This window comes from Arcicella sp. LKC2W (assembly GCF_034931005.1).
GTDB lineage: Bacteria > Bacteroidota > Bacteroidia > Cytophagales > Spirosomataceae > Arcicella.
Window position 1 is genome coordinate 57,672 of sequence record NZ_JAYGIN010000019.1, and the last position, 57,671, is coordinate 115,342.

Annotated in this window: 51 protein-coding genes (2 of these 51 cut by a window edge); 27 read left to right on the forward strand and 24 right to left on the reverse strand. The window is 34.8% G+C overall.

Going from position 1 to position 57,671, the window contains the following annotated elements:
• From VB796_RS15965 to recA, 4 genes are all read right to left on the reverse strand, one after another.
• Positions 1-978, reverse strand: partial view of a DUF3667 domain-containing protein gene (locus tag VB796_RS15965; RefSeq protein ID WP_323347567.1) — the 5' portion only. Its footprint begins 627 nt before the window's first position; 978 of the gene's 1,605 nt are visible here — the first part of the coding sequence; it begins with the start codon at positions 976-978; its stop codon lies beyond the left edge, outside the window.
• 192 nt (positions 979-1,170) lie between these two features.
• Entirely contained in the window at positions 1,171-1,329 is a 159-nt protein-coding gene (locus VB796_RS15970) for a hypothetical protein (RefSeq protein ID WP_323347568.1), read from the reverse strand.
• Entirely contained in the window at positions 1,326-1,862 is a 537-nt protein-coding gene (locus tag VB796_RS15975; protein ID WP_323347569.1) for a hypothetical protein, read from the reverse strand. Before VB796_RS15975 ends, VB796_RS15970 begins: the two co-directional genes overlap by 4 nt.
• 92 nt (positions 1,863-1,954) lie before the next feature.
• Positions 1,955-3,031, reverse strand: coding sequence for a recombinase RecA (gene recA / locus VB796_RS15980; protein ID WP_323347570.1), 1,077 nt, complete (start codon positions 3,029-3,031; stop codon positions 1,955-1,957).
• 33 nt (positions 3,032-3,064) lie between these two features.
• Here recA and VB796_RS15985 point away from each other — a divergent pair, with 33 nt between their 5' ends.
• The gene (locus tag VB796_RS15985) at positions 3,065-4,225 is read left to right on the forward strand and encodes a hypothetical protein (protein ID WP_323347571.1); all 1,161 of its coding nucleotides are present in this window, start codon (positions 3,065-3,067) and stop codon (positions 4,223-4,225) included.
• 268 nt (positions 4,226-4,493) lie between these two features.
• Here the strand turns inward: VB796_RS15985 and VB796_RS15990 are convergent, their stop codons facing one another.
• The gene (locus VB796_RS15990) at positions 4,494-6,116 is read right to left on the reverse strand and encodes an NADP-dependent glyceraldehyde-3-phosphate dehydrogenase (protein ID WP_323347572.1); all 1,623 of its coding nucleotides are present in this window, start codon (positions 6,114-6,116) and stop codon (positions 4,494-4,496) included.
• Between the two features lie 300 nt (positions 6,117-6,416).
• On the opposite strand from VB796_RS15990, the gene apaG reads away from it, so the two are divergent.
• Complete coding sequence (apaG, locus tag VB796_RS15995) at positions 6,417-6,803, forward strand: Co2+/Mg2+ efflux protein ApaG (protein ID WP_323347573.1); 387 nt, start codon at positions 6,417-6,419, stop codon at positions 6,801-6,803.
• A gap of 171 nt (positions 6,804-6,974) precedes the next feature.
• On the forward strand, positions 6,975-7,745 hold the full coding sequence (locus tag VB796_RS16000; protein ID WP_323347574.1) for a class I SAM-dependent methyltransferase: 771 nt from the start codon (positions 6,975-6,977) through the stop codon (positions 7,743-7,745).
• A gap of 119 nt (positions 7,746-7,864) precedes the next feature.
• Here the strand turns inward: VB796_RS16000 and VB796_RS16005 are convergent, their stop codons facing one another.
• The 4 genes from VB796_RS16005 to VB796_RS16020 all read right to left on the reverse strand — a co-directional run bounded on the left by VB796_RS16005 (position 7,865) and on the right by VB796_RS16020 (position 15,500).
• Positions 7,865-8,308: a DUF4920 domain-containing protein gene (locus tag VB796_RS16005; protein WP_323347575.1), complete on the reverse strand. Its 444-nt coding sequence runs from the start codon at positions 8,306-8,308 to the stop codon at positions 7,865-7,867.
• A 41-nt stretch (positions 8,309-8,349) separates the two neighbouring features.
• Positions 8,350-11,829 carry a gliding motility-associated C-terminal domain-containing protein gene (locus VB796_RS16010; RefSeq protein ID WP_323347576.1) on the reverse strand — a complete coding sequence of 1,160 codons (3,480 nt, stop codon included), beginning with the start codon at positions 11,827-11,829 and terminating at the stop codon, positions 8,350-8,352.
• A gap of 134 nt (positions 11,830-11,963) precedes the next feature.
• The gene (scpA, locus tag VB796_RS16015) at positions 11,964-14,087 is read right to left on the reverse strand and encodes a methylmalonyl-CoA mutase (protein WP_323347577.1); all 2,124 of its coding nucleotides are present in this window, start codon (positions 14,085-14,087) and stop codon (positions 11,964-11,966) included.
• An 18-nt stretch (positions 14,088-14,105) separates the two neighbouring features.
• Entirely contained in the window at positions 14,106-15,500 is a 1,395-nt protein-coding gene (locus tag VB796_RS16020) for a methylmalonyl-CoA mutase family protein (RefSeq protein WP_323347578.1), read from the reverse strand.
• A 322-nt stretch (positions 15,501-15,822) separates the two neighbouring features.
• Between VB796_RS16020 and dnaA the strand changes: the two genes are divergently transcribed.
• The gene (gene dnaA, locus VB796_RS16025) at positions 15,823-17,265 is read left to right on the forward strand and encodes a chromosomal replication initiator protein DnaA (protein WP_323347579.1); all 1,443 of its coding nucleotides are present in this window, start codon (positions 15,823-15,825) and stop codon (positions 17,263-17,265) included.
• 208 nt (positions 17,266-17,473) lie between these two features.
• Positions 17,474-17,782: a hypothetical protein gene (locus VB796_RS16030; protein ID WP_323347580.1), complete on the forward strand. Its 309-nt coding sequence runs from the start codon at positions 17,474-17,476 to the stop codon at positions 17,780-17,782.
• 98 nt (positions 17,783-17,880) lie between these two features.
• On the opposite strand, the gene VB796_RS16035 is transcribed toward VB796_RS16030, so the two are convergent.
• Complete coding sequence (locus VB796_RS16035; RefSeq protein ID WP_323347581.1) at positions 17,881-19,257, reverse strand: OmpA family protein; 1,377 nt, start codon at positions 19,255-19,257, stop codon at positions 17,881-17,883.
• Positions 19,258-19,436: 179 nt separating this feature from the next.
• Here VB796_RS16035 and hisB point away from each other — a divergent pair, with 179 nt between their 5' ends.
• Positions 19,437-20,558 carry a bifunctional histidinol-phosphatase/imidazoleglycerol-phosphate dehydratase HisB gene (gene hisB, locus VB796_RS16040; protein ID WP_323347582.1) on the forward strand — a complete coding sequence of 374 codons (1,122 nt, stop codon included), beginning with the start codon at positions 19,437-19,439 and terminating at the stop codon, positions 20,556-20,558.
• A 312-nt stretch (positions 20,559-20,870) separates the two neighbouring features.
• On the opposite strand, the gene hslU is transcribed toward hisB, so the two are convergent.
• A complete protein-coding gene (gene hslU / locus VB796_RS16045) occupies positions 20,871-22,268 on the reverse strand; it encodes an ATP-dependent protease ATPase subunit HslU (protein WP_323347583.1) in 1,398 nt (465 codons plus the stop codon).
• Between the two features lie 84 nt (positions 22,269-22,352).
• Positions 22,353-23,393, reverse strand: a complete 1,041-nt coding sequence (porQ, locus tag VB796_RS16050; protein WP_323347584.1) for a type IX secretion system protein PorQ — start codon at positions 23,391-23,393, stop codon at positions 22,353-22,355.
• Between the two features lie 321 nt (positions 23,394-23,714).
• Here porQ and VB796_RS16055 point away from each other — a divergent pair, with 321 nt between their 5' ends.
• Positions 23,715-25,241, forward strand: coding sequence for a hypothetical protein (locus VB796_RS16055; RefSeq protein WP_323347585.1), 1,527 nt, complete (start codon positions 23,715-23,717; stop codon positions 25,239-25,241).
• Positions 25,242-25,326: 85 nt separating this feature from the next.
• A complete protein-coding gene (gene ggt / locus VB796_RS16060; RefSeq protein WP_323347586.1) occupies positions 25,327-27,135 on the forward strand; it encodes a gamma-glutamyltransferase in 1,809 nt (602 codons plus the stop codon).
• Between the two features lie 139 nt (positions 27,136-27,274).
• Here ggt and VB796_RS16065 read toward each other — a convergent pair whose 3' ends face one another.
• The gene (locus tag VB796_RS16065) at positions 27,275-27,781 is read right to left on the reverse strand and encodes a GNAT family N-acetyltransferase (RefSeq protein ID WP_323347587.1); all 507 of its coding nucleotides are present in this window, start codon (positions 27,779-27,781) and stop codon (positions 27,275-27,277) included.
• A 35-nt stretch (positions 27,782-27,816) separates the two neighbouring features.
• Positions 27,817-29,019, reverse strand: a complete 1,203-nt coding sequence (locus VB796_RS16070; RefSeq protein WP_323347588.1) for a hypothetical protein — start codon at positions 29,017-29,019, stop codon at positions 27,817-27,819.
• 355 nt (positions 29,020-29,374) lie between these two features.
• Between VB796_RS16070 and VB796_RS16075 the strand changes: the two genes are divergently transcribed.
• Positions 29,375-29,968 (forward strand): hypothetical protein, encoded by a 594-nt coding sequence (locus VB796_RS16075; RefSeq protein ID WP_323347589.1) that lies wholly within the window; start codon positions 29,375-29,377, stop codon positions 29,966-29,968.
• Positions 29,969-30,081: 113 nt separating this feature from the next.
• Here VB796_RS16075 and VB796_RS16080 read toward each other — a convergent pair whose 3' ends face one another.
• Positions 30,082-31,431 (reverse strand): POT family MFS transporter, encoded by a 1,350-nt coding sequence (locus VB796_RS16080; protein ID WP_323347590.1) that lies wholly within the window; start codon positions 31,429-31,431, stop codon positions 30,082-30,084.
• A 370-nt stretch (positions 31,432-31,801) separates the two neighbouring features.
• On the opposite strand from VB796_RS16080, the gene VB796_RS16085 reads away from it, so the two are divergent.
• The 5 genes from VB796_RS16085 to lepB all read left to right on the forward strand — a co-directional run bounded on the left by VB796_RS16085 (position 31,802) and on the right by lepB (position 36,654).
• On the forward strand, positions 31,802-32,581 hold the full coding sequence (locus VB796_RS16085; RefSeq protein WP_109741116.1) for a ParA family protein: 780 nt from the start codon (positions 31,802-31,804) through the stop codon (positions 32,579-32,581).
• A 122-nt stretch (positions 32,582-32,703) separates the two neighbouring features.
• Positions 32,704-33,645 carry a ParB/RepB/Spo0J family partition protein gene (locus VB796_RS16090; RefSeq protein ID WP_323347591.1) on the forward strand — a complete coding sequence of 314 codons (942 nt, stop codon included), beginning with the start codon at positions 32,704-32,706 and terminating at the stop codon, positions 33,643-33,645.
• A 153-nt stretch (positions 33,646-33,798) separates the two neighbouring features.
• Positions 33,799-34,422: a DUF5683 domain-containing protein gene (locus VB796_RS16095; RefSeq protein ID WP_323347592.1), complete on the forward strand. Its 624-nt coding sequence runs from the start codon at positions 33,799-33,801 to the stop codon at positions 34,420-34,422.
• A gap of 175 nt (positions 34,423-34,597) precedes the next feature.
• Positions 34,598-35,317, forward strand: a complete 720-nt coding sequence (gene dapB / locus VB796_RS16100) for a 4-hydroxy-tetrahydrodipicolinate reductase (protein ID WP_323347593.1) — start codon at positions 34,598-34,600, stop codon at positions 35,315-35,317.
• Between the two features lie 164 nt (positions 35,318-35,481).
• Positions 35,482-36,654, forward strand: a complete 1,173-nt coding sequence (gene lepB, locus VB796_RS16105; protein ID WP_323347594.1) for a signal peptidase I — start codon at positions 35,482-35,484, stop codon at positions 36,652-36,654.
• A gap of 103 nt (positions 36,655-36,757) precedes the next feature.
• Here the strand turns inward: lepB and VB796_RS16110 are convergent, their stop codons facing one another.
• Both VB796_RS16110 and VB796_RS16115 read right to left on the reverse strand, forming a co-directional pair.
• A complete protein-coding gene (locus VB796_RS16110) occupies positions 36,758-37,933 on the reverse strand; it encodes a class I SAM-dependent rRNA methyltransferase (protein WP_323347595.1) in 1,176 nt (391 codons plus the stop codon).
• A gap of 175 nt (positions 37,934-38,108) precedes the next feature.
• Positions 38,109-39,143, reverse strand: a complete 1,035-nt coding sequence (locus tag VB796_RS16115; RefSeq protein ID WP_323347596.1) for a zinc dependent phospholipase C family protein — start codon at positions 39,141-39,143, stop codon at positions 38,109-38,111.
• A 258-nt stretch (positions 39,144-39,401) separates the two neighbouring features.
• On the opposite strand from VB796_RS16115, the gene rpsT reads away from it, so the two are divergent.
• The 3 genes from rpsT to VB796_RS16130 all read left to right on the forward strand — a co-directional run bounded on the left by rpsT (position 39,402) and on the right by VB796_RS16130 (position 41,243).
• The gene (gene rpsT, locus VB796_RS16120; protein WP_109741035.1) at positions 39,402-39,656 is read left to right on the forward strand and encodes a 30S ribosomal protein S20; all 255 of its coding nucleotides are present in this window, start codon (positions 39,402-39,404) and stop codon (positions 39,654-39,656) included.
• Positions 39,657-39,764: 108 nt separating this feature from the next.
• Complete coding sequence (gene radC, locus VB796_RS16125; protein WP_323347597.1) at positions 39,765-40,466, forward strand: RadC family protein; 702 nt, start codon at positions 39,765-39,767, stop codon at positions 40,464-40,466.
• A gap of 111 nt (positions 40,467-40,577) precedes the next feature.
• Positions 40,578-41,243 carry a pseudouridine synthase gene (locus tag VB796_RS16130; RefSeq protein ID WP_323347598.1) on the forward strand — a complete coding sequence of 222 codons (666 nt, stop codon included), beginning with the start codon at positions 40,578-40,580 and terminating at the stop codon, positions 41,241-41,243.
• 55 nt (positions 41,244-41,298) lie between these two features.
• Here the strand turns inward: VB796_RS16130 and queA are convergent, their stop codons facing one another.
• Positions 41,299-42,351, reverse strand: a complete 1,053-nt coding sequence (gene queA, locus VB796_RS16135; RefSeq protein ID WP_323347659.1) for a tRNA preQ1(34) S-adenosylmethionine ribosyltransferase-isomerase QueA — start codon at positions 42,349-42,351, stop codon at positions 41,299-41,301.
• Between the two features lie 375 nt (positions 42,352-42,726).
• On the opposite strand from queA, the gene VB796_RS16140 reads away from it, so the two are divergent.
• Together VB796_RS16140 and VB796_RS16145 are read left to right on the forward strand one after the other, a co-directional pair.
• Positions 42,727-43,803, forward strand: a complete 1,077-nt coding sequence (locus VB796_RS16140) for an aminopeptidase (RefSeq protein ID WP_323347599.1) — start codon at positions 42,727-42,729, stop codon at positions 43,801-43,803.
• A gap of 11 nt (positions 43,804-43,814) precedes the next feature.
• Positions 43,815-44,609: a DUF3108 domain-containing protein gene (locus tag VB796_RS16145; protein ID WP_323347600.1), complete on the forward strand. Its 795-nt coding sequence runs from the start codon at positions 43,815-43,817 to the stop codon at positions 44,607-44,609.
• An 85-nt stretch (positions 44,610-44,694) separates the two neighbouring features.
• Here VB796_RS16145 and VB796_RS16150 read toward each other — a convergent pair whose 3' ends face one another.
• Positions 44,695-46,005 (reverse strand): deoxyribodipyrimidine photo-lyase, encoded by a 1,311-nt coding sequence (locus VB796_RS16150; protein ID WP_323347601.1) that lies wholly within the window; start codon positions 46,003-46,005, stop codon positions 44,695-44,697.
• Between the two features lie 221 nt (positions 46,006-46,226).
• Here VB796_RS16150 and VB796_RS16155 point away from each other — a divergent pair, with 221 nt between their 5' ends.
• On the forward strand, positions 46,227-47,186 hold the full coding sequence (locus VB796_RS16155; RefSeq protein WP_323347602.1) for a YjgN family protein: 960 nt from the start codon (positions 46,227-46,229) through the stop codon (positions 47,184-47,186).
• On the forward strand, positions 47,186-48,304 hold the full coding sequence (locus VB796_RS16160; RefSeq protein WP_323347603.1) for a M48 family metallopeptidase: 1,119 nt from the start codon (positions 47,186-47,188) through the stop codon (positions 48,302-48,304). The genes VB796_RS16155 and VB796_RS16160 overlap by 1 nt, the downstream gene beginning before the upstream one ends.
• Before the next feature lie 143 nt (positions 48,305-48,447).
• Here VB796_RS16160 and VB796_RS16165 read toward each other — a convergent pair whose 3' ends face one another.
• The 5 genes from VB796_RS16165 to VB796_RS16185 form a co-directional block, all read right to left on the reverse strand.
• Positions 48,448-49,065 carry an ABC transporter ATP-binding protein gene (locus VB796_RS16165; protein WP_323347604.1) on the reverse strand — a complete coding sequence of 206 codons (618 nt, stop codon included), beginning with the start codon at positions 49,063-49,065 and terminating at the stop codon, positions 48,448-48,450.
• An 88-nt stretch (positions 49,066-49,153) separates the two neighbouring features.
• The gene (gene lpxA / locus VB796_RS16170; protein WP_323347605.1) at positions 49,154-49,930 is read right to left on the reverse strand and encodes an acyl-ACP--UDP-N-acetylglucosamine O-acyltransferase; all 777 of its coding nucleotides are present in this window, start codon (positions 49,928-49,930) and stop codon (positions 49,154-49,156) included.
• A gap of 111 nt (positions 49,931-50,041) precedes the next feature.
• Entirely contained in the window at positions 50,042-51,436 is a 1,395-nt protein-coding gene (locus tag VB796_RS16175; protein ID WP_323347606.1) for a bifunctional UDP-3-O-[3-hydroxymyristoyl] N-acetylglucosamine deacetylase/3-hydroxyacyl-ACP dehydratase, read from the reverse strand.
• 96 nt (positions 51,437-51,532) lie between these two features.
• On the reverse strand, positions 51,533-52,564 hold the full coding sequence (gene lpxD, locus VB796_RS16180; protein ID WP_323347607.1) for a UDP-3-O-(3-hydroxymyristoyl)glucosamine N-acyltransferase: 1,032 nt from the start codon (positions 52,562-52,564) through the stop codon (positions 51,533-51,535).
• A gap of 85 nt (positions 52,565-52,649) precedes the next feature.
• Positions 52,650-53,888 (reverse strand): HD domain-containing protein, encoded by a 1,239-nt coding sequence (locus VB796_RS16185; RefSeq protein WP_323347608.1) that lies wholly within the window; start codon positions 53,886-53,888, stop codon positions 52,650-52,652.
• 212 nt (positions 53,889-54,100) lie between these two features.
• Here VB796_RS16185 and VB796_RS16190 point away from each other — a divergent pair, with 212 nt between their 5' ends.
• From VB796_RS16190 to VB796_RS16215, 6 genes are all read left to right on the forward strand, one after another.
• Positions 54,101-54,385, forward strand: coding sequence for an SCP2 sterol-binding domain-containing protein (locus VB796_RS16190; protein WP_323347609.1), 285 nt, complete (start codon positions 54,101-54,103; stop codon positions 54,383-54,385).
• A 30-nt stretch (positions 54,386-54,415) separates the two neighbouring features.
• Entirely contained in the window at positions 54,416-54,661 is a 246-nt protein-coding gene (locus tag VB796_RS16195) for a hypothetical protein (RefSeq protein WP_323347610.1), read from the forward strand.
• Positions 54,633-54,899 carry a Txe/YoeB family addiction module toxin gene (locus VB796_RS16200; RefSeq protein WP_323347611.1) on the forward strand — a complete coding sequence of 89 codons (267 nt, stop codon included), beginning with the start codon at positions 54,633-54,635 and terminating at the stop codon, positions 54,897-54,899. Before VB796_RS16195 ends, VB796_RS16200 begins: the two co-directional genes overlap by 29 nt.
• A gap of 12 nt (positions 54,900-54,911) precedes the next feature.
• Positions 54,912-56,270, forward strand: a complete 1,359-nt coding sequence (mnmE, locus tag VB796_RS16205) for a tRNA uridine-5-carboxymethylaminomethyl(34) synthesis GTPase MnmE (protein ID WP_323347612.1) — start codon at positions 54,912-54,914, stop codon at positions 56,268-56,270.
• A 118-nt stretch (positions 56,271-56,388) separates the two neighbouring features.
• Entirely contained in the window at positions 56,389-56,649 is a 261-nt protein-coding gene (locus VB796_RS16210; RefSeq protein ID WP_323347613.1) for a type II toxin-antitoxin system HigB family toxin, read from the forward strand.
• 566 nt (positions 56,650-57,215) lie between these two features.
• Positions 57,216-57,671, forward strand: the beginning of a protein-coding gene (locus VB796_RS16215) for a WG repeat-containing protein (protein ID WP_323347614.1). 1,500 nt of this gene lie beyond the right edge of the window; only the first 456 of its 1,956 coding nucleotides appear in the window; the start codon lies at positions 57,216-57,218; its stop codon lies off the right edge, out of view.

Sequence of the window (57,671 nt, forward strand, 5' to 3'; positions counted from 1 at the left end):
ACTATCCAATTGTTCATCGGACATTTTCAAAACTTTCTTTAAATATGCCGTGTTTTGCAGACTGCCATCGCTCCCTTTTAGAGTAAGTATAGTGTCGGTATCATAATTAATTTTTAAAGAGGCATTATTTTTTAAAGCGTGAAGATTTAAAGAGTATTCTAATTGCTTCGTTTTTCCAATTGTTTCAGTAAAATAATCTCTCAAGTCTTTACTTACTTCGGCTATTTTTTCGGTATTGATGGTATCAGCAATTATCTGTTTTTGAATATTGATTAACCTTTCTCGTTGCTTTTCTTCGGGTAAATTAACAATCAATTTTCTGAGCGTATCGTCAGAATCAAGATTCATTTCACTTAAAATTTCATCTAAAGAAACAGAAGTGAAATCAACCCATTTATGGATTTTTATTTTTGCTTTTTCCGTTTTTTTATCAATTTTCCCGTAGAGTTTTAAGGCTAATTGTGCTTGTTTAACCTCATTTTGAGCATCTGCTAAGCCATTTGTATCTTCGGAAGACTTGATTTCGTCTAATTTCTCCGTCGCTTCTTCCAATTCATCTTCAATATTCTTTTTGGCTTTGTTTTTAACATTTTCACTTTTGTCTTTTACCGTAACATTTTCGCTGATAAAATCAGTGCTTTCCTTTAATGCTAAATCAACCATGTAGCCCAAACCCAAAAAGAAGATAAAGGAAATTAGAAAATAAAGACGAATTGGAGGAACGTATCGTCCACGACGACCTTCGAGGAAATCTTTGGTGATTTTTCCAGGATAAAAAAAAATCGAAACCATTGTATTATAAAACTTAGTGTCGAAGTGTGTGAAGCCTTCAAAAACCTCAAACGCTAAATGCCCAAGTGGAACTTTTAAATCATGATTTTCTTGACCACAATGCGGACAAAAATTATCATCTTCTTTAAGAATGGTGTGGCAGTTGTGGCAAATTTCTACTTTACGACGCTTTTTGTGGATAGACATATTTTAGAGTTAATAGAGAATAATTAAGAGTTGGGACGGAGTTTTGTAGTTAGGCGTTTGTACTGTCGTAAAACTGCCTACTTATAAGTTTGATGATTATGAATCTAAAAATACAAAAAAAAGGAGAAAACCTTTCGATTTTCTCCTTTTTTAGGATAATAAATTCGATTTAATATTCCAAATGACTTCGTTTTAAACAGAAGCTATTTGGCTAAACCCAACTTGGATATGTTTTCTTTTTTTTGATTTAATTTTTTTTATTATACTTCTAAATTCTATTAAATCAGCATCAGACCATTGTGATGAATGAATTTCTAAATCAATATTTATGTCTTCTTTAATAGTTTTCATATTTCAAATGTTTTAAAATAACGCTTTACTAATTTTTTTGCTGCTTCTGGTTCAATAAACATCTTTAATCCTTTAAAATGAGTAGCTCCAAGTGTTATTTTGTAATGGTCGATAATTGCCGATTTTGCGTCAAAAGCTACGAAACCTTCATATCCTTTTTCAAAAGAAATCTTGCAAGCGTAGGCTACTAAATTAGCAGGAACTCCTACGTAAACCTTATTTTGACCTTTGTTAAATTTAGCACTTTCAAGCAAATACATAAAAATGTGGTCATTCTTATCCTCAATACTTAAAAGTCCATGAATGATTTTGGGGTTTTGCGGAGTAATTAGTTTAAAAACCTGTTTTTCTGTTGTTTGTAATTCTTTCTTCCAATTAAATATCCATTCAGATTTCTTAATTTCTCGGTTATTATTTTCGAGGGTAACATTGACTATTTCAGTATCAAAAATTTCACCAGTTTGTGCATTTTCTATTGAGTTTGTTAGTTTATCTATTTCAAAATCAAGTATATAGGTGTCATCTTGTTTCATGTAGTAAAGATACAAATATTTAGTATTTTATCAAAAATGAAAAAGGAGAAAACCTTTCGATTTTCTCCTTTTAAAATAAAATAACTCAAAAATTATTCTGGCGTTCCGTCATCCTCGATATTGGGCTCAGTTGTGTCTAAAAGAGCATTTTCATCGTTTTTGATTTTGTCTTTAATTCTTTGTTCCAAAATATCTAATAATTCTTGGTTGTCTTTTAACATATCTTTTACCGCATCACGTCCTTGTCCAAGACGATTTGTTTCAAAACTAAACCATGAACCTGATTTTTTCACGATTTCCATATCAACCGCCAAATCCAAAACCTCACCTGCTTTAGAAATACCTTCGCCATACATAATGTCAAATTCAACGACTCTAAATGGAGGAGCGACTTTGTTTTTTACTACCTTCACACGAGTACGGTTTCCGATAACATTATCAGCATCTTTAATTTGACCAATACGACGAATATCCAAACGAACTGAAGCATAAAACTTCAAGGCATTACCACCCGTTGTTGTTTCTGGAGAACCGAACATTACACCGATTTTGTCACGTAATTGGTTAATAAAAATACAACAACATCCCGTTCTATTAATAACTCCCGTTAATTTACGTAAAGCCTGAGACATCAAACGAGCCTGTAAACCCATTTTAGAATCACCCATATCTCCTTCCAATTCCGCTTTCGGCACAAGAGCAGCTACTGAGTCAATCACACAAATATCAATAGCTCCCGAAGAAATCAATTGTTCCGCAATTTCTAAAGCCTGTTCACCATTATCTGGCTGTGCAATCAACAATTGACTTGTATCAATCCCTAATTTTTCTGCATAACCTTTGTCAAAAGCGTGTTCAGCATCGATAAATGCGGCTAAACCTCCTGCTTTTTGGGCTTCAGCAATACAGTGCATTGTAAGTGTAGTTTTACCAGAAGATTCTGGCCCATAAATTTCAACAACACGACCACGAGGAACTCCTCCAACTCCCAAAGCTAAGTCAAGACCCAATGAACCCGTTGAGATAACAGGAACGTCCATTACTTTGGTATCTGACAAACGCATTACCGTTCCTTTTCCGTAAGCTTTGTCTAATTTTTCAAGCGTAGTTTGTAATGCTTTTAATTTTTCATTAGCAGGGTTTACTGCTTCTGCTTGTTGCTTTGCCATGTTTATTTTTACAGTTTTCTAAATTTTCTAAGGGTGAATTTACTTAAATTTCAACAAATACAAGTATTTTGCCGTGAAATGTTAAATCGAAATATACAAATACCTTTTGTGTTGTTCTTCTTGATGTCTTTCGGAGTAAAGGCTCAATTGAATAACACTAAGTTGGAAACTTTCCAACATCTTGACTCAACAAAGTCTGGACAATTTTCTCTTCAATTTGAAAGTTTTAGTTTCTTAAAGAACAACGAATACTTCCTAAAAGTTGCAGATGGATACACGCTTTTTGGAAATCAATTTTCGCCTAAACTTATGTATCAACCTGCTCCTCATGTTCGTATTGAAGCGGGTGTTTACGCTTGGAAAGATTTTGGAAATTCAGCTTTTACGGCGGTTCAACCCATTTTTACGGTAAAAATTCAAAAGGATTCTTCTCAATTTTTATTCGGGAATTTAGAAGGACAATTAAATCACCAATTGATTGAGCCGATGTTAAATTTTGAACGAGTAATTCTCAACCGACAAGAGAACGGTTTACAATATACTCGACGTAAGCAAAAAGTCTTTTTTGATGCTTGGATTGACTGGCAAAAAATGATTTATAAAGGCTCTGATTTTCAAGAAGAAATCTTTGCGGGTTTTTCTTGGAATAAGAAATTGATAAATCGACCAAATTTTAGTTTTTCAATTCCTTGGCAAATTACTTTTCAGCATCGAGGAGGACAAAATACGAAGGATACGGCTCAGGTAATTACCAATATCAATACCGCCATTGGAATTGATGCGGAATGGCGTTTTAAAGGTTTTCTGCAAAAACTCAAGACGCAAAACTATTGGGTAGGCTATCGTCAAACCGCTAATTATCATCCTTTTTTCCCAGATGGTTCTGGTATTTACTTAAACCTCACCGCCGAAACCAAACTGATAAATTTAATGGTCAGTTATTGGAATTCTTCGGGTTATTTATCGGATGCAGGAGGCGATTTGTATCAATCTGTTGGACGAACCTACAACTATGGAAATGTGATAGAAAAGAACCGTAATTTGTTGATTTTTAGGATAATGAAAGATTGGAAAATGATGGATAATCTTTGGCTAACATTCAGATTTGAGCCCTATTTTGATTTGAATAATCATGCCTTTGAACATTCAGAAGGATTGTTTTTGACCTACCGACAGGCATTTCACCTTCGGTAGAGACGTTGCCTGCAACGTCTTCGCTCATGCAAAAGTATAACCATTGTGAAGTTACTGTTTATCATTATCTATCTCTCCACAAACAACTCCAGTTGGTCAGACAGGTAAACAAAAAGAGTTATTTATCTCTCCAAAAACAACTCCAATTTGTCAGACAGATAAACAAAAAAAAGAGACGTTGCAGGTAAACAAAAAAAAGAGACGTTGCAGGTAAACAAAAAAAGAGACGTTGCAGGCAACGTCTCTACTGATGTAAATTTGAAAAACCTTAAAATATAAACTTCGTTGAAAGGAAGTTAGATTCATGGTTTTCAACAATTTGATTGATAATCGCTTTGTTTTCGGCCGTGTCTTTCGTGGCTACTACCGTTCTGATTGAGAATGAACGTAATGCTGCCGTAACCGAAAGCGTTCCTTCTGCCGAATCTTTACGACCTGTGAACGGGAATGAATCTGGTCCACGTTGACATTGTGAATTAATATTTACTCTTGACACTTGATTCACGGCAACGTCCATCAATTTAGTGATTTGAGAAATATCTTTACCAAAAATAGACACTTGTTGTCCATGCGACGATTCAAGTAAATAATCAATTGGTTGCTGAATATTTGAGAACGGAACCACTGGAACTACTGGTCCAAATTGCTCTTCGTGCCAAATTTTCATTTCTTTCGTCACTGGATAAAGCAATGCTGGATAAACAAACGATTTTACCGTTTCGCCACCGTTTTCATTGATAACACTTGCTCCGTGAACTTTTGCATCGTCAATCAATTCTTTCAAATATGCAGGTTTGTTTGGTTCTGGAAGTGGAGTGATATTTACACCTTTATCCCACATTAAACCTAACTTCAATTTACCAATTTCTTCCGCCATTCTTGCATTGAATTGGTCAACTAAAGATTTATGCACCCACATGATTTTCAAAGCCGTACATCTCTGTCCGTTGAAAGATAATGAACCTAACATACATTCTTTAACGGCTAATTCTAAATCTGCACTTTGTGTAACGATTGCGGCATTTTTAGCGTCAAGACCCAAAATAGCACGTAAACGGTTTACTTTCGGGTGAAGTTTTTTCAATTGGTCAGCTACTTTTGAAGAACCAATCAAAGTTAAAACGTCAATTTTACCCGATTCCATCATTTGAGGAATTACCGAATTTCCACGACCATAAACCGTGTTGATTACACCCGCAGGGAATGAAGTACGGAAGGCTTCCAATAATGGATAGTGTAATAAAGTACCGTGTTTTGGTGGTTTGAAACACACCACGTTACCCATAATCAAAGCAGGAATCAAAGTAGTGAAAGTTTCATTCAATGGATAATTGAAAGGTCCCATACACAACACAACCCCAAGCGGCGAACGACGAACTTGTCCGATAATTCCTTCCTCAATCATAAATCTTGATGAAGTACGGTCAATGTCTTTCAACGCTCCGATGGTATCGTAAATATATTGAACAGTACGGTCAAATTCTTTTTGAGAATCACCCAAAGATTTACCAATTTCCCACATCAAAAGTTTTACAACTTCGTCACGTTTGGTAATCATTTTTTGTGTGAATTTCTCTACTGCTTCAATTCTTTTTGAAACAGACATTGAAGGCCATTCTCCACGACCAAAATCGTATGCTTTCACCGCTGATTCCAAAACTTCCATCGCATCAGAAGGTTCAGTAATCGGGTATGAACCAATACGTTTTTGTTCTAAACCATTTTCAGTTTTTACGTAAATTGGTGACCACACATCTTGGGTTTTACCAGCCCAAGGTCTCATTTCTCCATTTACTAAATATTCACGTTGTTCAATGGGTTCTGTTAAATTATATTCCGTAGGAATTTGCTCTTCGGTAGGGAATAATTTTTCTATCTCGTTTACAGTCATTTTATTAATTATTATTGTGAATGATTGAGGTTTTATTTCACGACAAAGTTCAATGGAAAGAGATTTTAGTTGGATATTTTAAAGAATTTTATTTTTATAGTTCAAATAATTATTTATATATTTATATTTTAGATTTATTTGTTAGCTAATTTTAAAATGAAAGACTTTCTTTATAAAAGCAAATTTGAAGTATTCCTTACCGAATAAAAACCAAAATTTTTCGCAAGAAATTGATTTTGTATCAGTTATCACGTAAATTTCGATAAATAAATTATTAAGGTTTAAATACCCAATTTAATTATGGTTTCATCCATCACTAATGGCGTAAAAATAAGCGTTCAGACTGAGTTTCAACCTGAATATTCAAATCCGTTTCAGGCTCATTTTGTCTTTTCTTATCATGTAAGAATTCAAAATGAGAGTGATTTTACTGTGAAACTTTTGCGTAGGCATTGGTATATTTATGATGCAAATGGACAAATTCGTGAGGTTGAAGGTGAGGGTGTTGTAGGGCAACAACCAACTTTAGAACCTGGTCAAAGCTACGAATATACTTCTGGGTGTAATCTCAATACGTCTATTGGTAAAATGGCAGGAACGTACCAAATGGAAAGAATTTTCGATGGAAAACACTTTAATGTAATTATTCCAGACTTTAATTTGATAGCTCCATTTAGGATGAATTAGATTAGTGGGTATTGGTTACTGAAAATTAATTAGTTATTGGTTGATTCAATTAGGTAATTTTTGAAAAACATCTGACAACTCCAGCAGTATCTTAAATTGCTAATTAGCTCTTTACCAGTTCCCTAATTCCCAATAACTAATCACCACAAACTTAAACGCATAAAACACTTAATGATAAAATATTTCGTCAAGTTTCTGCTTTCTTCAAAAAACGAACACTCACTTCATTCTCCATTTGTATTTGAACTCTATACAAAAGTTATTTCAGCCAAAACGAAGAATCCGATTTTTATAGAAATTGAAAATCTGAGAAAAAAACTTCTTAGAAATAAAACGGTTATTGAAATTACTGATTTTGGTGCAGGTTCAAGAATCTATAAAACCAATCAGCGAGAAATTAGACAAATTGCTAAAAATGCAGAGAAGAAACCTAAATTTGGAAAATTGATTTTTAGACTTATTCAGTGGTTTAAGCCGTCTGTTATTTTTGATTTAGGGACTTCATTAGGAATGACAACTATTTATGAATCAAAGGCTTGTGAGAATGCACAGATTATAACATTTGAAGGTTGTCCTGCCACCGCAGCGATTGCTCAAAAGAATTTTGAAGCATCAAATTGTCAAAATATATCCTTAATTATTGGGAATATAGATGAAACATTGCCTAAAGTAATTAATCAAATTGAACAATTAGATTTTGCTTTTTTTGATGCTAATCATCGCTATCATCCAACGGTAAATTATTTTGAAATATGTTTGCAGAAAGCAACGGAAGAAAGTGTTTTTGTATTTGATGACATCCATTGGTCAGACGAAATGAATGAGGCTTGGCAGTATATCAAAAATCATTCACAAGTGATGGTTTCGATAGATTTGTTTTTTGTTGGATTGGTCTTTTTTAGAAAAAATCAACCAAAGCAGGATTTTGTACTTCGATTTTGATTTTTTGTACGACAGGTTTCCAACCTGTTGACATTTACTTATCAATAAGATTTGTAGGACGGGTTTCTAACCTGTCATTAAGGTTCATTAGACAGGTTAGAAACCCGTCCTACAAAAAATTACTTCACAATAACCCCAGTAGCCACAAAACCAATGGCTTTTTCTGGTTCGGTGATTTTTGCAATTTCTTCTTTGCTTTTTCCTCCATCTTCAGCGTAGTGTTTCAACATCGCTATTGAAGTCGTTTTTACTTTGGCAATTCCTTCAAACACCACTGTTTTCCCTGCAATGTCCTTCGGTACAAAGAAACCATAATCTTTGAAAGTTACACGCATGGTTTTGCCGTCGGTAGTTTTTACTTTCATCCAGCAACCTGCGGCTTTGCAAACAGATTCTACAACGCCTGTTACTTTTGCATGCATTTCTTCTTTAGTTGCCAATTTTGATTCTAATTCTGTGGCAGGAATTGCTCCGCTTTCAGTGATTTGTTCACCGTGAATACTTTGTGATTTTGCAATGAATGTTGCTGTAACGAGCATTGCACTTAATAGTAATTTTCTCATAATCAGTCTGTTGTAATTTTGACAAATTTAAAAAATAAAAATTATAAAACCTCAATCCAACCTTTGCATTCTGCTCCTTTTTCAGTTTTGAGATAATAGTAATATGTACCAACTGGAATGTCTTTCCCCCAGTCATTTTTATAGGTAGTCGTTTTGAGCATTGATTGTCCCCAACGATTAGTAATTTCAAGCGATTGTAATTTTACGCCTACTACAAAAAAATCATTTTTGCCGTCGCCATTGGGAGAAATAACGTTTGGAGGTGTAGCAGGATTTTCAACTTCTACTTTTTGAGTATCAATCATCATACAATTTCCTTTGAATGATTTTAAAGTGATGTTGTATGTACCAGCTTCATTATAGGAAAATGCTTTTGGTGTTTGTGTTGTCAAACTATCGCCTTGTCCAGTTAACCAAACAAATCTTGTGGCATTTTTAGTGTTATTTTGGAGCTGAACCATTGTCGGTTTGCCACAGTCTTCTGTCAATTGAAACGTAAAATCAGGCTTAAAAGTCTCATCAATTCCAATATTTATGGTTCTTTGAGCCTTGCATCCTGTTGCCTCGTCTATGATGTTTATCGTAAAACTACTGGCTTTTGAGATAGTTACGTTTGGATTTGCGATGGTTGAATCACTTAAAAGGACATTGCTCTTCCATGCGTATTTCGTCCCTCCCGAAGCGAATAACTGTATGGTACTATTTCGACAAACAGAGGTGTCCTTTGAAACTTTGATAGGTGCTTCTGCTAATTTAACTTGTACCGTTTTTGTGGTTTTACATCCAAACTGATTTGTAATTTCTACGGAATAAGTTGTTGAATTAGAAATGGTTACAATTGGATTTGGAATATTAGTAGCATTTAAACCTGTGGTTGGCGACCACACATATTTTGTGCCACCTTCGGCTAAAAGTTGAGCTGTTTTTCCTGCACAATCACTTACGGTTTCGGGGCTTAATTTGAAATCAGAAGGTAATACTTTAATGATTTTCTTGACGGTTTCTTCTTTTTTGCAAGAAAGTAAATTTATTCCTTTTAAGGTCACTGTATAAATTCCAGCTTTTGTAAAAGTAAATTCTTCAGTATTTGCCGTTGAGTTTTTCTCACCGCCAATGTTCCAACTAATTGTTTTGGCTCCTTCGCTGGTATCTTGAAAATTTATTTTGAATGGTATACAACCCACTAAAGTATCTGCTGAACTGCTCGGAGATTTTTTTGTGCCATCCACTGCATCGAAACTGACCTTTAGGTTATCAATGTCAAATTTGAAAGCTGCATTATTGCAGTTTTCGGCAGGGTTTGTTTTTGACCAAGCGTTTGGTGTTGTTGTAAAACTTGAAGGCGTTCCTGTACGATTACAAGAACAGGCTGAATGATAAATAAATCCTTGTTTGTCAAACCGACAAGTTCCGCCATCTACATGGTCGCCTGCTGCATTTGGAGCAGAATTGTCTCCACCAAAAAAGGTTGCATAAAGTAAGGATTTTGAGTTTTTTTCTAATAAAGCAATGTAGAAATTATTTCCATCAGTTGTACTTCTGAAGGCATCAGGAGTGACAGGCATTCCTTTGGTATTTACTTTTGGGGCATTTAAAATGTTGTCATTGACTTTTCCGCCCCAACCCGATAAATAAATATTACCACATTCGTTGACTAAAAAGGCAGTAGGCACAATATCTGGAGAGCCTTTGCCTGTTCCGATGGTCGTTGAGAAATTGGTTTTTGCTAAGTTTTTATCAATTGAATGAATAAATTGACCACTTTTAGGATTAGAATAAGCTGCATTTATAATTGGATAATTGCCGTAAGTTAGTCCATAAACATAAACATTTTCTTCTTGGTCAATATCCATTAATTGAGCTAAATCTAAATTTGATGTTCCTAAATACGTTCCTGTATAAGCCGTTGGAGTATAGCTTTGAGAAATATCTCTCGTAAATTTCATGATAAAAGCATCAACATCTCCATTCGTTTTTGTTTGTAATGTTTGGCTAAAAGGTAAATCATTACTCGTGGTAGCACCGCAAGCGTAAATTGTTCCTGTTTTGCCAACTTTTAATGAAAAGGCTGCATCATAATCATTTCCACCAACAACACTACTCCAAAGCATGGTTGATAAATCTGGATTTAGATTACAAATAACAGCGTCACTTACGCCACTTCTTTTAACATTTGGTAAACCTCCAACAATTGGAAAATTCTGAGAATCTGTAACTGAAGCGACATAAACATTGTCTTTTTCATCCGTCACAATTTCTCCTCTAAATTCGTCGCCATAATTTAGGGTATATAAATTAAGTCCATCACTACCCGAACCTCCAATGTATGTTGAAGCTAATAATTGAGAACCATCACTACTTAATTTTGCCACGAAAATATCACTACCTTGAGTAAATCGTTGTGACGTTGTTGGTACGATGACCGCTCCACCATTGAAAGTTTGGTCGTAAGCGTTGGCAGTAGTAGGAAAATTAGGCGAAGAAGTAGTGCCAAAAATCAATAATTCACCCTTTGAGTTGACAATTAAACTATGCGGAATATCTGCATTGACACCCCCTAAATAAGAAGCATAAAGTAACCTACTGCCGTCAGCACTAAATTTTAGAATGGCGACATCCCAATAACCTCCATTTTTAACTTGAAACGCTCCAGTAGTAGCTGGAAATGCCGTATTTGGAGCTGAAAGTGTTGAGCCTCCTGCATATAAATTGCCACTGGCATCATACGTGGCGGTATGTCCCCAATTGTCGGCGGTTGAACCAGAATAAGTTGAGAAAATTAATTTAGGGTCAATGGTTAGTGTTTTGTTATGGTCGTAATTGTCTGGAAATGAGAATGAAACAGTATTTTTGTTGATTTTGAAATTACTTTTAACCTCCGAAAAACTTTGTCTTGCCTTAGCATTAATAATGTGTTCAGAGAAAGAATAAGGCTTCATTTCAATGATATTTGCCAATGAAGTTTTGATGTTCAAATTGCCATTTTCTAAAACAATTTCATCGGCACCTTCATAACGCATTTTAATCTGTTCTGTTGAAATATTAGGAGCAACGACAAACTCGTATTTCAAGGCATTTTCTGTGGTGTAAAGTCTTAAATCAATACCTTTATAGATATTTTTTAGCCAAATTTCTCCGAAAGATTTTACGTTAGTTGCCCAATTTTTAGGTTCGTTTCCGTAGAAGTAATTTTGAGTTTCGGCAATAGAATTATTCGTAGAAATAGTGAAATCAGGATTAGCACCGTCAAAAATTACATCCAAACCATGAGCTTTGAGTGGAAGATTTTGTACGTTGTTTTTATCGCCATGTTTTAAGGTATAAATTGACTCATTGTCCACAAAAATATAGTGTAATCCATTTGTTTTTACCTGTAAAAAGCCTCCAGGTATTTGTGCAACAAATTTGATTTCCTTATCCCATTGTCCTTTATTCTCAGTAAAACGAACCGCAGGAACTTCGGCAAAAGCCATAAGATTTAAAGAAAGAAAACATAACGTCAGTGTAAAGAATTTATTCATTTCGCTTCAATTTAATCGGTCAAATGAGTTTTAAATGCTTGTAAAAAAGAAATTGCCAACTTTATGTAAAGTTGGCAATTTTGAAGGGTTAATTATAAAACTAAACACGATTTATTTTGACTTTCAATAGAATTTTATTCCATCAAATCCTTTAAAATCTTTTGAGCCGCAATTGAAATCACCGTTCCAGGTCCAAAAACGCCAGAAACGCCCGCATCGTATAGATACTGATAATCTTGGGCAGGAATAACGCCTCCCGCAATCACCATAATATCTTCACGTCCTTGTCTTTTGAGCTCTTCAATTAATTGAGGGACAAGGGTTTTGTGTCCTGCCGCCAAACTTGATGCTCCCACTACGTGAACGTCGTTTTCAACGGCTTGTTTTGCCACTTCTTCGGGCGTTTGGAATAGGGGAGTGATATCCACATCAAAGCCTAAATCTGCAAAACTGGTGGCGATAACTTTCGCTCCACGGTCGTGTCCGTCTTGTCCCATTTTGGCAACCATAATTCTTGGTCTGCGACCTTCCTGTTTCGCAAACTCATCTGCCATTTCTCTGGCAATTCTAAAATTCTCGTCGTCTGTCACTTCTGCTGAATAAACACCTGATATTGAACGGATTATTGCTTTATGTCTGCCATAAACTTTTTCTAAAGCGAATGAAATTTCTCCTAATGTGGCTCTTAAACGTGCCGCTTCAACTGCTAAAACTAATAAATTGCCTTCGCCAGTTTCGGCTGATTTAGTAATCTTGGCTAAAATTTCAGCAACTGCTTCTGAATCTCTTTCTGCTTTGATATGGTCTAATCTTTCAATTTGGGAAATTCTAACGGCTTGGTTATCAACGTCTCTGACTTCTATTTCGGTTTCAACTTCTAATTTGAATTTGTTTACGCCTACAATTATGTCTTTCCCAGAGTCAATTCTTGCTTGTTTTCGGGCTGCGGCTTCTTCAATTCTCATTTTGGGCAAACCTGTTTCAATTGCCTTTGCCATTCCACCCAATTCTTCTACTTCCTCAATCAATGTCCAAGCCTTTTTAGCAAGTTCCATCGTTAAATATTCTACGTAATACGAACCGCCCCAAGGGTCAATTGCTTTCGTGATTCCTGTTTCGTGCTGTAAATATAATTGCGTATTTCGAGCAATGCGAGCTGAAAAATCAGTTGGTAAAGCAATGGCTTCATCCAATGAATTGGTATGTAAACTTTGTGTATGTCCCAAAGCGGCAGCCATCGCTTCAATGGTGGTTCTCGCAACGTTATTAAAAGGGTCTTGTTCGGTTAACGACCAACCCGAAGTTTGGCAGTGAGTTCTGAGCATCAAGGATTTATCACTTTTCGGATTAAATTCTTTCACAATTTTTGCCCATAACATTCTACCTGCCCGCATTTTGGCAATTTCCATAAAATGATTCATGCCAATTGCCCAGAAAAATGAAAGTCTTGGGGCAAAATTATCAATGTCCAAACCTGCATTTACACCCGTGCGGAGGTATTCAAGTCCGTCTGCCAAAGTGTACGCTAACTCAATATCAGCCGTTGCCCCTGCTTCTTGCATGTGGTAGCCAGAAATGGAAATGGAATTGAATTTAGGCATTTTTTGAGCGGTGTATGCAAAAATATCGGCAATAATTCGCATCGAAGGCAATGGCGGATAAATGTAGGTATTTCGCACCATAAATTCCTTCAAAATGTCATTCTGAATTGTTCCAGATAGCTTTTCTGGAGAAACGCCTTGTTCTTCGGCTGCGACAATATAAAATGCCATGATGGGTAAAACGGCTCCGTTCATGGTCATCGAAACCGACATTTCATCCAATGGAATTTGGTCGAATAATATCTTCATATCTTCCACCGAATCAATGGCAACACCTGCTTTTCCTACATCGCCCGTAACTCTTGGGTGGTCAGAATCGTATCCTCGATGCGTTGCCAAATCAAAAGCAACGGATAGTCCTTTTTGTCCTCCTGCTAAATTTTTACGATAAAAATTATTTGATTCTTCAGCCGTAGAAAAGCCTGCATATTGACGAACTGTCCAAGGGTTTTGAACATACATGGTTGAATATGGCCCTCGAAGATAGGGGGGAAGACCCGCCGCAAATTTCAGGTGTTCGGCATCGGCTAAATCAGCTTCTGTAAAATAGTTTTTGACGGGAATTCCTTCCGCTGAACGCCAAGGTTTTGTTGGGGGAGTTTCCTGTGAAATTTTATTCTGATTTTGTAAATCAATATTGGATAAATTGGGTTTCATAATTTTAAGAGAAAATGGTTATTTTTCAAAGATTTCAGAAAGTCTGCGGTTGGGTAAAAGTTCAACACTTCCGTCGGTTGGTTCTTTGATAATTGACTCTTTTTGCTCAAAAGGTTTTTCGTCGAACCTGAATTTATTTACACCCACCATTACCGACTGATTTTCGGTTAAGGAATCTTGTAAATACTCAAAATTTTTCTTAATACTATTTTGAATACTATTTTTCTGAAATGCTGCGATGATACCACCTTCATTTTCAACTGTCTTTAAAATATTGAAAGCTTCTTCGGCTAATTGGAACGTTAAACTTTCTATAAAATAACTACCTGCTGAAGGGTCAACGACTTTATCAAAATAACTTTCTTCTTTCAAAATTGTGGAGATGTTACGGGCAATTCTACGACTAAAATCATCTGTTTCTTGATAACTTTCGTCATAAGCTCTTATACTTAAAGCATCACAACCGCCAATAATTGCTGACATAGCTTCGGTGGTTGCTCTCAACATATTGGTGTTGGGAGTGATGGATGAATTATAAAAGGAAGACGTTTCACAATGCAATGAAATACCCGATTTTTTTTCATCACTTAACCCATAACCTTCAGTCAAAATTTTCTTCCAAAGGAATTTCAACGCTCTTATTTTGGCAATTTCTCCAAAATAATTAGTTCCTACTGAGATGGAGAATTCTATTTTTTGTACAATTTCTTGTAAATCAATATTTTGCTCTGAAATTTTGTCAATAACCTCAATGGCAGATGCAAGTGTATAGGCTATTTCTTGTGCAATATTTGCCCCTGCATGATGGAAAGAATGGCTACTAATAATGAGGCTTTTGAAGTGAGGCTGATTTTGTACTTTTCTAAGAATTTCTGCTTGAATTTTCCAATCTTCGTCTGTCAGAATACCTTGAGTAAAGTATCTTTCGAGTATATCGTTTATTATTCCTCCTTTCCATAAATAAGGAGCAATGGTTTGTAACTCATTTACTAATTTTAAGCCGTTATTTTCGACTTTAAAAAAAAATGGTGTATCAGATAGTTTGATATTACTTAACAATTTCTTAATTTCAATCTCCGAAATCAACACGCCACTAAAATCAATCAGAAAGGAATTTGCTCCCGCCCCTAAATAATTGATAATCAATTGATTAGTTTCTTTTTCTGACTTGAACTTAATTATTTCCCGATTACTCCAAATTTTTGTAAAGCCTTGAAATTGAGATTGTTGTACAATTTTTAAAGGTAAATTTTTGATATTTTGGCTATCTGCATAGCTTGAAATCTTAATTTTTGTATCAATTTGCCAAGTAAGTGTTTTATCAAAATCTTTACCTTTCAAATCTTTGATAACTTGTAGTTTCCATTGCTCTTGAGAATGGTTTACAAAATGTTGGAAGAGTTGATTTTTCATAAAATTTCACGAAATTGTTTTTTAATTTTTCAAAGTTAATTAAAATTACGATTTTAGATTATTTTAAACAAAGAATCCCCTAAAGTTACTATTTACGTCCTTACTGTTGTATTATTCTAAGAAGTATTATTAAAGTTGTATTTCAACTTTCTAATTTTGGAAAAAAATGAAAAATTTTGGTTCATCACGACCAAAAAAAGTGCTATTTTTGTCCTCTATTGGAAAGTAAATATTTGTATTTTTCACCTTAAGTCGCCAATTAATTGAAAATCAGATATTTGAACCACTTGCTTGTCCAGTGCCGCCATTTTTAGAAAATACCATGTACCCTACTTACCAACCAGATGCAAGACAAATCTGGATTAAATGTCTTGAAGTTATACATAAAGAGATAAACGAGCAAAGTTATAAAACTTGGTTCGAACCCATCGTACCCTTAAAAGTCACGAACCAAACACTCTCGATTCAAGTGCCAAGCCAATTCTTTTATGAGTGGCTTGAGGAAAACTATATCCATGTATTACGTAAGGCGATAGACTATGCGATGGGTAGAAATGGTATGTTGGAATATTCAATAATTGTGGATAAAGGCGATAAAAAAAATCCACCAATTGCTTATAATGTTCCCAATCAAAAACCGACTGTTCCTGTTCAAGCTCAGAAAAGACCAGAACCAACGGTTTATGAAAGCCCATTCCAATTAAAAGATTTAGATTCTTTAGATTTAGATTCATATTTAAACCCACATTATACTTTTGATAATTTCGTCGAAGGAGATTGTAACCGTTTGGGTCGCTCGGCAGGTTTAGCCGTTGCTCAACGTCCAGGAGTTACGTCTTTCAATCCTTTGATGATTTATGGTAGTGTTGGGCTTGGGAAAACGCACTTGATTCAGGCAATAGGAAATTATATTAAAAACACGCACGCTAACAAGTTTGTGTTGTATGTAACTTCTGAAAAATTCTGTAATCAATTTATTAATGCCATCAAAAACAACACGCTTCAAGCATTTACCAATTTTTATATGCAAGTAGATGTTTTGATTATTGATGATGTTCAGTTTTTGGCAGGAAAAGAGAAAACGCAAGAATCTTTTTTCCATATTTTTAATCACTTGCACCAATCAGGAAAGCAAATTATTATGTCGTCCGACAGACCCCCAAGAGAGTTAGCTGGAATGCAAGACCGATTGCTTTCAAGATTTAAGTGGGGATTGACAGCCGACGTACAACAGCCTGATTTTGAGACCCGTATTGCTATTATTCAGAAAAAATTACAAGCCGACGGAATCTATATTGAAGATAAAGTTATCGAATATTTAGCTCATAGCATTGATACAAATGTGCGTGAAATGGAGGGTGTAATTGTATCCTTGATGGCTCATGCTTCGTTGAACAGAAAGGAAATAGATATGGAGTTGGCCCGTACTACGCTGAAGAATATTGTTGTAGATAATGAAAAAGAAGTAACAGTTGATACAATTTTAGATGCTGTTACGCATCATTTTGAAGTAAATATGAGCGACTTGAAAAGTAAAAGTCGCAAAAAAGAGACTGTTTTTCCAAGACAAGTTGCCATGTATTTAATGAAAGAATTTACAAACTTGCCATTAAAATCAATTGGTTATCATTTTGGAGGACGTGACCACAGTACCGTAATCCATGCAGTGCAAACCATCAGCGATATGCTTGAGACGGATAAAGATGTTGAAAAAACAATGCAGAAATTATATAAATATTTTAACAGAGTACGTGTTAAAGCATAATAATTTGGTAATCCGTCAAAGCCTCCGATTTTTTACTGACCTGATTTTATAGATTTGTTCAGTTTTGGTTTTCATAAATTACTTTTTAATAATTCTGAACTATAATCTTTGCTTTCCCGTAAGGTTGTTTCATTTTTTTGATTCAATCTTACGGATTTTTTTTATCTTAGCAATAATAATAAACCTTCAACTTAATAATTGCCGTTCTATGAAACAAATTATTAGTGTGTTCATCATTGCCTTATTTATAGGATTGCCGAAATCGAATGCCAATAATATTAAAATCATCGACCCAATTCAACAATTGCAAATCGATGAACTCGGATGGATGGTTGATAATCCAAAAGGAAAATTAAAAATACGTTTTGTACGTAATGAGGATAAATCTGGAGATTCTACTAATAAGCCCAAAGGTTTTTTTGGGAAACTCAAAAATGTAGTAAATATGCTTTTGGATGCTTCTGATAATCCTCCTTTTAGAGTAGAAATTGTCAGAGAAAAAGAGAAGAAAAATTAAAGAGAAAGGTCTATTTGTCGTAAGAAATCTTCCAGAGATATTACGCAAATAGACCTTTCTCTTTTGTAACAGGTTTGAAACCTGTGGTAACCAACAGACTATTTCTTAACAACCTTCATTTCAATTCTGCGGTTTTTAGCTTTTCCTTCTTCTGTTGCATTTGAAGCAATAGGGTTTGAAGCACCTTTACCCGCAAAGTCAATTCTTAAATCTTGAACGCCATTCGCAACTAATAAATTCTTTACGGCAAATGCACGCTTAAAAGACAATTTACGGTTTTGTAAAGAATCTCCAGTATTATCAGTATAACCAGTCAATTTCACTTGTACACGTGGATAAGCAGTCATGATTTTGGCTAAATCTTGTACAGTTTTCTCAGAACCAGCGACTAAAGTGTTGGTGTTTGATTCAAAATTAAGATTATCAAAAGTGAATGACTGATTTGCTTTGGCACTACTATCTGTCAAATATTTGGCAAATTTATAATTGAAAGAACCTTCTGCTAAATCAATTTTTTGTCCATTTGGTAAACCAATACCAATGGCGGTTGTTGTAGGCACAGTAACGGCAGCAGCACTCGAATCAACTTTAACTGCAGCTGAATCTTTCGTCAAATTTGTTGTGTCGATGGTGGCATTTGTTACCTGTTCCAGTTGAGCAGAGTCAGGTTCAACATTAGAAGAAGTCAAGCTACTCCAATCGTAAGTTGCTGCAAAATATCCAACTCCACCCAAAACAGCGGCAATTAAAACAGTTGGAAGTAACCATTTCGGGATTGACATTCCACTACCACCTTCGCCTTCGTAATCTTTGTTTGAATACGTTACTTCTCTGTGTTCAGTGGGCTTACTTACTGGTGGTGCTGGTACTCCATTTGCTTTTATGCCACCTGGAGCAAATTGTACAGGTTTAATTTCTTCACTCAAAAAAGTGCTTAAACCTAATACATCAATCATTTTAGTTTGTAGATTCTCTGGTGTTTCGTCCAATAGAATACTTCTCTGGTCTAATAAAGTATTGGCTAAGCCCGCTTTGTCTAAGTTTTGAGTGCTAACCATTTTACCCAATTTGCCCACAACAATAGGAGCAACAATTGATAAAAGTGAAGTTGCCGAAGAGTTTCTTACACCTGCAAACTGAGAAATCATCGTAGCGATTGAACTCTTTTTATCAGGTAAAAGCATACTTACTAATCCATTTCCTTTTTCTACAATTTGAGCAAAACTATCTTTATTGTTAACTAAATTTCCAATTTGCTCAATAATACTTCCATCATGGTTTCCTTTCTTCACTACATTCATGAGCGTAGTTGCACCTGCTTCGTTTGAAGCTCGCTTCATTAATCCACCAACAAATGTTGGAATCAACCCCTCAATTGCTGTCTTAACTTTATCTTCTTTCTCTCCAAGTAGATTGGCGGCCTTGTTTGCAACGTCACCTAATAATAGTTCTTTTAACTCTCCAAATAAGTTCATACTCAATTTTTTAAATTCTTAATCATTATTCAAAATTACAATCAATTCTATAAAATCCACTCAATTTTGTTAGTCTATCTTAAAGCAATCCTTTAAAATTTTAATAAAAACGTTTTTATCTACGCTTGAAGCACTAATTTTGTAGTCCATTTCTGCTCAAAAGCAGCTAAGATTATTTTATGAAAAAAATATTATTTATTGACCGTGACGGTACAATTATCATTGAACCTCCCATTGATTTTCAAGTTGATTCACTCGAAAAATTAGCATTTCTTCCTAAAGCCATTTCTAATCTTAGAAAAATTGCAGAAGAATCTGATTACGAATTGGTGATGGTGACAAATCAAGATGGTTTAGGAACTGAATCTTTTCCTGAAGATACCTTTTGGTTACCACAAAATAAAATGATGGAAATTCTCGAAGGAGAAAATATTCATTTTTCCGCAATTCACATTGACCGTACTTTTGAACATGAAAACGCCCCAACTCGTAAACCAAGAACGGGAATGTTGGATAAATATTTTGATGAATCAGAATATGATTTAAAAAATTCTTTTGTGTTGGGTGACCGACTAACTGATGTTCAATTAGCGATTAATCTTGGTGCGAAAGCTATTTATTTGGGAGAAAATCCTTTTGAAAATACTGCCCAAGAAACGGCAACTGCTTTATCGTCAAAAGATTGGGATGAAATTTATGAATTCTTGCGTTTGCCTGAGCGAAAAGCGTCGGTTGAAAGAATCACAAAGGAAACTAAAATTTGGATTGACTTAAATCTTGATGGAAAAGGAAAAGCAAATATCGAAACAGGATTGGGCTTTTTTGACCACATGCTTGACCAATTAGCCAAACACTCAGGAGCCGATTTGACGGTAAAAGTTGAGGGAGATTTACACATCGACGAACACCATACCATTGAAGATACTGCTTTAGCTTTGGGTGAGGCGTATTTGAAAGCCTTAGGCGATAAAAAGGGAATTACTCGTTATGGCTTTTATTTATTACCGATGGATGAAGCTTTGGTTCATGCAGCGATTGATTTTTCGGGAAGAAATTGGATGGTTTGGGATGCTAAATTTTCTCGTGAAAAAATTGGAGAAATGCCAACCGAAATGTTCTTTCACTTCTTTAAATCATTTACGGATACCGCAAAATGTAACCTAAATATTAAAGCAGAAGCGGATAATGAACACCATAAAATTGAAGCGATTTTCAAAGCATTTGCCAAAGCTATTAAAATGGCAACGAAGCGTGAAATCAAAGATTTAGACATTTTACCTTCAACAAAGGGCGTTTTGTAGGTTTTATTGAAAGAATTTGAAGGATAATGAATTTTTAATCTTCATTTTTTTAATCTTTATTTATCTATGATTTATCTTTGTCATATTATTACTTTAGAAAATTTCACAATCAAAAACATAAAATCATGACTGATACAGTTTTCGGAACATACCTTGCTTGGGCTTTTTATATTGCATTATTTGCTGCGGCAGGTGTTGTAGGTGTTAAATTACAACAAATCTATAACGAGAGAGGTAAGTAGTATTTATCAGTAAACAGTTATCAGTAAACAGTATTAATTACAATGACTGTTTACTGATAACTGTTACTGTTTAAAGAATATACTGGCTCAAATCTCTATTCTTCACCATTCCTCCAAGTCTTTCCACTACCAATTCCTTCGTGATTTCTACCTGTGTATTAGGTTTTATCACATCTGGAATATCAAACATGATGTCGTTTAATAAATGTGACATAACTGTTTGTAAACGTCTTGCTCCGATATTCTCAACTTCTGCATTCACGGCAAAAGCTATACGTGCAATTTCTGCTAAGGCTTCATCAGCAAATGACAACTCGACTCCTTCAGCACTCAGGAGGGCTTCGTATTGTCTGGTTAAAGCACTTTTAGGTTCTTTCAAAATTCTATAAAAATCTTCTTCTTTCAAACTTTGAAGTTCCACTCTGATTGGAAAACGACCTTGTAATTCTGGGATTAAATCACTCGGTTTAGATACATGAAAAGCACCTGCGGCAATAAACAAAACGTGGTCAGTATTGATAACGCCATATTTTGTATTCACGCTTGAGCCTTCCACGATTGGTAATAAATCACGTTGAACGCCTTCACGGCTTACGTCTGCTCCTCCGCCATTTCCACTTCGAGCATTAGCAATTTTGTCGATTTCGTCAATAAAAATAATCCCTAAGTTTTCAGCTTTTCTGATGGCTTCTTCCTTTACTTCGTCCATATCAATCAATTTGGCAGATTCTTCTTCCAAAAGAATTTTACGAGCATCAGCAATGGTAATTTTACGTTTTTTCTCCCGTTTTGGTAACATTCCGCCAATCATTTCTTGAATATTCATCATTGACATTTCGTCGATTGGTCCACCCATAACGCCGATGTTTGGGGAATTTGATGAACGAACTTCTATGTCAATTTTACGATTTTCGAGTTCTCCTCTGCGTAATTTTTCTCTGAATAATTCACGAGTTTTATGATTCAACTCTTCGTCAGACTCTATTACTTCAGATTGATTTTCGGATTTATCACCTTTCTTTTTCTTACCCGTTTTTCCCATCGCAGGAACAAGAGCTTCTACGATGATTTCTTCCACAATCTCTAAAGCCTTTTCTTTAACGGCTTCTTTTTTTGTGGATTGAACCAAATGGACGGATGACTCTACTAAATCACGCACCATTGATTCTACGTCACGACCCACATATCCAACTTCTGTAAATTTTGAAGCTTCTACTTTGGTGAATGGAGCGTCTGCTAATTTGGCTAAACGACGTGCAATTTCGGTTTTACCGACACCCGTTGAACCAATCATAAGGATATTGTTGGGCGTAATTTCTTTTTGCATTTCCGCAGGAGCATTCATACGTCTCCAACGATTACGAAGTGCAATCGCTACATTTTTCTTGGCATCATTTTGCCCGATGATGTATTTGTCAAGTTCAGCAACAATCTGCTTAGGAGTTAAAGAATCTAAATTTATGGTCATGTTTGTTTACAGCTTTGCGAGTAGCTGTTAGCATTTTAAAATGTATAAATGTTGTCACAAAATTGACAAAGAATGAAAGCAAAATTACTGTATAAATTTTCCTAAATCACAAACTAAACCAAAACTATTGAGATTTCCTGCGGTGTTATATCCTGAGTATGAATAAGAAAAATTAATCTTCTTGGTTTTGAATAAAAAACCTACCGAAAAACCCGAAAACCCACTCAGGTTTTGTTGGCTAAGTTCTTTGCTACGGAGATGATTATAGCCTACCAGTATATTAAAGTTTTTACTGAATAATAATTCTGCTCCAAATATTAAATGTCTTGCCATATTATCCAAAACATTTACATTGGTTTCAATGATATTTCCACTCAAATCCTTTTTCACGATTGATTTATCCAAATACGTTATGTCATATTTGTACAGATGATGTGCCGTGAGCGAAAAACGAACAGGCATATATTGAGGTTTGAAGGATATGCCCATTTGTACGTCAAGCGGTAAGTCTGGATTATCGAAAGGGCTGAAGTCCTTTAGACGAATTCCGATGTTTTTAACGGTCAAAGCATACGAGAAATCTTTATTGGGATGTTTGAAAATACCACCAAAATCTAATAAAAGTGCCGAAGCAGAATAACTTTCAATCACTGAACCAACGTATTTTAGATTTCCTCCAAAAGTAATATTACCCTGCTTACGAGCGTGTGAAAGTGTGATAGCAAAATCATTCGCTGAAAATTTACCTAAAATATTTCCAGAAGCATCTGTTTGCTGAAAATCTCCATAGCCAACATACTGAATTCCCAAACCAAAAGTTTGTTTTTGAATTTTAGAAACGTAGGCAACTGATGAATATTTGATGCTTGAAAAATAAGGTAAATAGTTGATTGCTAAAAGATTATTTTGAGAAGAATCTAAAAGAGCTGGATTCTGTAAAAAACCATTTGGGTCATTATTAGCTTTTGAAATATTGATGCCTCCTAAGCCAGAGGTAACTGGGTTTGATGGAATGTTTAAGAATGTAAAACTATTATTTCTGCCAATTTGAGCCTTTAATTGAAAGGCTATTAGTAAAAAAATATGTATAAATAATACTTTGAACGCAATTTTCACGGGTGACATACGGATAATTTCTACGAATATAATTAATACTCAGCATTTCGTAAGAAGAAAAATAAAATTGGGTAATTTTGTTAAAATTTTAACGTAAACGAATGATTATTTAGTGCCAAATATTGATTTTTTAAGAGTATTTATTTACTTGTACAGTTGCCATTCTTTTAATTCACCGTGATTTGTAAATAGTTGATTGACTGTAATCTGCCTTTTATACTAACGTTAATCGTTTTATTGAACGCTACTCTGTCTCTTGCTGGTCTTATTACTTCGATTATCTGACAAACTATTTTGTTCTTTTTCCAATTATCAATAAAATTATTTTACATGAAATTTATTATGCTTGCCCTACAAGTATCAAGGTTCTATTGCCTTTTTAAAAACACTTCTTTAGCTGGGAAATATTGGTTATTAAGTCTGTTGATATGCTTCTTCTCTTTTTCTGGCATTGCTCAAATATCGGTAGTTTTTCCTGTTTCGAGGGCTGTAATTCAGCGGAATAATGCGAATCAGGCAAGTTTGAATATCGTTGGTCGGATAAATGTCGCTGCTGATAGAATAGAAGCACGCTTAGTGCCAAGACCCGAACAGGCAAGAGTTGATACCATTTTAGCTACAAACTGGCAAATCGTTCAAGAAAATCCTACTAATCTATTTTCAGGTTCAATTGCAGTAAAAGGTGGTTGGTATAATTTAGAAATCAAAGCTATTAAAAACGGAATCATTGTTGGTAGTCCGACGGTGGTTGAACGAGTTGGCATTGGAGAGGTATTTACTTTTGTTGGTCATTCCAATGCTCAAGGTGGAGCGTATGGACAAACTGGACCTGATGCCACAGACGACCGTGTGAGTTGTATTGCCGTTGGACAAGAACCAAGTTGCAATGGCTCATTTCCTTTTTATCAGCCCGCTACCAGTTCGGATTCCCTTTGGTGTAAATATTTGCAAACGGCTGACGCTCAATATTTACCAGTTCTCAAATTTTCTAAAGTTTCTATTGCTTCTGGAATTGCTCCATTTAGTAGTCGCCCTTGGTTTTGGAGTATTGTTGGTGATTCTTTAACGCATAAACTCAATGTTCCTATTATGTTATATGGGGCGGCTTTTGGTGGAACAAAAAGTGAGCATTGGTTTAAATCTGCCAAAGGAATACCTTTTGAGCATGGTTTTATTAAATCGAGTATTGGAATGCCCTATATTAATTTAAAAAATATTTTACAATTATATGTTCCGTTGACAGGTATTCGGGCGGTTTTATGTCTGCATGGAGTCAATGAACGCAATGATTTGCAGACGACTATTCAGGCTTGGATGGAAGGTTATATTGAACAAAGTAGAACTGATGCCAAGATTCCCAATTTAGCTTGGATGATTGCTTTAGATTCATATTTACTTGACCACGGACAAAATCCTGCCCCTTATCCTATTAGAGATGCTCCTCGTAATGCACAAGCTTCTGTTCGGGTTCAATCCAATAATTTTGCAGGCCCAGACCTCGATGTTATTAGTGATAATGGAAACGGAATTGGAGGAAGCGAGCGTCCAGATGGACTACATTTTGGAAATCAGGGCTTAGTTTCTGCTGCTAATCTTTGGATAAATGCCATTAATGTGCAGTCATTTTTAGGAGTTTCAAGCCCAAAATTATCTCAAAGTTTCCATATTCAGAGTTCTCAATCAGGTAATTGGGAGAAAGCGAATAGCTGGGATTGTAATTGTTTTCCTCAAAATTATCATAGCATGACAATAAATGCAGGAGATTCGATTCAGGTGGATGCCATTAAAGTAAAACCTATAAATTTTATTTTAAAGGGTACTTTAAACTTTACTAATCAAGGTGTTTTGAGCTTTTAGCTATTTTGAGAATAGAAAACAGACCCGTGACTAATTTTGTACAGAACTAATTATTTTCGTATCTTCAAAATAAAAACTTCATCGAATGAAAATACAAATATCAAAGAAAACTTTATTTTCTGTGGTTGGTACTTGCTTGGTTTTAGTTTCATGCAAAACAACTCAACCTACTTCTCAAACAAATACTTCCCCAAAAATTAACGAAAATCTCGGTTTTTATCAGTTTTCTAACGAAGACCCAGATGCTTCGCCTTTTGTTGCCTCCAAAGCCTCAGTTTATGGTAAAAACGGTATGGTTGCGGCTACTCACCCTGTTGCTTCGCAAGTAGGTGTAGATATTTTGAAAATGGGCGGAAATGCCATTGATGCAGCCATTGCCACACAATTTGCCTTAGCAGTTGTTCATCCAGCCGCAGGAAATATTGGCGGAGGAGGTTTCTTGGTTTATCGTGATAAAAAAGGGAAATCTTACACCTTAGATTATCGTGAAAAAGCTCCAGAAAATGCTAATCGTGATATGTATTTGGATGAAAAAGGCGATGTAAAAGCTGGACAACCAAGTTGGTACGGACACACGGCAAGTGGTACACCTGGAGCAGTTGACGGATTGGAGCAAGCTCATAAACGTTTTGGCAAATTAACATGGCAACAAATTTTACAACCAGCTGTAGATTTAGCTGAAAATGGCGTAATACTAACCATGCGTGAAGCCAGAGGATTGAATAGAACTAAGCCAGATTTTATCAAATATAATCCTACTAAAAAATACTTCATGAAAGCTGATACAACAGACTGGAAAGAAGGAGAATTGCTGATTCAGAAGGATTTAGCGAAAGCACTTCGCCGAATTCAAGAACAAGGAAGAAAAGGATTTTATGAAGGAGAAACGGCTCAATTGTTATTAGCAGAAATGAAACGTGGAGGAGGAATTATCACCCAAAAAGATTTAGATAATTATAAAGCTACTTGGCGTGAACCGATTGTTGAGAGTTATAAAAATATGAAAATTATTTCAATGCCACCGCCGTCGAGTGGAGGGATTGCTTTGGCTCAATTACTGAAATATGTTGAACCTTATCCATTGCAACGTTGGGGTTGGCATACAGATTCTACTACGCAAGTCATGATTGAAGCAGAACGCCGTGTTTTTGCAGACCGTGCCACTTGGTTGGGTGACCCAGATTTTGTGAAAGTTCCACAAAAGGAATTATTGGAAGATAGTTATTTGAAAAAACGTTGGGAGGATTTTCAATTTGAACAAGCAACGGATAGTAAAAAAGTGAAAGCGGGTACAATTTCGGGTTATGAAAGTGTAGAAACTACGCACTCATCTTTTGTCGATAAAGAAGGAAATGCAGTTTCTATCACAACAACTTTAAATAATTCTTACGGAAGTAAAGTGGTTGTAGAGGGTGCAGGTTTTTTAATGAATGACGAAATGGATGATTTTTCTATCAAACCAGGTGTACCCAATTCTTATGGTTTGATTGGAAACGAAGCAAATGCCATTGCTCCGAACAAAAGAATGTTATCATCAATGACTCCAACCATTGTTGAGCAAAACGGAAAGTTGAAAATGGTTTTGGGAACTCCAGGCGGTTCAACCATTATTACATCGGTTTTTCAAGTATTTTTGAATGTGGCCGAACACGGAATGACGATGCAACAAGCTGTTGATGCTTTGCGTTTTCACCACCAATGGTTGCCAGACCGTACTACTTTTGAAGAAGGAGGATTTACTGAACAAACGCTAAAAAGAATGCGAGATAGAGGTTATAAGATTGATTTTCAGAAAAATACGATTGGTAGAATGGATTGTATTTTGGTTTTGCCAGACGGTAGTTATGAAGGTGGGGCTGATGTCCGTGCGGATGATACTGCGGTGGGGTATTGAGAGTTAATGGTTTATGAGTTAATGGTTTATGAGTTAAGGGTTTATGGGTTTAGGGTTTATGAGTTAATGGGTGAGTTGAATCACCCTTAACCCTTAACCCTTAACCCTTAACCCTTAACCCTTAACCCTTAACCTTTCCTTAAACTCTTTTCTCCAAAACAATAAACTCTAATGCTTGCTTCGGAATACCAAAATTTGGGTCATCCATCGGGAAGGGTTTGGTTTCTCCAGTTCTAACATATCCATGTCTTTCGTACCAAGCAATTAATTCTGCTCGGATTGAAATAACTGTCATGACGATTTTTGATTTTTCTATTTCTTTGGCATAAACTTCTGCTGCTGCTAAAAACTTCTTTCCGATACCTTTTCCCTGTAAATCAGGCGAAACTGTCAACATTCCAAGATAAATGGCATCGCCTTGTTCCACAAACATCACACAACCAAGTATTTCTTCGTTTTCGGTATATTTAAAAATGGTCGTATCAGGTTTATTAATTGTTTCAGAAATTCCTTCTTCGTGGGTTCTGATTCCTCCTAATAAATCAGCTTCGGTTGTCCAACCTTTTTTTGAAGATTCGCCTCTGTACGCCGAATTGACTAATTTATTTAATGCAGGAACATCCTCTAATTGAGCTTTACAAATCATATTATTGGTAGGTTTTGTTTGTGGGGAAATAAATTTTAACGAATTAATTTTTTAAATTCCTCCGTTGGTTTTATGTAATTGAAATTACCCCAAAAGTTTTCTTCATACTTTTTACCACCATTCGGGAAATTTGTATCCTCTAAAATTTCATTATCCTTTATCGTCATTCCCATCCGTGTATTGGCTTCAGTTGCTGAAAATGATAAATTGAGCGAAGCAGGAATTTTAATTTTATTCTGCGTAATTTCTGCTTCTATTTTAAAGGTTGATTGGTGTAAATAGTAGTTGTTTAAGGCTGCATGATAGGATTGTACAATTTTAAAAGATTTTACTTTTGCATCTCTATTGCCACCAAACGACGAACCACCCATAATATCTTTCAGACCTTCAGCCGTAAATTCGTATTCGTACCCTAAGATGCCCATTGTGAGCGTATCAATCTGTATTTTTCCGATTTTACCACCTTTTACTTTTTTGTCAATTGGAGCAAACGAAATATTAAATACGGGCATTCCATCATATTCTTCGAGTTCCGACTCTATCTGGAATTTATAATTTTTCAAGTTTTGTTTCTCTAAAAAATCAGGAATTTTAGTTTCGATAGTTCGAGTTACTAAATCTGCTCCGTTACTAAATTCTAAATTTCCCCATTCTTCCTTTCTCTCATTTTTTTCATAACTTCTGCCTTTCAAAAGTTTGGAAACTTCGCCTAAATTACCTTTTTCTGGAAATGGGTATTTTTCAGTTCTCAAAATGCCTTCCGCAATTTTTACATAGGTTGAATCCCAAAATAAGCTTTCTTGATAAAATCCATACATAAAATAAGGATTGACATTATAGTTTTTCTCTAATCTATTAATGGCATAATCAATTGTTTTTCGACCATCAATGGATTCAATCGTTCTTTTATTCACAGCTTGTAATTCAAAAACTAAGGAATCTTTTTTGTCTTTAAATTCTAATAAACTCTTCCGAATATCTTTAAAATTGATTTTAGTAATCGTTAAACTTCCTGTTGCTTGTAATAGAATTGGATATTTCAAGATAAACTCGCCTGCTTCGTTTGTGATGACCCCAATACTGGACGTACTTGCCCCTTTGGCAGGAATACCCACATATACACCCGCAAGTGGTTGCTTAGAGTTATCGTCGATGATTTTCCCAGTAATAGAGGTAAAACTTTGAGAAAATAAAGGAATACCCCAAATTAAAAAAATAAAAAGAAAGAGCTTTTTCACGATGTGTTCAGATTTATAAATGATGGTTAGGATTTTGATAGTTTAATTCGCAAGAATGAAAGTTATTAGACTAACATCAATTTGCCTGTTTTTAAAGCAAAATTAACGATAAAACCACATCCAACCCTTTTTTTAAGACTAAAACAATACTTTTTGAATAATAACAAAGAATTTTCTTTGCAATTTCAGTTACTATTCAAATATTTACGGTCACAAGTTGTGAAAATTGTATTTGTTGCTTTAAAAATGAAAGTTTTAGGAGAAAAATAAATCTTCAACCTAATTTAAAATGATAAACAGCGTACAGTTTTATGGCTTTTTCCAATTTACATAATTATTAAATTTACCAGAAATCATGAAAAAAATCGTTGCATTAGCCATTTTACTTTGTGGCTTATTTGTTGTAAGCCCTTCAGTGAAGGCACAAGATGACACTAAAGCGAAAAAAGAAAAGAAAGAGAAAAAAGAAAAGAAAGCTGATAAAAAAGACGACTCAGATAAAGCTGCTAAGGATGCAGACAAAGCCGCAAAAAAAGCCGAAAAAGATGCTAAGAAAAAAGCAAAAGATGAAGCGAAAGTAGAAAAAGAAGTTAAAGCTGATAAAAAAGAGAAAAAAGAAAAGAAAGCTGACGAGCCTAAAGCTGAGAAAAAAGAGAAAAAATCTAAAGAAGAAAAAGACGCTGAAAAAGCTGAGAAAAAAGAAAAGAAAGAAAAAGTAGAGAAGGTAGAAAAAGTAGATTCAAAGAAAGTAGCTGATAAAAACCCAACGGTAAAGCCAGAACCTAAAACGGTTAAGAAAGCTGATAAAGCAACAGAGAAAGCATCTGCTGGAGACGATAAAATTACGGGTAAAGATGATAAAGGTCGTACCATCTACGAAGGTCCACGTGGAGGTCGTTATTACATCAACTCAAATGGTAACAAAACTTATATCAAGAAAGATAATTAGTAGTTAGTTATTGGTAACTCGTTATTAGTTTATCAGTGATTTAACATAAAAAAAGGTAGTCAAATCAATTTGACTACCTTTTTTTATGAGTTACAATTACCAATCACTGATAACTAATCTTCTCCTACGTATCTTTTTTCCTTAATGAATTTTGAAACTAAGACAAATATGACCGCCTCAATAAACATCAATTTTACGAAAAACCAATAATAACTTGCTCCCGTATATTGTGCGAAATAACCACCATTTGAGATACTTTCATTCATTAAAGCCACTAAATAATTGCCCAATGAAACGGTTAATAAACCAATAGCAGCCATTGTACTTTTCATGTATTTAGGTGAGTTCGTGTAGGCATATTCCAAGCACGTAACCCAAACTAAAATCTCTCCCCAAGCTAATATTAGATAGGCGAATATTTGCTTCCAAATTGAAGGATGTCCACCTGCATCAATTGCTTCTTGTACTTGAGCAATGATGATAAAAGAAGCTCCTGTTAAAAATAATCCAACGCCAATTTTTCTGAGTGGAGTAGGAATAATTCTTATTTTTTCAAGGAAAGGATAAATAACGTAAGTAAAAATAGGCAAGAAACTTACCAAGAAAACAGGATTCGCTAATTGAACTTGGCTTGGTAATGCAGTAACGCCACCCCATAATTCAAGGTCTAAATGACTCGCTTGTAGCACCCATTCTGAAAGATTTTGGTCCCATAATGCCCAAAACAACGGAATAAACATAAATACTACTAATACACGACCAGCTGCGGCAAGACCATCTTTTATTTTGGCTAAGTCAAAATTTACTCCTGATGGAGGCACAATGATATATTTTTTTCTACCCAACCAAAATATTAAAGTTGCCAAAGCCATTAATATTCCTGGAATACCAAATGCTACCGATGCACCATAGTTTTTGTATAAAATTGGAATAAAGAAATTGGAAAGTACAGAGCCAGAATTGATAGCAAAATAGAACCAACCATATACTTTTGAAATCAGATGTTCATTGGTTTTATTAAATTGGTCACCCATGTTTGCTGATACACATGATTTAATACCACCAGCACCAATGGCAATTAAGGTTAGCCCGTATCCAAACCAAGTTAAATCATGGTCAAACAATGCTAAAAACAAATGTCCCACACAATAAATCACTGATACATAGAGAATAACTTTATACTTTCCGAAAAACCAGTCTGCCATAATAGCACCAATCATGGGCGTAAAATAAGCTAAAGCAACAAAAAGGTGAACTTGTTCGTTTGATTTTGCTTCAGCAACAGCCACTAAAGCAGGATTTCCTGTGGGATTAAAAAATTGAGCAACTAAAAAAATGGATAAAATTGACCTCATTCCGTAAAAGCTAAATCGCTCGGCGGCTTCATTTCCGATAATGTACGGAATGGCGGCAGGATACTTGTCGGACTTAATTACTTCTGTTTCAGTGGATGTTGATGACATATAGTTTTATGTTAAGAAAATTTAATAATATTAAAGAAAAGATTAATATTGGTATATTCTAAAATCGTGCTAATTTACATTTAATGAAGCGTTCAAACAATTCTTTCCAAGAACCAAAACTTTCTTTTATGGGCATGATTTTGGATTATTCAGAGATTATGAGCCGTTTTTTTTATTTAACATTGACTTAATCTCATTTTGTAAAAATGTGTTTTATCTCAATTTAACGTAGTTTTATTAAATCATTCCACTTGATTTTTGCAATAATTAAAGCTAAAAAGTCCATTCGTGAAACATTTTGTGGAACACATCTTTGTAAATATGGATGGAAAGACGGATATTTGAAGTCGAGAATCAGAAAAAACTTAAAATGGGTAAAATAATTGCCATAGCCAACCAAAAAGGCGGTGTAGGAAAGACCACAACTACCATTAATTTAGCGGCAAGTTTGGCTGCATTAGAGTTCAGGACGCTCATTGTAGATGCTGACCCGCAAGCCAACTCTACTTCTGGGTTAGGGTACAATCCCAAAGAAATTGAGAATTCGATTTACGAATGTATGGTTGATGGCGTTTTGGCACAGGATATTATTATTGCTACTGACCTGCCTTATTTACACATCATTCCTTCGCATATTGACTTAGTTGGAGCTGAAATCGAGATGATTAACCTGCGTGACCGTGAACAAAAAATGAAGGAATCGTTAGAGCCAATTTCTGCCAATTACGATTTTATCATCATTGACTGTTCTCCATCATTAGGTTTGATTACTATTAATGCCCTCACTGCGGCTGATTCAGTGATTATTCCAGTACAATGTGAATATTTCGCTCTTGAAGGTCTCGGTAAATTATTGAATACAGTAAAAATTATACAGTCTCGTTTGAATACAAATCTTGCTATTGAAGGTATTCTTTTGACGATGTACGACTTACGTGTTCGCCTTTCTAATCAAGTTGTAGCAGAGGTTACTGCTCACTTTCATAACATGGTTTTCAATACCATTATTCCTCGAAATATTCGTCTTTCTGAATCTCCAAGCTTTGGTGTTCCTGCTATCGCCCACGATTCTGAAAGTAAAGGAGCAATTAGTTACCTTAATCTCGCTCGTGAGGTTTTGGCAAAAAATGGATACGTTACACAAGAGTAGAGGTTAGGTGTTAGGGATTAGGGATTAGGTGTTAGGGATTTCAAGCAATAGAATTATCGCAATTGCATCTCTAACCTTTAAGCCCTAACTCCTAACCCCCAACACCTAAAAACTAAAATATAATGAGTAAAGTAGAAATTCCAACAATGAAAAAACGTGTCGGATTGGGAAGAGGCTTAGGAGCTTTACTTCAAGATTCTGACGAAGTAAATAATGTTCAACCTCGTCAACCAGTTACTCCAATGGAGCGACCTTCAAGGTTTGAACAAATCAGTTCAATGAATGAAATCTCGGTTGAGTTGATTGAAACAAACCCTTATCAACCACGTACTCACTTTGATGAAGAAGCACTTAATGAATTAGCAGATTCAATCAAAGTACAAGGAATTATTCAACCAATTACGGTTCGTCAGATTGGCCCTAATAAATTCCAATTGATTTCTGGAGAGCGTCGTTTGCAAGCATCGAAACGTGCTGGATTGACAAGAATTCCTGCCTATGTAAGAACTGCTGATGACCAACAAATGCTTGAAATGGCATTGATTGAAAACATTCAGCGTGAAAACTTAAATGCGATTGAAATTGCACTAAGTTATCAGCGTTTGATTACTGAATGTTCATTGAAGCAAGAGGAGTTGGGAGATAGAGTTGGGAAAAACAGAACAACGGTAAATAATTATATTCGCCTTCTGAAATTACCAGATGTTATTCAAGTGGCTTTAAGAGATATGAAAATCTCGATGGGACACGCCAGAGCGATTATCAATATTACTGACCGTGAACAACAGTTAGATATTTTCAAGAAAATAATTTCAGATGATTGGTCAGTACGAAAAGTGGAAGAAGCCGTTAGAGATTTAGCAGACTCTAATTTAGTAAATACCGCTAAAAAGGCAATCGGTGGAGGCATTAAGCAAGAAATAAGAAGTTTGCAATTTAGATTACAGGCTTATTTTGGTGCAAAAGTAGTGGTGAAGGCAGATGAAAAAGGTAAAGGCGAAATTAAAATACCATTTACTTCACAAGAAGAATTAGATAAAATTTTATTAGCGATTAAAGCGTAGAAGATTAAAAGGGTTAACTTTTAGTGATTAGCTTTCAAAACTAACAACTAAAATCTGACCCTTTTTTCTTGATACCAATATTAAAAAATCTTAAATCGTTTTAGTACCAAGAATATAAACGGTAATTTTGCGTTTGATTTTTAAAAAATTTAGATGAAAAAATTATTGTTTTTACTTCTTTTAGTGACTTTTTCTGCAAAAGTTTTCTCCCAAAAAAATGTCGTTGATTCCTCAAAAATCATGGCAAAAGATACTTTGGTGAAGACAATGTCAAAGAAAGATTCCTTAAAGAAGTTCTATAAAATTATCCCAAGAGTATCAACGATTCGTTCGGCAATGGTACCAGGTTGGGGACAAATTAATAATCGTCAGTATTGGAAATTGCCGTTTATTGCTGGAGCTTTTGGTGTAAATATCTTTTTTATTATTTATAATGATACACGTTATCATTATTACAAAGGAAACTTACAAAAAGCCTACGACCAACAGGCAACAGCTTCAACGATACCCGTAACTCTTTACAATCAAGATGTGTCAAGAGATTTGAACGTAAGTCAGTTGAATACCATTGTGTCGGGATATAGAAGAAATAGAGATGGCTCATACTTATTGTTAGCCGTTGTTTGGGCAGCTAATATCATTGATGCCAACGTAACGGCTCACTTGAAAACTTTTGATATGACCGATGATATTTCATTGAAAATACAACCAACCATTACGAGTCCAGATATGGCAACGCCAGTTTTTGGAGCAAAATTAACATTCGCATTCAAATAAATTTAGTTAAGAGTAAAGAGTAAAGGGTAAAGAGTAAAGAGTAAAGAGTAATGGGGTATGAGTTATGAATTTGCGGAGTGATTTTCCGATAAATTTTACGACTTACCACTTATAACTCATAACTCATAACTTATAATTCATAACTCATAATTCATAACTACTACCTAAAAAAAACATGAATATAGTATTACTTGGTTACGGCAAAATGGGTAAAGTTATTGAAAAAATTGCTCAGAGCCGATGTCATAACATTATTGCCCGTATCGATGTAGATAATCGTCAAGAATTTGAAAACCTTTCTGCTTCTGAGGTAGATGCAGTAATTGAATTCAGTCATCCTTCTTCTGCTTACCAAAATGTTAAAACTTGCATTGAAAAAGGGATTCCTGTAGTTTGTGGGACGACAGGTTGGCTTGATAAAAAGCCTGAATTAGAAGCACTTACTCATGAAAAAGGGAGTGCATTTTTTTGGTCATCAAATTATTCTATCGGTGTTAATTTATTCTTTGAATTAAATAAAACGTTGGCTCGTTTGATGTCACCTCAAAAACAATATACCGTTTCTACTACGGAAATACATCATACTGAAAAGAAAGATGCTCCATCTGGAACGGCAATAACCATTGCGGAGGGAATTATTGAAAATTTAGAAGGAAAAGATAAATGGACTAATAACGAGCTTTCTAAAGATAATGAAGTAGCTATTTGGTCTGCAAGAGAAGGGAAAGTTCCAGGAACACATATTGTAAAATACATTTCAGAAATTGACCAAATTGAAATCGCTCATATCGCTCACGGGCGTGAAGGTTTTGCTTTGGGGGCAGTTATTGCCGCAGAATGGATTGTAGGCAAAAAAGGTGTATTTGGCATGAAAGAATTGTTGAGTATTGTCTAAACTATCATTTTTAGGATTAAAAGATTGAAGGATAATTTCAACAAAAGAAATATCCTTCAAATCTTTATTTTTTCAAATCATAGTTCAAATAATTTGTAATTCTTTCTATCAAATTGCGACTAAACAATTAAGTTAAGAATCATTAGAATTTATTTTAATATAAAATGTCAGAAAAAAAACAACCAGTTCAGAAATCAGCTTTTCGTGAGTGGCTTGATTCAATCGTTTTTGCGGTAGTTGCAGCGACACTTATTCGTTTCTTCTTTTTTGAAGCATATACAATTCCAACACCCTCAATGGAGAGTTCTTTGATGGTTGGTGATTTTTTGTTTGTGAGTAAGTTGCATTATGGAGTTCGTACTCCTAAAACGCCTTTGCAAGTACCTTTAACGCACCAGAAAATTTGGGGTACAGATTTACCTTCATATTTAACTTGGTTAGATTTACCAATTAAAAGATTGCCAGGTTTTTCAGACGTTAAACAAGGTGATGCCGTTGTATTTAATGTGCCAAACTATGCACCCGATGGAGATGCACCCGTTGACTTACGTACTTATTACATCAAACGTTGTATAGGAACACCAGGCAAAACTTTAGAAATTCGTGATACGCAAGTTTACATTGATGGAAAACCAATGGAAAATCCAAAGCGTATGCAACACGAATATTTGATTAAAGTGAAGGAAACTTTAACAGATGAATTCTTTGATAAATATGATATTGCCAATGGTATTGATGCCACTGGACAGCCAAATTATAACTGGCAAGAAGTTCAATTGACTGCTCAAGATTCGACGATTGCGGGACTTCATGATTACGTTGTAAATACGTATTCTGAAAATATTGAAGAATTTAAAAAATTGAAAACTTTTGTAAGTGCTGAAATCTTGAAAGCACCCAAAGGAACACCAGACGGTGAAGATGGCATGACTAATGAAGCCTCTGCAACACCAATGGCGGGTAAGTCTTATGTTTGGAATAAAGATAATTATGGACCACTTTGGATTCCGAAAGAAGGTGTAACTATCCAATTGGACTCACAAAGTGTTGACAAGTATAAGTATATCATCAAATATTATGAAGGTAATAAAAATGTAGTGGTTGAAGGTTATAAAATCAGTATTGATGGAAAAACGATTACTTCCTATACTTTCAAACAAGACTATTATTTCATGATGGGAGATAACCGTCATCATTCAGCCGATTCACGTTATTGGGGATTTGTTCCTGCAAATCACGTAGTTGGAAAAGCTGTTTTCGTTTGGATGTCACTTGACCCTAATAAATCTTTCTTAAGCAAAATTAGATGGAGTAGAATCTTTAGATTTGTGGATTAAGATAGGAGGAATGAAGAAAAGAGTAAAAGTAAAAAGGGGTATGATTTCTCAAATCATACCCCTTTTCTTGTTGTATCTGTTCTGATTTTAGTCTCCTTAGCATTTATTCAACATACAAAACCAAACCTTTTAAATAACTTCCTTCTGGATGAAAGAAATTTACGGGGTGGTCGGCAGGTTGAGTGAGATGGTGTAAAACTCTTGCTTGTCTGCCCGCTTCCAAAGCCGCAGAAACAACAGTATTATAAAACAATTCTCTGTCAACTACCTGCGAACATGAGAAAGTGAACAAAATTCCACCTTTTGCCAAACGTTTAAATCCTTCAGCATTTAATCTTTTATAACCTTGAATAGCATTGTGGCGAGTTGCTACATTTTTAGCATAAGCAGGTGGGTCAAGCACGATTAAATCATAAAATTGGTCGTTTGCCTTCAAATATTTCATCACATCTTCTGCATAAGATTCGTGATTCAAATCTTGGAAATTATTAGCTTCAATATTTTGCGTAACCAAATCAATGGCTTTTTGAGAAACATCCACCGAATGCACTAATTCCGCTTCAGCCCCTAAAGCATACATCGAAAATCCACCCGAATAACAGAATGAATTTAAAACTTTTTTGCCTTTAGAATATTTGGCTAACAATGCACGATTATCTCTTTGGTCAAGGAAAAAGCCCGTTTTTTGACCCGTCTCCCAGTTAATTAAAAACTTAAAACCATTTTCAGCAACTTCGTGTGGAACAGTGCATTGACCAAATAAATAGCCATTTTTTACATTTTCCGCAAACTGTTTTGGTAGAGTTTCGTGAGACTTATCGTAAACTGCCAATAATTTATCGCCAAAAACTTTCTGCAAAGCCTGTGAAACTTTCTCTTTTTCAAGGTACATTCCAATGCTATGAGCTTGAAAAACTGCTACGCCATTATAATAATCAATGATGAGTCCAGGGCAACCATCGCCTTCACCATGAATCAAACGAAAACAGTTAGTGTCTTGAAAATCAATTAATTGACGTACATCGTAAGCTTTCTGAATTTTTTCAAACCAAAAATTTACTTCATCTTCAATTTCCTTAAACGAGAATATTTTTACGGCAATACTGCCTTCATGGTAATGTCCTGTGGCAAGATAGTTTTTAAACGAATCTAAAACGTCCACCACTTCACCGTCTTTGGGTGAGCCAATAATTTTTGCAATTGCTCCCGAAAATACCCACGGGTGAAAGCGTTTTACAGGATTTTCTTTACCTGTTTTTAAAATGATTTGTGATTTCATAGTGCAAAGATAATGATTATGGCACGCAGATGACGCAGATGCCTTGTGGCAACGCTGATTTTAACAGATTTTAAAAGAGAAAATTTGACAATTTACCTTTATAAAATACATGACACAAAATGAAAATCTGCGAAAATCTGCGTTGCGAAGTATCTGCGTTATCTGCGTGCCATAGTCAATTCTCCTCACGAACTTTAAACAATTTTTCTATCCAAGATTTTTGCTCTTTTTCTTCCTCTTTTTTCTGTTGTTCAGATAATTTGAAGTCTAAAAGTGCCGTCAAATCGGGCTGCCCAGCGTCCACCCAAGCCGAAAACCAGAAATCTCCAATCATTTTAATAGCACTTTTCATTTGTCTTTCTACTTGATTATTAAGCGATTGATGATATTTTTTAGCGTAATCCTTAGCATAAACTTTGATGTTTTGTCCGTTTCGTTCTTCAATGCTGTATTTCTTGGTTTCCTTAAAATTAACATTTAATTGTCGCTCAAAAACCAAAACGGAATCCAAAGCAGAATTGGCATTTCTGACGGCTTGCCAAGTTCTTTTACCGATAAATCGTTCATATTCAGCAGTTCCCACAAAGAAATCGTAATCATCCGAATATAATTCTGGCAAACGAGATTCCCAAAAGCCATGAATGCCTATCTGATTGGTTTTCTGACCGTTATAGTTTGAAGTTGTATGTAAGGGAACGTTGGCATCGGCAATATAATGTCCAATTTCAGCCGAAAGCCTCAAGATTCTTTGAGCATCTTTTTCTTGAAAAGCTTTTGTTAATTGAAATTTCATGAATTGAATGTGCCAAGGAACAATACCATGTTTGAGCAAGGAATCTTCCGTAAATTTTTCAACGGCATCTTTCCAAAAGATAGGAAGTTTATAAGTAGCACTATCGCCGTAAGCATCTAAGTCAATATAGTGGCGTGGGGCTTCGTCTTTGACTGCGTAACGCCTTTGGTCGGGTGCAACGGAATGTTCCATCAAATACCGAAGGTGTGTTTTGTAAAAAGGCATCATATCGTGCGGAAGCGTGAAAATTGCCAAACGATTGATGCGTTGATGAGCAAAAAATCCCCAAATGGAATGTTGTTTAGGATATTTTTCAGTATAATCCTTATTGATATTACTTTGAATTTTGTGGGCAACAATGGTTAGAGGAGTAATGAAAAACAAAAATAAGCATGAATAGTAGAATGTTTTTTGCATAAAGTTTGAAATTGTAGTTTAAGTAAATACGCTTTTAGATGTGGAGATTAATACTTTTATCTTTTATTAAGTAATTGATAGTGTGAATGTTATGAAATAATTATTGTTTTTTTACATAAATGTATAAGTAAATATTTAAGTTAATACTACCGACGAGCTAATTTATTACTTTTTCCAATTTGTGATTTAATAAAAAAGCCGTACCTTTGCACTTCAAATTTAGAAAACAGAAAACCAATATTTATTCGGGAAATAAACATGGCAAATCACAAATCAGCATTAAAGAGAGTCAGAGCTAACGAAGCAAAAAGATTACGTAACCGTTATCAGCATAAAACTACCCGTTCGATGGTAAGAAAATTGCGTGATACTGATGATAAAGTAACTGCAACTGACCTTTACAAAAAAGTTTCTTCTGCTTTAGATAAATTAGCTAAAAGAAACATTATTCACAAAAATAAAGCTTCTAACTTGAAATCAAAGTTAGCTAAGTTAGTGAATAAAATAGCTTAATATGGCTTAAAGATATTGTTTGAAAAGACCTTACTGAAAAGTAAGGTCTTTTTGTTTTACATGTAATTCAATTATATTTATCGAGAAAATACACTTTTAACGATAAAAATGAATCTCTACGAAAATAATCACCTAAACATTAAATCTTGGGCTGAAGAAGACCGCCCAAGAGAAAAACTTCTACTGAAAGGGAAATCGGCATTGTCAGATGCTGAATTACTGGGTATCCTCATTGGAACAGGAATTCAAAATATGACCGCTGTAGATTTGGCAAAACTCATTCTTCAAAGTGTCAGTAATGATTTGAATCAGTTAGCTCGTCTGACGGTCAAAGACCTCTCTAAATTCAAAGGAATTGGCGAAGCGAAGGCAATTACTATTGTGAGTGCTTTGGAGATTGGTAGAAGGCGTAAAGATAGCGAAGCCCCCAAACGTCCACAAATTACTTGCTCACGTGATGCCTACGAAGTTTTAAAGCCACATTTGATGGATTTACCACACGAAGAGTTTTGGATTATTCTTTTAAACCGAGCCAATCACGTATTAAAATGTGAACGAATCAGTAGCGGAGGCGTTTCTGGAACGGTTGCTGACCCCAAGATGATTTTTAAAGTGGCTTTGGAGAATCTTTGCAGTGCTATTATTCTTGCCCATAATCATCCATCGGGAAATCTTACACCGAGTCAGGCGGATAAAAATTTAACTAAAAAACTGAGAGAAGCTGGTACGTATTTGGAAGTACCTGTTTTAGACCATGTGATATTTACCGATAAAGCATATCTGAGTTTTGCGGATGATGGTCTTTTGTAGAGACGTTGCCTGCAACGTCTTTTGATTAATGGAATATATCATTATGTTTCAACAACATCTATTTATTAATGGAAATAAACAGACGTTGCGGGCAACGTCTCTACCCAGAAAATGACTTTTAGAAAACGGCTTCAATATCTTTTGGTAAAACGCTTACAAATTTCTAATAAAAATGCTTTAGCGTTGATTTTAGAAGGAAAAGTATTGGTAAACGATACTCCTGTTTTTGAAAATGTGGTGATTAATCCAGAAGATTCTGTGGTTTACGAAGAACAGGTTTTGAAAGAAGGAAAGCAATTTCTTTATATTGTGTATTACAAACCAAGAGGAATTGAAACTACCTTAAACCTTGAAATAGAAGATAATTTAAAAGCCATTTTACCTTTTGAAGAAGAACTTTTTCCCGTTGGAAGATTAGACAAAGAATCGGAAGGATTGCTGATTTTAACCAATGATGGGCGACTTTTTGACAAAACACTCAGAAGTGAGCATCAAACGGAAAAGGAATATTTAGTGACAGTTGACAAAATCATTGATGAAGATTTTATTCAAAAAATGTCAGAAGGAATCACTATTTTAGGGAGAAAAACCTTGCCTTGTAGAGTTGAAAAAGTGAATGAATTTACCTTTAAAATTATTTTAATTCAAGGAATGAATCGACAAATACGAAGAATGTGCTATAAATTAGACTATGAAGTTCTGAAATTAGTCAGAGTAAGAATAGGAGAGGTGAAATTGGAAGATTTAACTTCAAATGAATTTAGATATTTAAAGTAACACGGACTTCAGTCTGTAAATAATACAACAGACTAAAGTCTGTGTTACTTTAAAATTAGATAATCAACATGGCATCACCATACGTAAAGAATTTGTATTTTTCTTTGATAGCAATTTCATAAGCCTCACGAACTAACTCAAACCCACCGAAAGCTGAAGTCATCATAATTAATACAGATTCAGGTAAGTGGAAGTTTGTTAAAAGTGCATTTGGAATTCTGAAATCGTAAGGAGGGAAGATAAACTTATCTGTCCAGCCTTCGATTGGCTTCAAGTGACCATCTGCCGAAACAGAAGATTCTAAAGCTCTCATTGAAGTTGTTCCGATTGCACAAATTCTTTTCTTATTGTCAATTGCTGAGTTTACAACATCACAAGTTGTTTGCGTGATGTTGAAGTTTTCAGAATCAGTTTTGTGTTTTGTCAAATCTTCAACATCAACTTGACGGAATGTACCTAAACCAACATGAAGTGTTAATGGCGTAAACTCAATTCCTTTCAGTTCCAAACGCTTCATAATGATTTTAGAGAAGTGCATACCTGCTGTTGGAGCCGCAACCGCACCAACTTTATCCGCATAAATTGTTTGGAAACGCTCTTCGTCAGAAGGTTCAACGTTACGTTTGAAACGGATTTCGTCTGGAAGTGGTGTTTCACCCAATAAATGGATTTGTTTCATCAAAGCATCATGGTCGCCATCGTATAAGAAACGGATTGTACGTCCACGAGAAGTAGTATTATCAATTACTTCGGCAACTAAGTCACTATCACCAAAGTACAATTTATTACCTACACGGATTTTACGAGCTGGGTCAACTAAAACGTCCCAAAGACGGTGTTCACGATTTAATTCACGGAGTAAAAAAACTTCAATTTTTGCCCCTGTTTTTTCTTTTTGACCAAATAAACGAGCAGGAAAAACTTTAGTGTCATTCGTTACCATTACATCGCCGTCATCAAAATAATCCAAAATATCCGTAAACATTTTGTGTTCGATGGTTTGTGTTTTACGATTAACAACCATCATTCTCGATTCACCTCTATTTTCGGTTGGGTAAAGTGATATAAGATTGTTGGGTAGATCGAATCTAAATTCAGAGAGTTTCATTCTAATAATGTTTGCGGTTTTTTCGCCTGGAATCATCTGTCTGTTGGTTTTGTATTGTTTGGGATAAATAAAAGGATATGGTTTAGCTGATTTTCACAGTTGGAAAATCTTGATTTTATACCAAAGCCTATTGCCCTAAGACTTCCGACCTCAATACGATTCTTGCAAATATACAATTTTAAGATAGGGCTTGTCAATGAAAAGACGAAATAAAAACGGATATTTTTTATGGGGATATGAAACAAGACTAGTTATTTGTATTACTTTTCGGATTTATCCATTTATTTTCAGATATAAAATGTTGATATTTAGGCTAAACATTCTATCAATATTTACAGCATTACTCAGAAACCGAATTGCAATTCCTCTAAAAGTATGTTTTTTTATCAGCAACAAATTCAAAATAAACGTAAGAAAAGACGTTTTTTGATGGCATTTTTACTAATCTTGGGGTTTATTGTTTGGCAAAAAGATTGGGTCGTTTATCTTTATCAACAAGCTAAAGGTGGTTTAGACGTAGCTTTTAATACTCGTCCATTAAAGGAAGTTTTGCAAGACAAATCTGTCCCTGACTCCCTGAAAAAACGAATTTTGTATATTCAAGAAGTTCGAAAATATGCCATTGATTCACTCAATTTACAAGATAATCCCAATGTTTATCAAACACTTTACGACCAACAAGGAAAACCGTTGGTGCATTTACTCACGGTAGCTGAACGCTATAAAATGGAAGCCAGAATGTTTAATTTTCCTATTGTGGGGCTTTTTATAGGCAATTTCAGTTACAAAGGTTTTTTTGATTCTACTGCGGCAGTTAAAGAAGAAAAGTATTGGAAGTCAAAAGGTTATGATACAGAAATGGGGCAAGCGGCTGCGTATTCAACATTGGGATGGTTGCCAGAACCTATTTTGTCAAGTATGTTGTATTATTCAGATGGAAAGTTGGCGAGTTTAATTATCCACGAAATGACGCATGGAACGATTTATGTAAAAAATAACCATGAAACCAGTGAGAATTTAGCCAATTTTGTGGGTGATTATGGAGCAAAACGTTTTCTGAAATATAAGCATGGAAGTGATTCTGATATTTATAAAAAATACGTACAAGGTAGAGTTTTTAGAGATAAATTTATTCGGCATCTCAATCGAGGAACGATAAAATTAGATAGCCTCTACCGAAACTTTAAGCCTAATTATTCGTCGAAATATAAGGATTCCTTAAAATATGCGTTAATTGAAAAAATTGAGCGTAGTAAAGATTCAATTTATGCTCAATTACCCAACCTTCCGAAGCATCAGTTGAATAAAAATGATTTGCCCAATAATGCTTATTTTGTCAGTTTTAAGACTTATAATTCAAAGAAAAATGAATTTGAAATAATGTTTAGGGATAAATTTAAGGGAGATTTTGAGGCTTTTTTACAATACATGAAATCAAAATATAACGAATAGTATAAACCAAAATGAAAAGATTATTTTTTGCAGCTTCCTTTTTGTTTACAGCTTTGAGTTTCAAATCGGCTGAACGTGAGCGTGTTATAGAACAAAATAGTTTTACAACGGGCGAACATATTGAATATCGTGTTCACTATGGATTTGTGAATGCCGCCGAAGCTATCGTTGATGTTGATGATAAATTCCAAAATTCAAATGGTCGCCAATGCTACAAAGTTGATATTGTAGCTCGTACGCTCGGTATGACAGATTGGTTCACAAAAGTCCGTGACGTTTGGACATCCTATATTGATACAGACTTAATTTTGCCACAACAATTTTATCAGAAAAAACAGGAAGGAACGTACAAGAATGAGCAAAAAATTGTCTTTAATCATACCTCAAATACGGCAAAACAGTATGATTTGGACGATGATAATGAGAAAAAAACGTACAAAGTACCTGATAATATTCAAGATGTAGTGAGTGGATACTATTTTTTGAGAACGATTGATTTCTCAAAAATGACAATTGGAGAAAGTGTGCCAGTTGTTTTCTTTTTTGAAGGAGAAGTTTATAATATGCGACTGAAATATCGAGGTAAAGAAGTGGTTAAAACCAAGTTTGGGAAAATTAATACTTTCAAAATTACCCCTCAATTACCTAAAAATAACTTTTTTCAAGATGAAGAAGCAGTGAAATTATGGGTTACAGACGATGCCAATAAGATTCCAGTACGTGCAGAAGTAGAGTTGAAAATAGGTTCTTTAGCTTTAGATATTAAAAAATTCTCAGGACTTAGAAATAGTATGAAGTTTTATTGAGAGTAAAGTTGTTAGGTGTTTGGTTTTAGGTCTTAGAGAATAACTAATACCTAAAACCAAACACCTAACAACTAAAACCTAATATCTACTCACCACCTTTCAATGCCTTTTGATATACTTCTAAGACTCTTTTTCTGGCAAAATCATGGTCAACCATTGGAAGAGGATAGTCGAAACTATTTAATTCTGGAACCCATTTCTTGATATATTCTAAGTTTTTATCAAATTTTTCAGTTTGTAATCTTGGGTTAAAAACTCTGAAATATGGTGCTGCATCACAACCACTTCCAGATGCCCATTGCCACCCGCCATTATTGGCAGAAAGGTCAAAATCTAATAATTTTTGGGCAAAATATGCTTCTCCCCAACGCCAATCAATCAATAAATGTTTCGTTAAAAAGCTCGCAACTACCATTCTGACACGGTTGTGCATAAAACCTGTGGTATTGAGTTCTCGCATTCCTGCATCTACAATTGGGTAACCCGTTTTCCCTTCGCACCATTTTTTAAACTCGGTTTCATTATTTCGCCATTGAATTTTATCATATTCCTTTCTGAAAGCAAGTCCTTGCCCGACGTGCGGAAAATGATGCAAAATATTGAAGTAGAAATCTCTCCAAATCAATTCATTAAGCCAAGTTTCGGATAATTTTTGAGCAGTTCTTGCCAAATCTCGAATGCTGACTGTTCCAAAACGTAAATGCACTGATAATCTTGTTGTTCCTTCAGTTGCAGGAAAATCTCTTTTTTCAGCGTAATTTTTAACGATACTTTCTCTAACTTCTTTCTTTGGAAAAACCGTCGCAGTCGATTGAAAACCCATATCGGCAAGGGTTGGAATTTCTATTTTATTGGTTTTCAAGAAGTTGCCAAAATATTTTTCATTCGGGTAAGACTTTACATAAAAAGCGTTGACTTTTTCTTTCCATTTTCTACTGTAAGGTGTAAAAACGGTATATGGCGTTCCGGCTCCCGATAAAACTTCGTTTTTCTCAAAAATAGCTTGGTCTTTAAAAGTGTAGAAATCAGTTGTTTCGGTCATGGCGTATTCTTTGACGGCTTCATCTCTTAATTGGGCGTAAGGCTCGTAGTCGTGGTTTGTGAAAATTGCAGACACCTCATATTCGTTCAACAAAGCAGGGAAAACTTCTTCGGGAGTTCCGTATTTTACCAATAATGTTGAGCCTAATTGCTGTAATTGCTCTTGAATTTCAGAAAGAGCATTATGGATAAATTGTACTCGTTTGTCCTTTTTATCTTCTAATTTATCCAAGATATTTTTGTCAAAAATGAAAATAGGCAATACAGGCTTTCCTGATTTTAGGGCGTGGTACAAACCCGCATTATCATGTAAACGTAAATCTCGGCGAAACCAGAAAATGGATATTTGTGACATATTTTAAGTTTTGTATTAAGATTTTAACTGTCTCAGGAAAATTTTGTTTAGAATTGATAATATAAAGTTTCTTAATGTAGGAAGGTATCCTATTTTCTGTTTTCAAAGGTAAACTTTCATTATCGACTATCAATCGATTTACCGTACAATAAATCCGCTTTGTTTATTCTTAAAAAATCTATTTCTTGCATTCTTTTAAAACAAATAAACCGAAACTACGAATGGAAAACGAACAACCACAATTCAGACAATTTACTTATCACGGAGATGGCACTGAATTATTTAAAATCTACATCGTCAATTGGCTACTAACTATTTTAACATTAGGGCTATATTACCCTTGGGCAAAAGCGTCTATTTTAAAATACAATTATCAACATACCGAATTTGATGGTTCAAATTTTACTTTTCATGGTACAGGAAAAGAAATGTTTAGAGGTTTTATTAAAGTTGTTGCTGTGATTGGTATTTTGTATGGTGCATTAATTTCGGCTCAATTATCAGGAAATACAACAGTAACTCTCGTGGTTATTATTGTATTTTATATTATTTTATTATTTTTAGTTCCTATCGCTTTACATGGTTCAATGAGGTATCGTTCTTCAAGAAGTTCTTGGCGAGGCATTCACTTTGGGTATCGTGGTGATAGAGGGACTTTAACCAAACAGTTTCTAAAAGATGCCTTTCTAACTATCATTACTTTAGGCATTTATACTTCTTGGTTTATTAATAATCTTCGCACTTATATCATCGGTAATATTCGTTTTGGGAATATTACATTTCAATATACGGGCAATGGAAGTGATTTCTTTTGGCTGAATCTTAAAGGAAGAATGCTGACGGGTTTAAGTTTTGGTATTTACTTTTTTTGGTATCAAATGGAGCTATTTGAGTATTTTATCGAAAATGTTTATGCAGAACAAGATGGAAAAGCTCTACCCATTCGTTCAACTGCCAAAGGTGGAGATTTCTTTGTTTTGACATTAGTAAATGGTTTGATGTTGATTTTTTCTTTAGGATTAGCTTTTCCTTGGGTTCAAGCTCGTAATTTTCGCTTTTTTATGTCCAATATTTGGGTGCAAGGAGATTTTGACGGAAACTCTTTGGTACAAACTGAAGCAGAATACAGAGACGCATCGGGTGATGATATGGTGGATATGTTAGACCTTGACTTAATGTAATGAATACTTTTAAGATAAAATATTTTGATGGTGTAACTTCTGCTATTCAGGAAGGTACTGTAAAATTATCGTATGGACATTGGGACATTAGGCTTGAAAAACCTGATGGAACAATGTCTTCCATTCATTGGCAATTGAAGGATATTAAGCAAACTGAGTTTGTGGGAAATACCAATATTTTTAAATACGGAGACTTTCCTCAACAAACTATTGAATGTAATGACCCTGATTTTGTAAAAGCTCTATCTGCACAATACCCTGATTATGAGTTTTTTAAGAAAGAATATTTTTGGGCATTGAATAAAGGACTTGGCGTGTTTGTGGGTATCACAGCGGTTTTATTATTGCTTTGTGTGGGCGTTTATAAATATATTTTGCCTTCAGTTGCTGAAAATTTAGCTTTGACCGTTCCGCAAGAGTATGAAATAAAATGGGGTGATATGATGTTCGATAACATGATTCAAGCACCTAAAAAAGGTGAAATGAGTAGTGAGTTGAATCTGACAAAAAATGAAAATTTGAGCAAACTTGCCAATCAATTTGCCAAAGAAATTGATTTTAAAACTACGTATCCCATCAAAATAACGGTCGTAAATGAAAAAATAGTGAATGCTTTTGCACTTCCTGGTGGTAATGTTGTTGTTTTCAATGGCTTGCTTAAAAAGATGAAAAATAAGGAAGAATTTGCGGCTTTATTAGGGCATGAAGTTGCCCATGTAACTCGTAAGCATTCACTGAAAAATATCTTTAGAAGTTTATCAGGCTATTTGTTTATTTCTTTGATTACTAATGACTTAAATGGAATTACAGCCATCATTTTAGATAATGCCAATAAATTACAAAATTTGGGCTATTCACGAGAATTGGAAGCTGAAGCCGATGACAGTTCGATGAAGACTTTAAAAGAAAATAAAATTCCTACAAAAGGATTATTGGGGCTGTTTAAGATTTTAGAAGATGCTTCACAAGTTGCCCCACCCGAATTATTGAGTTCTCATCCACTCACAGAAGAACGTATGAAATTTGCCAAGAAAAATCAAATTGCGAATGAAAAATTGAATGAAAATCCTCGTTTAGAGGCTATTTGGAAGGAAATACTTCTTGTAGAGAATAGATGATAGAGAATAGAGTACAGATTATAGAGATTAGATGATGGATGTTAGATGAAAGAGTATAGAGATTAAGGCTTTAATCAGATTTTGAAGATAGGACATGAGAGTTTTTCTCTAAACTCTATTCTCTGAAATCTATCATCTAAACTCTATTTGTAGTCTTGAATATTCAGAATATTATTACAGAATTCATATTCACTTGGCTGATTGGAACAAATCATTAGAAGCCTATTTTTAGAATACTCTTGAACGTTTTTTAAGTACCATTCTGTCGCTTTTATATCAAGGTTAGAGGTTGGCTCATCTAACATCAATATCTCTGAATCTGACCAAAAGGCTAAGCCCAATTTTACTCTTTGTTTCATGCCCGATGAAAAGAATTTCACCGCTTTATTTTTGGCTTGTGGTAATTCTATAAAATCAGTAAAATCTGTTGGAGACAAATGATTTTTGAAGGGTTTAAACTGAACGTGAAAATCAATGATTTCTGATAGTGTGAAGTCTTCAATTAATTCCAGATATGGAGCTGCAATGACAAGATGTTTATAATAATTATCAATTTCAAGATTTTTCTCCCCGATTTGATAATGGATTTCCCCTTCAGAATGTGGAGTGAAACCCGATAATACCTGCAAAAGTGTTGATTTCCCACTTCCATTTGCACCGACAAAAGTATATGATTCTCCCGATTGAAATTCGTAATTCAAATTTCTAAAAATCCACTCATTACTGAATTTCTTACCAAGATTTTTTGCTGAGATTTGCATGGATAGGTTTGTAGGTTTCAGGTTTTAGTTGTTAGGTTTTAGCATTAAAAATTTCCTATAACCTAATAACTAAAACCCAACACCTTTATTACGAAAGTCCTTTCATAATTCCTCTTTCAGAAGTGCGAATGAAGTTGACTATTTCGTCACGTTCTGCTGAGGCTGGAAGATTGATTTCTATTTCAGAAAGTGCTTCGTTATTGTTTAAGTTTTTAAGATAAACAAAACGATAGGTTTCTTGAATCTGAGCAATTTGTTCATCTGTAAATCCACGTCTTCTTAAACCAATAGAGTTGATTCCTGCGTACGACAACGGTTCACGACCTGATTTTGTAAATGGGGGAACATCTTTTCGGATTAAAGAACCGCCAGAAATCATGGCATGACGACCAATTTTTACAAATTGATGTACAGCACTTGAGCCACCGATAATTGACCAATCACCTACTTCTACGTGACCTGCCATTTGCACGCTATTTGCCAAAATACAATTGTCACCAATTGCACAATCGTGGGCTATGTGAACATAAGCCATGATTAGACAATTTTTACCAATCTCGGTTTTATGTTTATCATTTGTTCCACGATTGATTGTTGCACATTCTCGGACAGTTGTATTGTCTCCAATAATGGCAAGGGTATCTTCTCCTCCAAACTTTAAATCCTGTGGAATCGCTGAAATAACTGCTCCTGGGAAAATACGACAATTTTTGCCAATTCTTGCCCCTGGAAAAATAGTTACATTTGAGCCAATCCATGAACCTTCACCAATTTCTACATTTTGATGAATGACCGTAAATGGCTCAACTACCACATTTTGGGCAAGTTTAGCTTCTGGATGTATGTATGCTAACGGTTGTGTCATTTTTTTTTAGTTAAACAGTTAAAGTAGTTATAGCGGTAAAATAGGTTTATCCTTATTCTATACGGTTTTCAACATTTTAACTTCCCTAACTTTTTTAACTTCTCTATTTTTTTAATTTTTGCGAACAAGGCTGGCTGTCATATCTGCTTCGCAAACTACTTGACCGTTTACATAAGCTCTACCGTGCATTTTGGCAATTCCTCTGCGAATAGGAGCTAATAAATCACATTTGAAAATTACGGTGTCTCCTGGTGTTACACTTTTACGGAAACGACAGTTTTCAATTCCTACCAAATATGGCCAATAGTTTTCTGGGTCAGGTACTGAGCTTAATACTAAAATACCTCCTGTTTGTGCCATTGCTTCTACTTGCATAACTCCTGGCATTACTGGGTTGTTTGGAAAATGCCCCATGAAATAATTTTCATTCATCGTAACATTCTTAATTCCAACAACACTTTCATCGTCCAAATAAATGATTTTATCAACCATCTGGAATGGATAACGGTGTGGTAGTAATTGATAAATACGCTCGAAATTGAAAATTGGAGGTTGTTTTGAGTCATATTGTGGAACGTTATTTTTTTCCGTTTCCTTCATCAATTTCTTGATTTTTTTGGCTAACTCAACGTTGGCAGCATGACCAGGACGAGCAGCCAAGATTTGTGCTTTTATCGGACGACCCACCAATGCTAAATCGCCAACCATATCCAATAGCTTATGGCGAGCCATTTCGTTTGGATAATATAATTCTAAGTTATTAAGAATCCCTTTTTCTTTAGAAACGCTTACTTTAGGTTTTCCTAAAACAACGGCTAAATGGTCTAATTCTTCTTCTGAATAATCACGGTCTGCAATAACAATAGCATTTGACAAATCTCCACCTTTAATTAAATCAGCTTTGAAAAGAGCTTCTAATTCATGGACAAAACAGAAGGTTCTACATTTAGCAAAACTTTCATTGAATTGACTAATATTGGTCAAGTTTGCGTGCTGACTTGAAAGGAATTTTGAATTATAGTCCACCATTGCCGTCAAACGATAATCATTTAATGGTAATGCCGCTAATTCAACGCCACGCTCATTGTCTTTGTAACGTATTTCTGAAGGAATTTCAAAAAACTTACGGTGAGCATCTTGTTGTTCCAAACCCGTTTCAAGGATTGCTTCTACAAATTTAATTGAGCTACCATCCATAATTGGAGGTTCTGGTCCATCCAATTGAATCAAAACATTATCTACCTGACAGCCTACCATTGCGGCTAAAACGTGTTCTACGGTATTGATTCTTGCACCATTGTGTTCGATAGTTGTACCTCTTGATGTATCAACCACATAATCAACATCAGCATCAGCAATTGGCTGATTTGGTAAATCAATTCGTTGGAATTTATAACCGTGATTGGGCGGAGCAGGAACAAATGTCATATTGGCTACTACGCCAGTGTGCAAGCCTACGCCCGATAATGTGATGGCTTTTTGAATGGTATGCTGTTTATTATTCATTTTTACTTTTTTATAAAACATCTCAATCATTTACACCTAAAAATGGATGATTTGATGAGTTTTACATGAATCCTATTTAATAATTTAATAAGGCTTTTATTGTTGTTTCAATTGTTCTTCAACCTCTTTGAGTCGTTGTTCAATTTTAGGCAAATTTTTATATAATACTTGAGATTTTAAATTATTATGACTGTCCTGTGCGGGAGAACCAGCCATTATTCGACCTGATTGTCTGACCGTTTTAGTAACTCCAGATTGTGCCGTTACGATGGTTCGGTCGGCAACAGTGATATGTCCTGCCATTCCTACTTGTCCGCCAATCATACAATTAGAACCTACCTTTGTTGAACCCGAAATACCCGTCAATGCTGCAATAACCGTATTTTTCCCAACTTCTACATTGTGGGCAATTTGAACTAAGTTGTCAATTTTTACACCATCACGCAAAATTGTTGAACCCATTGTGGCTCTATCGACAGTAGTGTTTGCTCCAATACTTACGTTATTTTCTAAAACGACATTGCCTAATTGCGGAATTGTCGCAAATGTTCCATCTGCTTGCGGAGCGAAACCAAAACCATCAGAACCAATTACAGCATTCGAATGAATCACACAATTATCACCAATAATTGTATTGTTATAAATACTTACTCCTGCATAAATAGTACAGTTTTTCCCAATAATACTTGCCTCAGAAATACTTACATTAGGATATATTTTGGTATTATCTCCTATTTTACAATTATCTCCAATATAGGCGAATGCACCAATATAAACATCCAAACCAATTTTAGCAGAAGAACTTATGAATGAGGGTTGTTCAATGCCTTTTTTGTTTTGAGCAAGTATTTTTTGATATTCTTGAAGTAAAGCCGTGAAAGCCGCATAAGCGTTTTTTACTAAGATTAAGGTTGTTGTATAATCTTTTTTAGGTTCAAAAGTATTATCAACAATTACCGCTGATGAAGTTGTGGTGTAGAGGTATTGCTCATATTTTGGATTTGCCAAAAAGGAAATACTTCCAGTTGTTCCTTCTTCTATTTTTGCTAACTGGCTTACCTTTAAGGATTTATCTCCTTTTACTTCGCCGTTTAGCATTTGAGCAATTTGTTCAACCGTAAATTCCATTCTATAATTTTTGTCTGTTAATGGTTATCAGCAAATAATGATAAGTTTGTCTGTAATCAATTAATTGGCTCAAGTCTGCACAATATTATTCTCGCAAATATACGTCCTTTGCCCAACATATATAGTATTTTTTAACTACATTACTTAAAGCCTTAATCGTTGGCAAGTCAGAAGCATCGGCTATATCAACTACCAATTTATTTTTTGTTAAAATATTAATGGCTTGTTTTTCAGACAAATACGCTTCATTAGTGATAACCCCTTGTACCATAAAATAGGATAGATTGTCATGATTGATGTCTTCTTGAGCTAAAAAATCATTTTTAATTTTTTCAAGAAATGCTTCTTCAAAGGGTTGGTCGGAAATAATTATTTTGTATAATTTCCTTTCTAACAATTTTTGGCAAATTCCAGAAAGCAAATAATCGGGATGTTTTGTCCAGACTTTTATACAAGCCCAAATATCGTGGTCGTCCATTTCTGTAAAAGCTTTTAAATACGCTTTGTCAGATACAAACTCTTCTAAAGTAACATCATTTTTCAAAAATAAGCCAAAACTCTCAGTTGCGAAAATATCTTCTCCTGCTTTGATTAATTCTCTGGCTCTTCTGATAATTTGCGTCAGCATGGTTTCTGCACAAATGGATGTTTTGTGGAGGTAAACTTGCCAATACATTAACCTTCTTGCAGTCAAGAAGTTTTCGATAGAATAAATACCTTTTTGTTCAACAACCAATTGATTATCAATTACATCAAGCATTTTTAATATTCTGTCTGCTCCAATAAAGCCCTCTCTTACTCCTGTAAAAAAACTATCACGATTCAAATAATCCATTCGGTCAACATCCAATTGACTGGAAATTAATTGATGAAAAAAAGCTCTCTCATATTCACCCGTAAACATTTTGATTGCCAAAGATAACTTTCCTTCAAATTGCTTATTCAATTCATTCATGAGCAAGAATGAAATTTGCTCGTGTGGGACATGGTTTAAAATTAAGTGTTCCAACACATGAGAAAAAGGCCCATGACCAACATCGTGTAATAAAATAGCAATTTGAGCAGATTCCAATTCCTCCTCAGAAATATAATGACCTTTACTACTTAAAGTTTGTAAGGCTTCGTTCATTAAGTGCATTGCTCCAAGTGCATGGTGAAAGCGAGTATGCAATGCTCCTGGATAAACAAATTCAGCCATTCCAAGCTGTTTTATTCTTCTAAGTCGTTGATAGTAAGGGTGTTCTATGAGGTCATAGATGAGTTCAGTAGTGATATTGATAAACCCATAAACGGGGTCATTGATTATTTTTCGTTTATTGACCATGCACCTTTTTGTAAAAAACTTGATAAATTTAAGTTTATTAAAGCTAAAAACAAAAATGAGAGATTAACTTTACGATTATACAATGATGAATTATGAGTAATGAATTATGAATGAACAAATACTTTAATTTCTTCGTCTTAATTTATCTTTAATTTTCAACATTGTTATTTGCAAATTCATAATTTATCATTCATAATTTATCATTAAAAAACATGACATTTGAAGAATTAACAGGGAAAATTTCAAGTTTAGCTGCTGCAAAAGGTGGCTTGGGTTCATCAATCAAATTTGCTACTGATAACGGTAACATTTTAATTGGTTCAGACGGTGTTGTTACCAATGCTGACGATGTGGCTGATTGTACAATTTCAGTATCGATGAGTGATTTGCAAGGCTTAATGTCTGGAGACTTAAACCCGATGACTGCTTTTATGTTCGGTAAAATTAAAGTTTCTGGAGATATGGGTGTGGCAATGAAATTGAAGGATTTGTTTTAAGTTAGGTATGAGTTTTAAACCAGAAGTAAAATGACAGCAACATATCAAATTCAACCTCATGAGTTAAATCAATTTATTGAATCATTGAGGAAAAGTTTTAAGGGACGTTCACTTAAAATTGTTGTAGAAGAAATTGATGAAACGACTTATTTATTAAGTGAAAATGTTCGAGCAGAACGCTTAAAAAAAGCGGCTAATAATGTCCGAACGAATACTAATGTTAAATCATTAACTTTCGACGAATTAGATGAACTTGAAAAGAGAGCTACAATTTGATAATGAAGCATTTAATGATTTTATGGATTGGCTTACTCAAGATAAGAATATATACCTCAAAATTATCAAGTTATTAAAAGATATACGACGAACGCCACTTGAGGGCGAGGGAAAACCAGAAGCTCTAAAACATAATTTAAGTGGTTTTTGGTCGAGAAGGATTACACAAGAACACCGTTTGGTTTATGAAGTAACAGACGAGGTAATTAGGGTTATTTCTGTAAGAGACCATTATTGATGGCAATTATTTATGACAAATTCCGAAACAATAGTAGCCCTTGCAACCCCGTCGGGAGTGGGGGCTATTGCCGTTATTAGAGTCTCTGGTTCAGAGACTTTTTCGATTGTGAACAAGCTTTTTAGAGGTAAAAATCTCGAAAAACAAGCTTCGCATACCATTCATTTTGGCACAATCCGAGATGGTGAAATGATTGTAGATGAAGTATTAGTTTCGCTCTTTAAAGCTCCTGCTTCATATACTCGTGAGGATACCATTGAAATATCTTGTCACGGGTCAGATTTTATTATTCAGAAAATTCTAAAACTCATTATCAAAGAAGGTGCAAGACTTGCTAATGCAGGAGAATTTACCCAAAGAGCTTTTTTGAATGGACAATTAGACCTTGCCCAAGCAGAAGCCGTAGCTGATTTAATCGCTTCAGATTCAGAGGCTTCACACCAAACGGCAATTAATCAAATCCGTGGAGGTTTTTCAAAACAGATTGCTCAATTGCGTGAACAACTTATCAATTTTGCATCATTGATTGAATTAGAATTGGATTTTGGCGAAGAAGATGTAGAGTTTGCCGACCGTGATGATTTACGCCAATTAATTTTCAAAATTCAGATGGTTTTAATTCCTTTAATTGAAAGTTTTGAGTTAGGAAATGTTATTAAAAATGGCGTTCCAACGGTAATTATTGGTAAACCCAATGCTGGAAAATCAACGCTTTTGAACAGACTTTTAAACGAAGAAAAAGCCATTGTTTCGGACATTGCAGGAACAACTCGTGATGTAATTGAAGATGAGCTATTTATTGGAGGAATTCGCTTTAGATTGATTGATACCGCAGGTTTACGTAAAGCCACTGATACTATTGAAGCGATAGGAGTGGAGCGTACCAAGCAACAAATGGAAAAGGCAAGTTTGATTGTTTATCTGTTTGATGCAAGCGAAATTCAATTATCAGATATTGAAACGCAATTAGCCGATTTTAATGCACCGTATCTTTTGGTTGGTAATAAGGTAGATAAATTATCCTTAGACAAAAAGGCTGAATTTGATGCAGCTTATTCAGATATTATTTGGATTTCAGCTTCTGAGAATAAAAATATAGAGTTTTTGAAAGATACTTTGGTCAGAAAAGTTAAGACTAAAGAAGTAAAATTAGGTGATACAGTAGTGACAAATCTTCGTCATTATCAACATCTTTCACAAACGAATGAAGCTCTAAACAACGTTTTAGAAGGATTGAGCCAAAGTATTACAGGTGATTTTTTAGCACAAGATATTCGCTTTGCTTTACATCATTTAGGAGAGATTACGGGACAAATTACAACGGATGATTTATTGGCGAATATATTTTCTAAGTTTTGTATTGGTAAATAAGTTAGTGCTTTAATAGAAATTTAGAGAACCCTTTTGAACACGATTCAATAGGGTTCTCTTTTTATTTGGAAACGCATTAATAAGTTGCTATATTCGCAACATGATTTTATGTTAAAATATGAGGATAATTGCAAAGAGTACAATTAGAGATTTTTGGATACAGCATCCACCATCAGAATTTCCGCTATTAGATTGGTACAATACTGTAAAACAAGTAGAATGGAATACGCCAAATGATGTAAAACAAACCTATGGAAATGCCAGTATTGTAGCAAATGATAGAGTGGTTTTTAATATTAAAGGAAATGATTATAGGCTTGTAACTGAAATAGATTATACCTTTCAAATAGTTTTTATTTCGGAACTATATACTTATTAATGCAAAACCGCTGACGGGGTGAAAAACCGCCGTCAGGGTCTTCTTCCGTAACCCTGACGGCGGTTTTTCACCCCGTCAGCGGTTTTGCATTAATAAGTATATAGTTCCGAATTTTTTAATTATTTTAAGTTCTCTTTAAATTACTTTACGAAATTTTTAAGCGTTACCATCTACTGACCAATTGTTACTATTTTGGGTATAGAATTGACTGTCAAATTTGACAATAAGTTCATCAATTATTTTTAAGTTTCATAAAACTATTCATGCTCATTTCGTCCAATTTACGACGTTCATAATTTTAAAAATGTGGTTTCACGTAAAAACACGCCTATAAATTAGGTTTTTACAGAACTTTCAATTATTTTTGAAACTATTAGACCGCATCCATATCAAGCTCCCGCCATTGCTTGATAGATAATATTAATTCCATCCGCACAGGAGTTAAAATTAACAAATCTTTCCGAAGAATATTCTCGTAGATATCATAACATCGTTCCTTTTTGGCACGAAAAATGAACACAGAATTATTTGGGGGAAACCCTTACTTAATAAAATCCATAAAAGTTATGAAACGACTATGTTTAGCAATCGGATTGCTGGCATATTTAGGCAGTGCCGATGCCTTCTCATTTTCTCAATTGGCTTCTTTAGAGTCAAAAAATGAGCCTGCAAGAATTTTAAAATTCAATCAAACTCAAGTTTCTAATCAATCTTCTGAAACAAAACCTGCAAGTCAGCCTGCAAAAAATATTGCAGACCCTACTAAAAGTGCCAATGCAGTTACTTGCTTCAACAATAAATCTGGAATAGGTTTATCGCAAAGCAAAGACTTGGATGGGCGGGACATTTTAGCTTTTCCATTAGACAGACTCCGAAATAATGTACGATATGGTTTTATCGAAAATTACAAACAAGGATTTTCTCGTATCAAAAAAGATGGTGTTTGGGGATATTTAAACCTCTGCGGTGACGAAATAATTGCTTGTCAGTACGAAAAAGCCGAGCCTTTTAACGACGGGAAA

What these genes read in the sequence shown, in the direction of transcription:
- VB796_RS16030 (WP_323347580.1), top strand. Translation starts at nt 17,474, where the DNA reads ATGAAACAAATTATTAGTGTGTTCATCATTGCCTTATTTATAGGATTG.
- recA (WP_323347570.1), bottom strand. Translation starts at nt 3,031, where the DNA reads ATGGCAAAGCAACAAGCAGAAGCAGTAAACCCTGCTAATGAAAAATTA.
- VB796_RS16035 (WP_323347581.1), bottom strand. Translation starts at nt 19,257, where the DNA reads ATGAACTTATTTGGAGAGTTAAAAGAACTATTATTAGGTGACGTTGCA.
- VB796_RS15975 (WP_323347569.1), bottom strand. Translation starts at nt 1,862, where the DNA reads ATGAAACAAGATGACACCTATATACTTGATTTTGAAATAGATAAACTA.
- VB796_RS16085 (WP_109741116.1), top strand. Translation starts at nt 31,802, where the DNA reads ATGGGTAAAATAATTGCCATAGCCAACCAAAAAGGCGGTGTAGGAAAG.
- VB796_RS16145 (WP_323347600.1), top strand. Translation starts at nt 43,815, where the DNA reads ATGAAAAGATTATTTTTTGCAGCTTCCTTTTTGTTTACAGCTTTGAGT.
- porQ (WP_323347584.1), bottom strand. Translation starts at nt 23,393, where the DNA reads ATGTCACCCGTGAAAATTGCGTTCAAAGTATTATTTATACATATTTTT.
- VB796_RS16095 (WP_323347592.1), top strand. Translation starts at nt 33,799, where the DNA reads ATGAAAAAATTATTGTTTTTACTTCTTTTAGTGACTTTTTCTGCAAAA.
- apaG (WP_323347573.1), top strand. Translation starts at nt 6,417, where the DNA reads ATGGTTTCATCCATCACTAATGGCGTAAAAATAAGCGTTCAGACTGAG.
- dnaA (WP_323347579.1), top strand. Translation starts at nt 15,823, where the DNA reads ATGTACCCTACTTACCAACCAGATGCAAGACAAATCTGGATTAAATGT.
- VB796_RS16185 (WP_323347608.1), bottom strand. Translation starts at nt 53,888, where the DNA reads ATGGTCAATAAACGAAAAATAATCAATGACCCCGTTTATGGGTTTATC.
- VB796_RS16190 (WP_323347609.1), top strand. Translation starts at nt 54,101, where the DNA reads ATGACATTTGAAGAATTAACAGGGAAAATTTCAAGTTTAGCTGCTGCA.
- VB796_RS15990 (WP_323347572.1), bottom strand. Translation starts at nt 6,116, where the DNA reads ATGACTGTAAACGAGATAGAAAAATTATTCCCTACCGAAGAGCAAATT.
- VB796_RS16065 (WP_323347587.1), bottom strand. Translation starts at nt 27,781, where the DNA reads ATGATTTGTAAAGCTCAATTAGAGGATGTTCCTGCATTAAATAAATTA.
- VB796_RS16195 (WP_323347610.1), top strand. Translation starts at nt 54,416, where the DNA reads ATGACAGCAACATATCAAATTCAACCTCATGAGTTAAATCAATTTATT.
- VB796_RS16000 (WP_323347574.1), top strand. Translation starts at nt 6,975, where the DNA reads ATGATAAAATATTTCGTCAAGTTTCTGCTTTCTTCAAAAAACGAACAC.
- VB796_RS16115 (WP_323347596.1), bottom strand. Translation starts at nt 39,143, where the DNA reads ATGCAAAAAACATTCTACTATTCATGCTTATTTTTGTTTTTCATTACT.
- VB796_RS16020 (WP_323347578.1), bottom strand. Translation starts at nt 15,500, where the DNA reads ATGAAAAATCAACTCTTCCAACATTTTGTAAACCATTCTCAAGAGCAA.
- lepB (WP_323347594.1), top strand. Translation starts at nt 35,482, where the DNA reads ATGTCAGAAAAAAAACAACCAGTTCAGAAATCAGCTTTTCGTGAGTGG.
- queA (WP_323347659.1), bottom strand. Translation starts at nt 42,351, where the DNA reads ATGAAACTCTCTGAATTTAGATTCGATCTACCCAACAATCTTATATCA.
- hisB (WP_323347582.1), top strand. Translation starts at nt 19,437, where the DNA reads ATGAAAAAAATATTATTTATTGACCGTGACGGTACAATTATCATTGAA.
- lpxD (WP_323347607.1), bottom strand. Translation starts at nt 52,564, where the DNA reads ATGGAATTTACGGTTGAACAAATTGCTCAAATGCTAAACGGCGAAGTA.
- VB796_RS16005 (WP_323347575.1), bottom strand. Translation starts at nt 8,308, where the DNA reads ATGAGAAAATTACTATTAAGTGCAATGCTCGTTACAGCAACATTCATT.
- VB796_RS16155 (WP_323347602.1), top strand. Translation starts at nt 46,227, where the DNA reads ATGGAAAACGAACAACCACAATTCAGACAATTTACTTATCACGGAGAT.
- VB796_RS16130 (WP_323347598.1), top strand. Translation starts at nt 40,578, where the DNA reads ATGACTTTTAGAAAACGGCTTCAATATCTTTTGGTAAAACGCTTACAA.
- mnmE (WP_323347612.1), top strand. Translation starts at nt 54,912, where the DNA reads ATGACAAATTCCGAAACAATAGTAGCCCTTGCAACCCCGTCGGGAGTG.
- VB796_RS15970 (WP_323347568.1), bottom strand. Translation starts at nt 1,329, where the DNA reads ATGAAAACTATTAAAGAAGACATAAATATTGATTTAGAAATTCATTCA.
- rpsT (WP_109741035.1), top strand. Translation starts at nt 39,402, where the DNA reads ATGGCAAATCACAAATCAGCATTAAAGAGAGTCAGAGCTAACGAAGCA.
- radC (WP_323347597.1), top strand. Translation starts at nt 39,765, where the DNA reads ATGAATCTCTACGAAAATAATCACCTAAACATTAAATCTTGGGCTGAA.
- lpxA (WP_323347605.1), bottom strand. Translation starts at nt 49,930, where the DNA reads ATGACACAACCGTTAGCATACATACATCCAGAAGCTAAACTTGCCCAA.
- VB796_RS16140 (WP_323347599.1), top strand. Translation starts at nt 42,727, where the DNA reads ATGTTTTTTTATCAGCAACAAATTCAAAATAAACGTAAGAAAAGACGT.
- VB796_RS16010 (WP_323347576.1), bottom strand. Translation starts at nt 11,829, where the DNA reads ATGAATAAATTCTTTACACTGACGTTATGTTTTCTTTCTTTAAATCTT.
- VB796_RS16165 (WP_323347604.1), bottom strand. Translation starts at nt 49,065, where the DNA reads ATGCAAATCTCAGCAAAAAATCTTGGTAAGAAATTCAGTAATGAGTGG.
- VB796_RS16080 (WP_323347590.1), bottom strand. Translation starts at nt 31,431, where the DNA reads ATGTCATCAACATCCACTGAAACAGAAGTAATTAAGTCCGACAAGTAT.
- VB796_RS16210 (WP_323347613.1), top strand. Translation starts at nt 56,389, where the DNA reads ATGAGGATAATTGCAAAGAGTACAATTAGAGATTTTTGGATACAGCAT.
- VB796_RS16150 (WP_323347601.1), bottom strand. Translation starts at nt 46,005, where the DNA reads ATGTCACAAATATCCATTTTCTGGTTTCGCCGAGATTTACGTTTACAT.
- scpA (WP_323347577.1), bottom strand. Translation starts at nt 14,087, where the DNA reads ATGAAACCCAATTTATCCAATATTGATTTACAAAATCAGAATAAAATT.
- VB796_RS16075 (WP_323347589.1), top strand. Translation starts at nt 29,375, where the DNA reads ATGAAAAAAATCGTTGCATTAGCCATTTTACTTTGTGGCTTATTTGTT.
- dapB (WP_323347593.1), top strand. Translation starts at nt 34,598, where the DNA reads ATGAATATAGTATTACTTGGTTACGGCAAAATGGGTAAAGTTATTGAA.
- hslU (WP_323347583.1), bottom strand. Translation starts at nt 22,268, where the DNA reads ATGACCATAAATTTAGATTCTTTAACTCCTAAGCAGATTGTTGCTGAA.
- ggt (WP_323347586.1), top strand. Translation starts at nt 25,327, where the DNA reads ATGAAAATACAAATATCAAAGAAAACTTTATTTTCTGTGGTTGGTACT.
- VB796_RS16160 (WP_323347603.1), top strand. Translation starts at nt 47,186, where the DNA reads ATGAATACTTTTAAGATAAAATATTTTGATGGTGTAACTTCTGCTATT.
- VB796_RS16200 (WP_323347611.1), top strand. Translation starts at nt 54,633, where the DNA reads ATGAACTTGAAAAGAGAGCTACAATTTGATAATGAAGCATTTAATGAT.
- VB796_RS16110 (WP_323347595.1), bottom strand. Translation starts at nt 37,933, where the DNA reads ATGAAATCACAAATCATTTTAAAAACAGGTAAAGAAAATCCTGTAAAA.
- VB796_RS16090 (WP_323347591.1), top strand. Translation starts at nt 32,704, where the DNA reads ATGAGTAAAGTAGAAATTCCAACAATGAAAAAACGTGTCGGATTGGGA.
- VB796_RS16175 (WP_323347606.1), bottom strand. Translation starts at nt 51,436, where the DNA reads ATGAATAATAAACAGCATACCATTCAAAAAGCCATCACATTATCGGGC.
- VB796_RS16055 (WP_323347585.1), top strand. Translation starts at nt 23,715, where the DNA reads ATGAAATTTATTATGCTTGCCCTACAAGTATCAAGGTTCTATTGCCTT.